The 56,736-nt window shown below is 65.0% G+C and carries 53 protein-coding genes, 1 tRNA gene and 1 riboswitch (2 of these 55 cut by a window edge); of the genes, 26 read left to right on the forward strand and 28 right to left on the reverse strand.

Annotated features, from left to right (window positions below):
• The 4 genes in view from A8950_RS12655 to A8950_RS19965 are tightly spaced (at most 8 nt apart) and all read left to right on the forward strand, a layout consistent with a single transcriptional unit that may run on beyond the window.
• Positions 1-1,728 carry the end of a cadherin domain-containing protein gene (locus tag A8950_RS12655; protein ID WP_133614047.1) on the forward strand. Its footprint begins 3,279 nt before the window's first position, so 1,728 of the gene's 5,007 nt are visible here — the last part of the coding sequence; its start codon lies off the left edge, out of view; the stop codon is at positions 1,726-1,728.
• 8 nt (positions 1,729-1,736) lie between these two features.
• Complete coding sequence (locus tag A8950_RS12660) at positions 1,737-3,440, forward strand: peptidase domain-containing ABC transporter (protein ID WP_133614048.1); 1,704 nt, start codon at positions 1,737-1,739, stop codon at positions 3,438-3,440.
• Entirely contained in the window at positions 3,437-4,729 is a 1,293-nt protein-coding gene (locus tag A8950_RS12665) for an HlyD family type I secretion periplasmic adaptor subunit (RefSeq protein WP_133614049.1), read from the forward strand. The genes A8950_RS12660 and A8950_RS12665 overlap by 4 nt, the downstream gene beginning before the upstream one ends.
• Before the next feature lie 7 nt (positions 4,730-4,736).
• Positions 4,737-7,391 (forward strand): CHASE2 domain-containing protein, encoded by a 2,655-nt coding sequence (locus A8950_RS19965; RefSeq protein ID WP_133614050.1) that lies wholly within the window; start codon positions 4,737-4,739, stop codon positions 7,389-7,391.
• A gap of 53 nt (positions 7,392-7,444) precedes the next feature.
• On the opposite strand, the gene A8950_RS19970 is transcribed toward A8950_RS19965, so the two are convergent.
• Positions 7,445-7,579, reverse strand: coding sequence for a hypothetical protein (locus tag A8950_RS19970; protein WP_279513055.1), 135 nt, complete (start codon positions 7,577-7,579; stop codon positions 7,445-7,447).
• Positions 7,580-7,922: 343 nt separating this feature from the next.
• Here A8950_RS19970 and A8950_RS12675 point away from each other — a divergent pair, with 343 nt between their 5' ends.
• The 3 genes from A8950_RS12675 to A8950_RS12685 all read left to right on the forward strand — a co-directional run bounded on the left by A8950_RS12675 (position 7,923) and on the right by A8950_RS12685 (position 10,609).
• Positions 7,923-8,687, forward strand: coding sequence for a substrate-binding periplasmic protein (locus A8950_RS12675; protein WP_243735626.1), 765 nt, complete (start codon positions 7,923-7,925; stop codon positions 8,685-8,687).
• A gap of 83 nt (positions 8,688-8,770) precedes the next feature.
• Positions 8,771-9,658: a DMT family transporter gene (locus tag A8950_RS12680; protein WP_133614052.1), complete on the forward strand. Its 888-nt coding sequence runs from the start codon at positions 8,771-8,773 to the stop codon at positions 9,656-9,658.
• A 129-nt stretch (positions 9,659-9,787) separates the two neighbouring features.
• Positions 9,788-10,609 (forward strand): class I SAM-dependent methyltransferase, encoded by an 822-nt coding sequence (locus tag A8950_RS12685; protein ID WP_133614053.1) that lies wholly within the window; start codon positions 9,788-9,790, stop codon positions 10,607-10,609.
• A 68-nt stretch (positions 10,610-10,677) separates the two neighbouring features.
• Here the strand turns inward: A8950_RS12685 and A8950_RS12690 are convergent.
• A tRNA-Ser gene (locus tag A8950_RS12690) sits at positions 10,678-10,767 on the reverse strand.
• A gap of 174 nt (positions 10,768-10,941) precedes the next feature.
• On the opposite strand from A8950_RS12690, the gene A8950_RS19975 reads away from it, so the two are divergent.
• From A8950_RS19975 to A8950_RS12725, 7 genes are all read left to right on the forward strand, one after another.
• The gene (locus A8950_RS19975) at positions 10,942-11,892 is read left to right on the forward strand and encodes a septal ring lytic transglycosylase RlpA family protein (protein ID WP_133614054.1); all 951 of its coding nucleotides are present in this window, start codon (positions 10,942-10,944) and stop codon (positions 11,890-11,892) included.
• A 51-nt stretch (positions 11,893-11,943) separates the two neighbouring features.
• Complete coding sequence (locus tag A8950_RS12700; RefSeq protein WP_133614055.1) at positions 11,944-13,110, forward strand: D-alanyl-D-alanine carboxypeptidase family protein; 1,167 nt, start codon at positions 11,944-11,946, stop codon at positions 13,108-13,110.
• A gap of 4 nt (positions 13,111-13,114) precedes the next feature.
• Positions 13,115-13,747, forward strand: coding sequence for a dTMP kinase (gene tmk, locus A8950_RS12705; RefSeq protein WP_133614056.1), 633 nt, complete (start codon positions 13,115-13,117; stop codon positions 13,745-13,747).
• 2 nt (positions 13,748-13,749) lie between these two features.
• The gene (locus tag A8950_RS12710) at positions 13,750-14,898 is read left to right on the forward strand and encodes a DNA polymerase III subunit delta' (protein WP_133614057.1); all 1,149 of its coding nucleotides are present in this window, start codon (positions 13,750-13,752) and stop codon (positions 14,896-14,898) included.
• Between the two features lie 126 nt (positions 14,899-15,024).
• The gene (gene metG / locus A8950_RS12715) at positions 15,025-16,590 is read left to right on the forward strand and encodes a methionine--tRNA ligase (RefSeq protein WP_208109858.1); all 1,566 of its coding nucleotides are present in this window, start codon (positions 15,025-15,027) and stop codon (positions 16,588-16,590) included.
• Complete coding sequence (locus A8950_RS12720) at positions 16,587-17,390, forward strand: TatD family hydrolase (protein WP_133614059.1); 804 nt, start codon at positions 16,587-16,589, stop codon at positions 17,388-17,390. The genes metG and A8950_RS12720 overlap by 4 nt, the downstream gene beginning before the upstream one ends.
• Positions 17,387-18,193, forward strand: a complete 807-nt coding sequence (locus A8950_RS12725; protein WP_133614060.1) for an MBL fold metallo-hydrolase — start codon at positions 17,387-17,389, stop codon at positions 18,191-18,193. The genes A8950_RS12720 and A8950_RS12725 overlap by 4 nt, the downstream gene beginning before the upstream one ends.
• A 17-nt stretch (positions 18,194-18,210) precedes the next feature.
• Here the strand turns inward: A8950_RS12725 and A8950_RS12730 are convergent, their stop codons facing one another.
• Positions 18,211-20,073, reverse strand: coding sequence for a sensor domain-containing diguanylate cyclase (locus A8950_RS12730; RefSeq protein ID WP_133614061.1), 1,863 nt, complete (start codon positions 20,071-20,073; stop codon positions 18,211-18,213).
• Positions 20,074-20,328: 255 nt separating this feature from the next.
• Between A8950_RS12730 and A8950_RS12735 the strand changes: the two genes are divergently transcribed.
• Genes A8950_RS12735 through A8950_RS12745 form a run of 3 tightly spaced genes read left to right on the forward strand, consistent with a single transcriptional unit; the run spans position 20,329 to position 22,339 of the window.
• Positions 20,329-20,895, forward strand: coding sequence for a PAS domain-containing protein (locus A8950_RS12735; RefSeq protein WP_166645151.1), 567 nt, complete (start codon positions 20,329-20,331; stop codon positions 20,893-20,895).
• Between the two features lie 58 nt (positions 20,896-20,953).
• Positions 20,954-21,472, forward strand: coding sequence for a PAS domain-containing protein (locus A8950_RS19485; protein WP_166645152.1), 519 nt, complete (start codon positions 20,954-20,956; stop codon positions 21,470-21,472).
• The gene (locus A8950_RS12745) at positions 21,473-22,339 is read left to right on the forward strand and encodes a hypothetical protein (protein WP_133614064.1); all 867 of its coding nucleotides are present in this window, start codon (positions 21,473-21,475) and stop codon (positions 22,337-22,339) included.
• Between the two features lie 41 nt (positions 22,340-22,380).
• Here the strand turns inward: A8950_RS12745 and A8950_RS12750 are convergent, their stop codons facing one another.
• From A8950_RS12750 to A8950_RS12770, 5 genes are all read right to left on the reverse strand, one after another.
• Positions 22,381-23,268 carry a class I SAM-dependent methyltransferase gene (locus tag A8950_RS12750; RefSeq protein WP_208109850.1) on the reverse strand — a complete coding sequence of 296 codons (888 nt, stop codon included), beginning with the start codon at positions 23,266-23,268 and terminating at the stop codon, positions 22,381-22,383.
• Positions 23,269-23,273: 5 nt separating this feature from the next.
• On the reverse strand, positions 23,274-23,780 hold the full coding sequence (locus tag A8950_RS12755) for a GNAT family N-acetyltransferase (RefSeq protein ID WP_133614065.1): 507 nt from the start codon (positions 23,778-23,780) through the stop codon (positions 23,274-23,276).
• A 67-nt stretch (positions 23,781-23,847) separates the two neighbouring features.
• The gene (locus A8950_RS12760; RefSeq protein ID WP_133614066.1) at positions 23,848-25,038 is read right to left on the reverse strand and encodes a cytochrome-c peroxidase; all 1,191 of its coding nucleotides are present in this window, start codon (positions 25,036-25,038) and stop codon (positions 23,848-23,850) included.
• A gap of 205 nt (positions 25,039-25,243) precedes the next feature.
• Complete coding sequence (locus A8950_RS12765; RefSeq protein WP_133614067.1) at positions 25,244-26,062, reverse strand: endo alpha-1,4 polygalactosaminidase; 819 nt, start codon at positions 26,060-26,062, stop codon at positions 25,244-25,246.
• Entirely contained in the window at positions 26,035-27,057 is a 1,023-nt protein-coding gene (locus A8950_RS12770; RefSeq protein ID WP_133614068.1) for an isopenicillin N synthase family dioxygenase, read from the reverse strand. Before A8950_RS12770 ends, A8950_RS12765 begins: the two co-directional genes overlap by 28 nt.
• Before the next feature lie 112 nt (positions 27,058-27,169).
• Here A8950_RS12770 and mazG point away from each other — a divergent pair, with 112 nt between their 5' ends.
• Positions 27,170-28,006, forward strand: coding sequence for a nucleoside triphosphate pyrophosphohydrolase (gene mazG, locus A8950_RS12775; RefSeq protein ID WP_133614069.1), 837 nt, complete (start codon positions 27,170-27,172; stop codon positions 28,004-28,006).
• Positions 28,007-28,030: 24 nt separating this feature from the next.
• Here the strand turns inward: mazG and A8950_RS12780 are convergent, their stop codons facing one another.
• The 16 genes from A8950_RS12780 to ccsA form a co-directional block, all read right to left on the reverse strand.
• Positions 28,031-28,558: a MarR family winged helix-turn-helix transcriptional regulator gene (locus A8950_RS12780; protein ID WP_133614070.1), complete on the reverse strand. Its 528-nt coding sequence runs from the start codon at positions 28,556-28,558 to the stop codon at positions 28,031-28,033.
• Positions 28,555-29,472 (reverse strand): arginase family protein, encoded by a 918-nt coding sequence (locus tag A8950_RS12785; RefSeq protein ID WP_166645154.1) that lies wholly within the window; start codon positions 29,470-29,472, stop codon positions 28,555-28,557. The genes A8950_RS12780 and A8950_RS12785 overlap by 4 nt, the downstream gene beginning before the upstream one ends.
• A gap of 149 nt (positions 29,473-29,621) precedes the next feature.
• Entirely contained in the window at positions 29,622-30,857 is a 1,236-nt protein-coding gene (gene nhaA / locus A8950_RS12790; RefSeq protein WP_133614072.1) for a Na+/H+ antiporter NhaA, read from the reverse strand.
• 204 nt (positions 30,858-31,061) lie between these two features.
• Positions 31,062-31,928, reverse strand: a complete 867-nt coding sequence (locus tag A8950_RS12795) for an NAD(P)-dependent oxidoreductase (RefSeq protein ID WP_133614073.1) — start codon at positions 31,926-31,928, stop codon at positions 31,062-31,064.
• 43 nt (positions 31,929-31,971) lie between these two features.
• Positions 31,972-32,796, reverse strand: coding sequence for an inositol monophosphatase family protein (locus A8950_RS12800; protein WP_166645155.1), 825 nt, complete (start codon positions 32,794-32,796; stop codon positions 31,972-31,974).
• Positions 32,793-33,050 carry a hypothetical protein gene (locus tag A8950_RS19490; RefSeq protein WP_166645156.1) on the reverse strand — a complete coding sequence of 86 codons (258 nt, stop codon included), beginning with the start codon at positions 33,048-33,050 and terminating at the stop codon, positions 32,793-32,795. The genes A8950_RS12800 and A8950_RS19490 overlap by 4 nt, the downstream gene beginning before the upstream one ends.
• Positions 33,051-33,078: 28 nt before the next feature.
• Positions 33,079-34,353 carry a GTPase HflX gene (gene hflX / locus A8950_RS12805; protein ID WP_407644237.1) on the reverse strand — a complete coding sequence of 425 codons (1,275 nt, stop codon included), beginning with the start codon at positions 34,351-34,353 and terminating at the stop codon, positions 33,079-33,081.
• A gap of 131 nt (positions 34,354-34,484) precedes the next feature.
• A complete protein-coding gene (hfq, locus tag A8950_RS12810) occupies positions 34,485-34,736 on the reverse strand; it encodes an RNA chaperone Hfq (RefSeq protein WP_133614075.1) in 252 nt (83 codons plus the stop codon).
• 212 nt (positions 34,737-34,948) lie between these two features.
• Positions 34,949-35,614: an HAD family hydrolase gene (locus A8950_RS12815; protein ID WP_133614076.1), complete on the reverse strand. Its 666-nt coding sequence runs from the start codon at positions 35,612-35,614 to the stop codon at positions 34,949-34,951.
• A complete protein-coding gene (locus A8950_RS12820; protein ID WP_133614077.1) occupies positions 35,611-36,477 on the reverse strand; it encodes a D-amino-acid transaminase in 867 nt (288 codons plus the stop codon). The genes A8950_RS12815 and A8950_RS12820 overlap by 4 nt, the downstream gene beginning before the upstream one ends.
• A 36-nt stretch (positions 36,478-36,513) precedes the next feature.
• Entirely contained in the window at positions 36,514-37,917 is a 1,404-nt protein-coding gene (gene ntrX, locus A8950_RS12825) for a nitrogen assimilation response regulator NtrX (RefSeq protein WP_133614078.1), read from the reverse strand.
• A gap of 17 nt (positions 37,918-37,934) precedes the next feature.
• Positions 37,935-40,301, reverse strand: coding sequence for a sensor histidine kinase NtrY-like (locus A8950_RS12830; protein WP_133614079.1), 2,367 nt, complete (start codon positions 40,299-40,301; stop codon positions 37,935-37,937).
• A 16-nt stretch (positions 40,302-40,317) separates the two neighbouring features.
• Positions 40,318-41,763: a nitrogen regulation protein NR(I) gene (ntrC, locus tag A8950_RS12835; protein ID WP_133614080.1), complete on the reverse strand. Its 1,446-nt coding sequence runs from the start codon at positions 41,761-41,763 to the stop codon at positions 40,318-40,320.
• 4 nt (positions 41,764-41,767) lie between these two features.
• Positions 41,768-42,856 carry a two-component system sensor histidine kinase NtrB gene (locus A8950_RS12840; RefSeq protein WP_243735627.1) on the reverse strand — a complete coding sequence of 363 codons (1,089 nt, stop codon included), beginning with the start codon at positions 42,854-42,856 and terminating at the stop codon, positions 41,768-41,770.
• 107 nt (positions 42,857-42,963) lie between these two features.
• Positions 42,964-43,950 (reverse strand): tRNA dihydrouridine synthase DusB, encoded by a 987-nt coding sequence (gene dusB, locus A8950_RS12845; protein WP_133614081.1) that lies wholly within the window; start codon positions 43,948-43,950, stop codon positions 42,964-42,966.
• Between the two features lie 120 nt (positions 43,951-44,070).
• A complete protein-coding gene (ccsA, locus tag A8950_RS12850) occupies positions 44,071-44,877 on the reverse strand; it encodes a cytochrome c biogenesis protein CcsA (RefSeq protein WP_133614082.1) in 807 nt (268 codons plus the stop codon).
• 55 nt (positions 44,878-44,932) lie between these two features.
• Between ccsA and A8950_RS12855 the strand changes: the two genes are divergently transcribed.
• Genes A8950_RS12855 through A8950_RS12865 form a run of 3 tightly spaced genes read left to right on the forward strand, consistent with a single transcriptional unit; the run spans position 44,933 to position 47,418 of the window.
• A complete protein-coding gene (locus A8950_RS12855; RefSeq protein WP_133614083.1) occupies positions 44,933-46,120 on the forward strand; it encodes a bifunctional 2-C-methyl-D-erythritol 4-phosphate cytidylyltransferase/2-C-methyl-D-erythritol 2,4-cyclodiphosphate synthase in 1,188 nt (395 codons plus the stop codon).
• 10 nt (positions 46,121-46,130) lie between these two features.
• Positions 46,131-46,598, forward strand: a complete 468-nt coding sequence (locus tag A8950_RS12860; protein ID WP_133614084.1) for a CinA family protein — start codon at positions 46,131-46,133, stop codon at positions 46,596-46,598.
• A 10-nt stretch (positions 46,599-46,608) separates the two neighbouring features.
• On the forward strand, positions 46,609-47,418 hold the full coding sequence (locus A8950_RS12865) for a hypothetical protein (RefSeq protein WP_133614085.1): 810 nt from the start codon (positions 46,609-46,611) through the stop codon (positions 47,416-47,418).
• Positions 47,419-47,428: 10 nt separating this feature from the next.
• Here A8950_RS12865 and A8950_RS12870 read toward each other — a convergent pair whose 3' ends face one another.
• On the reverse strand, positions 47,429-47,746 hold the full coding sequence (locus tag A8950_RS12870) for a hypothetical protein (protein WP_133614086.1): 318 nt from the start codon (positions 47,744-47,746) through the stop codon (positions 47,429-47,431).
• A gap of 21 nt (positions 47,747-47,767) precedes the next feature.
• A riboswitch (cobalamin riboswitch) is annotated at positions 47,768-47,981 on the reverse strand.
• Between the two features lie 169 nt (positions 47,982-48,150).
• Here A8950_RS12870 and A8950_RS12875 point away from each other — a divergent pair.
• The 5 genes from A8950_RS12875 (at position 48,151) to A8950_RS12895 (ending at position 53,653) form a co-directional block, all read left to right on the forward strand.
• The gene (locus A8950_RS12875) at positions 48,151-49,326 is read left to right on the forward strand and encodes a phosphoserine transaminase (protein ID WP_133614087.1); all 1,176 of its coding nucleotides are present in this window, start codon (positions 48,151-48,153) and stop codon (positions 49,324-49,326) included.
• A gap of 3 nt (positions 49,327-49,329) precedes the next feature.
• Positions 49,330-50,910: a phosphoglycerate dehydrogenase gene (gene serA / locus A8950_RS12880; protein WP_133614088.1), complete on the forward strand. Its 1,581-nt coding sequence runs from the start codon at positions 49,330-49,332 to the stop codon at positions 50,908-50,910.
• A 219-nt stretch (positions 50,911-51,129) separates the two neighbouring features.
• Positions 51,130-51,471, forward strand: a complete 342-nt coding sequence (locus A8950_RS12885) for a hypothetical protein (RefSeq protein ID WP_133614089.1) — start codon at positions 51,130-51,132, stop codon at positions 51,469-51,471.
• Positions 51,472-51,674: 203 nt separating this feature from the next.
• The gene (locus A8950_RS12890) at positions 51,675-52,673 is read left to right on the forward strand and encodes an SDR family oxidoreductase (RefSeq protein ID WP_133614090.1); all 999 of its coding nucleotides are present in this window, start codon (positions 51,675-51,677) and stop codon (positions 52,671-52,673) included.
• 53 nt (positions 52,674-52,726) lie between these two features.
• Positions 52,727-53,653, forward strand: coding sequence for an arginase family protein (locus A8950_RS12895; RefSeq protein WP_133614091.1), 927 nt, complete (start codon positions 52,727-52,729; stop codon positions 53,651-53,653).
• A gap of 21 nt (positions 53,654-53,674) precedes the next feature.
• On the opposite strand, the gene A8950_RS12900 is transcribed toward A8950_RS12895, so the two are convergent.
• From A8950_RS12900 to A8950_RS12910, 3 genes are all read right to left on the reverse strand, one after another.
• Positions 53,675-54,376, reverse strand: a complete 702-nt coding sequence (locus tag A8950_RS12900) for a pirin family protein (protein ID WP_133614092.1) — start codon at positions 54,374-54,376, stop codon at positions 53,675-53,677.
• A gap of 169 nt (positions 54,377-54,545) precedes the next feature.
• On the reverse strand, positions 54,546-56,228 hold the full coding sequence (locus A8950_RS12905; RefSeq protein ID WP_133614093.1) for a formate--tetrahydrofolate ligase: 1,683 nt from the start codon (positions 56,226-56,228) through the stop codon (positions 54,546-54,548).
• Positions 56,229-56,426: 198 nt separating this feature from the next.
• Positions 56,427-56,736: the 3' portion of a dimethylarginine dimethylaminohydrolase family protein gene (locus A8950_RS12910; protein ID WP_208109851.1), read on the reverse strand. It continues 566 nt past the right edge of the window; 310 of the gene's 876 nt are visible here — the last part of the coding sequence; its start codon lies beyond the right edge, outside the window; the stop codon is at positions 56,427-56,429.

Below are 56,736 nucleotides of genomic sequence, written 5' to 3' on the forward strand. Positions count from 1 at the left end.
ATCGTGGTCGGCCTCGACGGCAAGGGCGAACTCAATGTAACCGATGGCGGCCTGGTCGGTACGCTGACGCTGGATATCGCCGCGGGCAAGGGTAATGGCCACGTCACCATCAGCGACGAAGGCAGCAACGTCCTCGTATCGTCGCAATTCGGCCGCCGAACGGGCGAGTGGGAACAGGAAACCAGCGGACTGGTGCGCGTCGGCATCGGCAATGGCAGCGTCGGCATGCTCAGCGTGCTGGCCGGCGCCACCTTGCTTGTCACGAATGATGCCGAGGGCGAGACCAGCGCGCCGGGCATGGAAATCGGTGTCGACGAGGGAAGCAAGGGTACGGTCACGATCGAGGGGAGCCAGTCGCAGGTCTCGATTATAGAGATGCCCAATTCAACCGAGTCCTGGGGCGCCTACCTTGCGATCGGCGGTGCAGGTCACGGAAGCATGGTGGTCAAGGATGGCGGCGCCTTCGAGCTCTTCGGAGAGAATGCGCATGTCGTATTTGGCAGCCAGGCCGGTGGCAGCGGCTCGTTGCTGGTCACGGGAGAGTTTTCGACCTTCGACGTAAGCGGCGATGGCGCCATGGTCGAAATCGGCAGGTCCTTTGACGGGCCCAATTCGTCCGGCGCCTTGACTGTTCAGCAGGGGGCGGTCCTGTCGGTCGATTCCGGTAATTCCGAGGCCACCTATAACATCTACGTCAATGACGGGTCGCTGATGCAGATCATCGGCGGCACGGTCAATGGCAACATCCTGGTTTCCGGCGGCACGCTTTCGGCACCGGGCCTTGCCACGATCAATGGCAGCGTCGGCCTTGAAGAGAGCGACATTTTCCAATCGACCCTGTCGGTGGACGTCTGGGGTGAGCAGTCACATGGCAGTTTCGCCATTGGCGGCTCGTTCAACCTCAACCACGGCACCATCGCCTTCAATTTCTATGGCGGCTACAACCCGCAGGGGGAGAGCAGCTTCACCTTCCTGACGGCGGAGACCGTCAATCTGGGCCTTTTCGGCAGCGAGGATATCTCCCTCGCCGCCTATGGCGTCGACCAGTTCTTCTCCTTCGGTATCGGCCAGGAAGGGGGCAACCTCGAATTCATCGCCTACAACAGTTCGCTCGGCGGCAACAGCACCGTCTTCAAGGGTGGCAACCAGGACGACCGCTTCGGCGGCGACGAGAGCAAGGGTTATGCCCATCTCAGCGGCGGCGGCGGCGACGACTGGCTGCTCTCGAATTACGGCGCCCAAGGGGAAGGCCGGCACATTCTCTATGGCGGTGCCGGCAATGACGTCCTGCAGGGCTTCGGCGATGCCGACGAGTTCTACATGGAAGCGACGACGGACAACTTCAGTGTTCTGTCAAATACCAGCGATCGCGATTTCGCGTTCGACCATATTCTGGAGTTCGACACCGCCGCCGACCGGATCGTCTTTGATGAATTTTACGGTGGGGACGGCTGGGGTTTTGAACTGGACGACCCCACGGGCTTCGATCCGAACAGCTTCATCCAGCTTGACCAGGGCGTCACCTATGACGGCGTCCTCGGCTTCGAGCATCAGGCCTATGACGGCAAGAACCCGGTACTGATCCTCGAGAATCTCGGCGACGGCAATTACAACCTGATCTATGACGGCAATGGCGCCGATGAGGGCTATACCATCGTCGCCAATGTGCAGACGACCAGCGGGAGCTTCTCGGTCGAGAATGTCGGCATCAATCCGGCCTCGAATTGATACGCGCCATGTTGGACCGGCGCTACCGGATGCTGATGGACAAACTGGGCCCGGCTTTGCCGGGCCTTCTGGTGATGTCCCTTTTCATCAACCTGCTGGCGCTGGCGACGCCGCTTTTCGTCATGCAGGTCTATGACCGGGTGATTTTCCACGCCGGGCTCACGACCCTGCAGGCCCTGGTTCTCGGCATCTGTGCCGTCATCCTGTTCGATTTCTTCCTGCGCCAGGCGCGCAGCCGGGTGTTGCAGCGCGTGGCCCTGGCGGTCGATGTTGATCTCGGCCGGGCGCTCTTCGCCAAGGTCGCCGGCCTGCCATTGCAGGTGCTGGAGGCAAGGCCGGGCCATACCTGGCAGTTCCTGTTCCGCGATCTCGAGACCGTGCGCAACACGGTGGCCGGGGCGGCGATCGTCGCCATCGTCGATCTGCCTTTCATCGTCTTCTTCCTGGGGCTGGTGATCTGGCTGGCGCCGCCTCTCGCCTGGGTCTTCGCCATCGTCGCCGTCGCCTTTGCCGTACTCGGCCTCTGGAATGGGCTCACGGTCGGCCATGCGACAAGGCTCGAGCGCGAGGCCGGCATGCGCCGGGACCGCATCCTCAACGAGATCGTCCTCGGGCGCGCGGTGATGAAATCCGCCGCCATGGCGCGCCCATTGCAGGATCTGTGGGAAGACGGCCAGGCCGCCAGCATCGCGTCCTCGATCCGCCGCGGCCGCCTGGCCGATTCCTCGATGAATGTCGGCGCCAGCCTCGGGGTCATCGCTACGATCGCGCTCACTTCGGTTGGCGCGGTTGCGATCCTCGACCTCGAGATGACGGTCGGCACGCTGGTTGCCGCCAATCTGCTGGCGGGACGCCTGATCGCGCCGCTCTCGCAGCTCATCTCCTCCTGGCGCGCCCTCGCGCAGATGCGCGATTCGGCCGGGCGGCTGGCGGCGATCCTGGCTGAGCCTGATGACCGCCGCGCGGATGCCATCGACCTGCCGCGCCCCAGCGGCCGCCTGCAGCTCGAGGCCGTGAGCTTCGCCTATGTGCCGGAGGCGCCGCCGGTCCTTGGCAATATCAGCCTGCGCTTCGGACCGGGCGGGCTCCATGCCATCGTCGGTCCCAATGGCAGCGGCAAGACCACGCTGCTCAAAATCGCCCATGGCCTCTATCGCCCGTCGAAGGGGCGCGTGCTGCTGGACGACGGCGACATGAGCCAGTTCAGCCGCGACCAGATCGCGCGCTGGATCGGCTATGTGCCCCAGGACGGCTTCCTCTTCTCCGGCAGCGTGCGCGAGAACATCGCCCGCTTCTCCGGCGAAGTGGCCGATGCCGAGATCCTGGCGGCGGCCCAGCTCGCCGGCGTCCATGCCTTCGTGGCTGATCTGCCGGACGGATACGATACCCAGGTGGGCGAGGGCGGCAGCCGCTTCTCGACCGGCCAGCGCCAGCGGATCGCTATCGCCCGCGCCCTGGTCGGCCGCCCGCCGATCCTGCTGCTGGACGAGCCGACCAGCAATCTCGACCGCGAGGCGGAGGAAGAGTTGCGCCGGCAGCTGGTGGAACTTGGCAAGTCGACCACGGTCATCGTCGTCACCCACAGCCCGGCCTTGCTCCAGTCCAGCGACAGCATTACCGTTCTCATCAAGGGCAATATCGCGCTGGCGGGCCGCAGTGACCAGGTCCTGCCGCGCCTGATGGGCAACAATGTGCGGCAGGTGGGCACATGACGCTGGCTCTCGATTCCCTGCGACGCGATACGCGTTCATCCGGCTGGTCGGTGCTGGCGATGATCAGCATCGGCCTGATCTGTGCGTTTGTCGTCTGGGCGACAGTCGCGGAGTTCGACCAGTTCTCGATCGCCCAGGGCGAGGTGGCGCCGGCCGACAAGGTCAAGGTCATCCAGCATCTCGAGGGTGGCTCGATCGCCGCAATCTTCGTCACCGACGGACAGGTGGTGACAGCCGGCAGCGAATTGGTCGCGGTCGAGCTTGGCCTGGGCGGCGCCAATCGTGAGGAATTGCAGGCCCGCCTCGACAGCCTCGCCTTGCTGCGGGCACGCCTGCTGGCGGAATCGAGCGACCAGCCGCTCACCCTGCCGGCCGATGTCGCGCAGAGGCGGCCGGACCTTGCCGCAGCCGAGCAATCCGCCTATAGCGCCCGCCAGACCGAACTCGCCAACCGCATCGAATCCGCCCAGCAGCGGGTGCGTCAGCAGGAACTCGCGGTCAGCGAGCTGCAGGCCACCTTCAATGCCACTGTCACCGATCTCGACCTCGCCGGGAAGAACCTCGCCATGTCGCAGGACCTGCTGCGCGACGGGCTCACCTCCAAGATGGAACACCTGGCGCGCGAACGCGAGGCGAAGCTGCTGGAGGGGAAGGTCAGCGCGCTGCGCTCCTCGCTTCCGAAGGCGCGCGCGGCGCTCGACGAGGCGCGCGCCAACCTCAACGATGAAAAGCTAAAATTCAACCGCGCCGCCTTCGAGGAACTGGGAAAGGTGGAGCAGGACATCTCCTCGACCAACGAGATGTTTGCCGAGGCCGATACCCAGGCCTCGCGCAAGATCATCCGCGCGCCGGTCGACGGCATCGTCAAGAATTTGCGATTCCATACCATCGGGGGTGTCATCGGACCGGGCGATCCGATCATGGAAATCGTGCCGGTCAACGAGAGCGTCGTGATCGAGGCGCGGCTGCGGCCGGAAGACAGCGGCGTCGTCGAGATGGGCCAGCCGGTCCGCATCAAGATCAGCGCTTATGATTTCACCCGGTTTGGGACGCTCTCCGGTACGCTGACCTATATCAGCGCGGATTCCGTGGCCGACGACGAGGGCAATACCTTCTTCCAGGTCCTGGTGACGCCGGACAAATCCTATCTGGGCGAGACGCCGGGCGAATATCCGATCCGCCCCGGCATGACGGCGACGGTGGATATCAGGACTGGTACGCGCACGGTCATCGAATTCCTGCTGAAACCTGTCATGCGGCTGCGCTACGACAGCCTGCGCGAGGGCTGAGCGCGACGTGCCGGAGGCTGGTTCATCCTGGCGCCGCCGGCTGGCGCGCATCTTCCTGCGCGGGCATTGGCTGGTCGCACTCCTGCTGCTCGCTCTGCTGGCGTTACGCTTCCAGGACCCGGCCGTGGTCCAGAAACTGCGTTTCATTCAATTCGACCTGTTTCAACAGATCGAGCCGCGCCCCGACGCCCGGGCGCCGGTCGTTATTGTCGACATCGACGATGCCAGCCTGGCCGAGATCGGCCAATGGCCCTGGCCGCGTGACGTGCTGGCTAAACTGGTGGACCGGCTGCGCGAGGCCGGCATAGGCGTCATCGGCTTCGACGTGACCTTCCCTGAAGCCGACCGCGCGACGCCCGGATGGGTGTTTGATGCCCTGGGCGAAGGTGCCAACGGCTTTGCCGCCGACATGATGGCTGGCCCCAGCAACGATACCGTCTTTGCCGACGCCATGCGCAAGGCCCGCGTCGTCCTCGGTATGGCCGGTTCGGGTCGCATCACCGCCAAGGGCGACCAGCCGATTCCAACCCCGCTGGGTGAACTGGGCGGCGATCCGCGGCCCTATCTCCCCGCCTTTCCCGGCATCGTCGCCAATCTGGCCGAGCTCGACCAGGCGGCCGCCGGCCGCGGTGCCTTTTCCCTGCGGCCCGAAACCGACACCATCATCCGGCGGGTACCGACCCTGATCCGGGTCGAGCAGCAGATCTATCCCTCACTGGTCGCGGAAATCCTGCGCGTGGCCATGGGTGAGCCCAGCATGACGATCCGCTCCAACCAGCACGGGATCGACAGCCTGATCATCCAGAAGGCGCGAATACCCACGGACCGCCACGGCAATGTCTGGGTGCGCTACCAGCAGCGCGATCCCTCAATTTATATTCCGGCGGCTGATATCCTCGCCGGAAAGGTACTGTCCGAACGGCTGCAGGGGCGGATTGCCCTGGTAGGAACCTCGGCGGCGGGGCTGGAGGACATCGTGGCGACGCCGCTCGGCGTCCAGGTGCCCGGCGTCGAGATCCACTGGCAATTGCTCGGTTCCATCCTCAGCAACCAGTATCTATATCGGTTGGGCTTTGCCGATGCTGCCGAGATGGCTGTGGTGCTGGTTATCGGCCTGCTCATCATCCTTCTCGCCGGCCTTCTGAAGGCGCGCTGGACGGCACTCCTGCTGCTGGCCCTGCTGGCGGCCTCGGCCGGCGGTGCCTGGTATGCCTTCAGTGCCCACGGCCTGCTGTTCGATACGGTCTATCCCGGTATCGCCGCGATCCTGCTCTATACGGCCCAGACCTATATCAGCCATCATGCCTCGGAGCGGCAGCGGCGGCAGGTGAGCGAAGCTTTCGGCCGCTATGTGTCGCCGGTCCTGGTGCAGCGCCTGGCCAAGGACGCGACACGGTTGGAACTGGGTGGCGAGACGCGGGACATGAGCATCCTGTTCTGCGACATCCGCGGCTTCACCCAGATATCCGAGCGCTTCAAGGGCAATCCCCAGGGCCTGACCGCCCTCATCAACCGTTTCCTGACACCGCTCACCGAGGAGGTGATGCAGCATCAGGGCACGATCGACAAGTATATGGGCGATTGCATCATGGCATTCTGGAACGCGCCGCTCGACGATCCCAGGCACGCGCGCAATGCCTGTACAGCGGCACTCGCCATGTTCCGCGCCCTCGACGATCTCAACGCCGAACTGTCGCTCGAGGCGCGCCAGGTCCAGCCGCCGGAGACTCTGCCGCGCGCTTATCGGCGCCTCAAGGAGTTGGGTGACGGCCGCGAGGAAGAACGGCTGCAGATCGCGGCCACCTTGCGCAGCAATGCCAGCGAGGGACATGCCTATGCACAATATACCCTTGGCAAGGCCTATCGCGACGGCCTGATCGGTCGGCGCAGTGCCGACGAGGCGGTACGCTGGTTCGCGGCCGCGGCCGAGCAGGGCTACTCGCCCGCCCAGCGCAATCTGGGCGAACGTCTCGCCCGCGGCGACGGCGTCGCGCGGGACGAAATCCAGGCACTGCACTGGCTGACACTCGCCGCGCGCGACGGCCTCGCCGCGGCAGAAGAGGTCCGCATTGAACTGATGCAGCGCATGAGTGTCGCCGAGATCGCTGCCGCCGAACGGCGCGCCCGCGCTTGGCGGCCGAACAGCCCGCGGGTCGGTATCACGGCAATCAACATGGGTATCGGCATCAACACTGGCGAATGCGTCGTCGGCAATATGGGCTCGCGGCTGCGCTTCGACTATTCGGTCCTGGGCGATGCCGTGAACGTGGCGGCCCGCCTCGAATCACAATCGAGCAATTACGGCGTCGATATCGTCATCAGCGAGTCGACCTATGCCGAGGCCAGCGATTTTGCCGCCATCGAAATCGACCGTATCATCGTCAAGGGCAAGAGCGAGCCGATCCGCATCTATGCCCTGCTGGGTACGCCGGAACTCGCCGCCTCGGACGATTTCCGCGACCTCTCCTGGCGGCACGCGGCGATGCTGCAGGCCTATCGCGAGCGGCAATGGCAGGAATGTCTGCAGCATGTCGAGGCCTGCGCCCATCTCTGGCCACGCCTCGCTCCGCTCTATGATCTCTACCGCGACCGGGTCGAAAACTATCTGGTCGATCCGCCCGGCGCCGATTGGGACGGCGTCTTCGTCGCCCTCAAGAAGTAGGGCTCAGGACGCAGGGCAGGGGCAAGAAATAGGTCCCTGCCACGCTGGCGCCGTCAGGCGAGGTGGAGCGCAGTCGACAGACCGACCAGCAGCAAGGCGAGGACGGCAATCAACCGCCAGGCAGCGGCCGCCGAATGGCGCGCGTGGCCGATTTCTCGCAAAAGGTCGTTATAGTTCTCGTTGATCATGCGCCCCTCCAATGGAAGGATTGTATCTCCTGTCCGCCACGCGGCCGGGGGGTTACCGCCGCCGCGTATCGGCAGGACCTGCCCATGCATCTGGTCGGGCAAAAAAAAGGTTCAAGCCACCCGAACCGGAACGTGCGGAGCATCACAGTGGCTTGGATTGGCGAATTCGGTGAATGGCGCGTTGCAAATCGACATTTTCTGACAGAAACTTGACGATGGCTGGGTCAAATGGGCTGGTTTCCGCGATGGGGCCCGCAATTCCGGGGAGGTCGACGCGATGCCGGTGACGGGCGGTTTTCCGGGGCGACACGAGCGGCTTGCTGCGCTTGCCGGACTTTTCATTATGTCCCTGGTATTGGCACTGGCGGCGCGGCCGGCCGACAGCCACGCTGCGGAATGCACCCGATTGCTGGTTTCCGGCAACCCGGAATATCCGCCCTATCTGTGGCGCGACCCGGCAGCACCCGACCGTCTGATCGGCGCCAATGCCGAACTGATGGCGCTGTTGTCCGAGAAGATCGGCATGCCCGTCGAAGTCCGCTATACCGGCTCTTGGGCCCGGGTACAGGAAGAAATGCGGGCCGGCCGCATCGATCTCATCGCCGGCGCCTTTCTGACCACGCCGCGGCTTGGCTATATGGACTACTTCATCCCCCTCATCGCCCGCACCCGCTCGGTCGTCATCACCCCCGAGGGCAGCGACCTGAACTACCGCCAATGGCCGGATCTGGTGGGGCATGCCGGTGTCACCGTCATCAACAACAGTTTCGGCGAAGCCTTCGACCGCTATGCGAAAGAGAACCTCGACCTTCAGGAGGTCGGCAAGCTGGAGAACGCGCTGCAGATGGTTGCCGGCGGCCGGGCCGAATTCGTCATCTACGAAGACGCGCCGGCGCGGGCCTTTGCGGCCCGGGCCGGGATTACGGGCCTTGTCGAGGCCCCGGATGCGATCAGCAACGAGAATCTCTATCTCACATTCTCGCACCGCTCGCCCTGCAACACGGGCGAGATGCGAGGCCGCATCGCGCAGGCAATGCAGGAACTCACCGGTTCCGAGGTGATGGGAAAATTGATAGAACAGGCGATCGAAAGCTGGCGCAGCCAATAACCGCCGGTTTTCCGGGCCACGCAATTCGCCTACGACATTCCCCATTTCACAAACCGCATTGACCGGCCAAGAGGCGAGCCCCCATGACCCGCAATCAAGGAACTGCCTTCGGCCTCGGCGCGCTGGCCGCGTGGTCCTGCTATGGCGTGCTGCTGGCCGCCAACAGCGCAACACCGCCCTTCCGTTCCATGGCGATCGTCTTCACCTGCGCCACCCTTATCCTGTTGGCACGGCGCCTGCTGCTGGGGCGGGGGATCGGCGACCTCCTGCGCATCCCGCTGCCGACCCTGGCGCTCGGCGTTCTCGGCCTCTTCGGCAGCAACTGCCTCTATGTGCTGGCGCTGTCCCTCGGCGGCGCGCCGGTCGCGGTCAATATCGCGGCACTCGCCTGGCCGGTCTTCCTGCTCATCATCGTCAGCCTCGCCGGCATCGCCAGGGCCACCTGGCTCGACGGCGCGGCGATGGCGATCGGCTTTTCCGGCGTCATCCTGCTGTCGCTCGATCGCGGCGATTTCTCGCTCGACTGGCCGGTCCTGGTGGCGCTGGCCGGGGCGCTCTGCTGGGCGCTTTATTCCGGCCTGCGGACGCGCGTCCCGGCGGGCCCGCATGATGCCATGATCTGCTTCGTGGGCGTCAGCGCCGTGCTCTGCTGGATCATCACCCTGTCGGTCGAAGAGGGCAGTGTGCCGATGTCCGAATTCCTGCGCCTCGTCGCCGTCGGCATCATCCCCGTGGGTCTTGCCAATCTCGCCTGGGATCTCGGCGCCCGCTATGGCGACCCGGTCCTGCTGGCCGGGTTCAGCTTCCTCGAGCCCATCGCCTCCACCGCGCTCATCGCCTTGGTGCTGGCCTTGCCGATCGGGGTGAACGAGGCCGGGGCACTCACCCTCGTCCTCGGCGCCGTCAGCTTCAGCCTGCTGAGCGAACGCCACCGCCGGCGCGACCGGCGCCGGGCAGAGCAGGGCATGTAGCGCGGTTTTGCGGTAGAGGAAGATACTGGCCTTGCCGCTTTTCGGCACCGGCCGAATAAGGCTAATCTACCGTGAATTGAGGGATGACTGGCTCCTCAAACGGACAACATTGAGCAAAGTGGGAAGGCAATGGAACTCGGCGAAATCAAGGCGCACTGGCAGAACTGGGCAAAGGCGGGAACCGGTATCGCGGCAACCACGAAGACCCCGACCGTGAAGGCGCTCGAGATCGATGCGCTGAGCCGTGCCGTGTCGCGTTTCGGCTTGCCGCCGGCATCGGATCTCCGCGGCCTCGAGGTCGCTTGCGGGAATGGCATCAATTCCGTGAGCCTGCTGAAACGACACCCGAACCTTTCCATCGACGGCTTCGACTATGTCGAAGACATGGTTGCAAGTGCGCGAGCGGTAGCAGAGGAAGCCGGCGTCGGCGGCCGCAGCCGGTTTTTTGTCGGCGATATGCGCCAGATCGGGGAGATGCCGGAACTTGATGGCGGCTATCATCTCATCTTCACGGACCGGGCGATCATCAACCTCAATGAATGGCCGTTGCAGCGCGACGCATTGACCGGCATCGCGCAGCGGCTTCTGCCCGGCGGCCTGCTGCTGGTCATCGAGAACTTCAACGCCGTTTATGACCAGCAGAACGAGGCTCGCAACTGGCTCGGCATGCCGCGACGGACCGTCGCCGAGTTCAATCTGTTCCTGGACGACGATATCTTCATGAGCCACATGCGCTCACTCGGGCTGGCGCTGCTCGGCGTGGAGGATTTCGGCAGCCTGCACGACATCGTGCTCTACCTGCTGGTTCCGGCGATCAATGGCGGCGTGGTCGATTACGCCCACCCCTTGGTCGAGAAGGCCACCGAACTCAGTCTGGCCGCCTATGCGCATGGCCATGGCGGGTTCGGCCAGCTTGGCCAGAACCGGCTCTACGCTTTCCGGAAGCCATGATCGCCGGTCCATCCGGCCCGGACGGGCCGGATGGACCAGCCGTTGGATGCCACATGAAACCTGTCGCCTGGCGGAAGGGGTGGGATTCGAACCCACGGTGAGCTTGCACCCACGGCGGTTTTCAAGACCGCTGCCTTAAACCACTCGGCCACCCTTCCCGAAGGCGAGGATGCTGCTTAACGGGCCCGGGGGCGCTTTTCAAGTGCGGCCTTGGCACCGATTTGATCGCCCAGAATCACTTTCCGTTCTTGCGAAAATCACGCTGGAACGATAGGTTGGGGCCTGATTCAAACCTACAATATCTAGCTGATTCAACGGGTCGGACGGTCCACATGCAGCGGTTTCGTCGGTTTTTCAGGTTGCCTGCGGCGTTGGCACTGGCGCTGCTGGCGGCTGCCTGCGCCGAGACCAATCTGGCGGTCGAAACCACCAAGGTCGTAACCCGCAAGGAGCCCCAGGTCACCGGGCCCTACAAGATCGGCAAGCCCTACCAGGTTGACGGGGTCTGGTACTATCCCCGGGCCGACTACGACTATGACGAGACCGGGATCGCTTCCTGGTACGGGCCGGGCTTCCACGGCAATCAGACGGCCAATGGCGAGATATATGACGAGAACGACCTGACCGCCGCCCACAAGACGCTGCCAATGCCCTCGTTGGTCCGGGTGACCAATCTGGAGAATGGGCGGTCGCTCGTGGTGCGCCTCAACGACCGCGGTCCCTTCGCCAACAACCGGATCATCGACCTCTCGCGCCGTTCGGCGCAGTTGCTGGGTTTCGAGCAGCAGGGTACCGCCAAGGTGCGCGTCCAGGTGCTGAAGGACGAAAGCATGATGCTGGCGGCCCAGGCCTCGGCCAAGGGTGGCGACACGATCGGCCCGGCGCCCAGTGCTGCGCCGGCCGGCGAGGTGGTGGCCGAGGCCCTGCCGGGCTCGACCGGCCAGCAGCCGCAGCCCAGTGCCCAGGCTGCACAGGCAGCCCCCCAGCCGACCACCATCGGCAGTCTGCCGGTGCCGCAGCCGACCGGCCAGGTCGCCGTCGTGCCGGTCAAGCCCTCCAACATCTACATCCAGGCCGGTGCCTTCCTGCGCCAGAACAATGCGCGCCAGTTGCAGCAGCAGCTCTCGTCGATCGGCCAGACGCGCATCACCGAGTTCGTGCTCAACCAGCAGCGCTTCTATCGCGTGCAGCTGGGGCCGATCGCCTCTGTCGAGGAAGCGGATCGCCTGCTGCAGCAGCTGATCGACAATGGCCATCCGGACGCCAAGATTGCGGTAAACTGATTCTGTGACGTTTTCGCGCGCATGCTTTTGCGCCAGGAGTTGAGGTTCCCCATGCATCGTCTTCTTGCCCGATCCGTTCGCTTCCTGCGGCACATCCCGATCGCCCTGTCGCTGTTGGCCGGCTTCACGGCGATGCCGGCCCTTGCGGTCCCGGTCGAGACCACGGCGCCCTTTGCCTATGTGGTTGAGTTCGATACCGGCGCCGTGCTCTACGACAAGCGCGGCACCGAACAGTTCGGCCCGGCCTCGATGAGCAAGCTGATGACGGCCTATATGCTGTTCGATGCGCTGAAGCGCGGCGACCTCAAGATGAGCGACACCTTCCACGTCAGCGAGAAGGCCTGGTCGACGCAGGGCTCGAAGATGTTCGTCGACATCAACACCGCCGTTGCCATCGAGGACCTGATTCGCGGCATCGTCATCCAGTCCGGCAATGACGCCTGCATCGTCGTCGCCGAGGGCATGGCGGGGAGCGAGGAGGCCTTCGCCGAGCGCATGAACAAGAAGGCCCAGGAAATCGGCTTGACCGACAGCAATTTTGTCAACGCCTCCGGCTGGCCCGATCCCAACCACCGTATGACCGCCAAGGACCTGGCGACGCTGGCGCGGCGCCTGATCTCCGACTTTCCCGAGTACTACCACTTCTATTCCGAACGCGAGTTCACCTATCACGGCATCAAGCAGGGCAACCGCAACCCGCTGCTCTACCGCACCGGCTCGGGCGTCGATGGCCTCAAGACCGGCCACACCGAAGAGGCCGGGTATGGCCTGACGGCTTCCGCCATACGTGACGGCCGCCGCGTCATCATGGTGCTGCACGGGATGACCGGCATGCAGGAGCGCGCCGACCAGACCGGCATCGTGCTCGACTGGGCGTTCCGGGAGTTCGGCAACTACACCATCGCCGCGCCCGGGACGGTGCTGGGCGAGGCGCCGGTCTGGATGGGTGCCGAAAAGACGGTACCGCTCACGGTCGAATCCGGTTTCCTCGTCACCCTGCCGCGCGCCGAGCGCCAGAACATCGTCGCCAGGGCGGTGTTCAACGGCCCGATCGCGGCACCCATCGCCGCCGGCCAGCAGATCGGCGAACTGGTCGTCGACATTCCCGGCATGCCGCAGGCACGGGCGCCGCTGGTGGCGGGGAAGGCGGTGGGCGAACTCGGCTTCGGCGGCCGCATCGCCGCAGCGCTTTCGCATTTCATCTTCGGCTCGAGCTGACGCCGTGACGGCAGCAGCGCCGCTGCGCTTCATCACCTTCGAAGGCGGGGAGGGGGCTGGCAAATCGACCCAGATCCGCCACCTTGCCAATTCCCTGCGGGCGATTGGCGCCGAGGTGGTGACCACCCGCGAGCCGGGCGGCACACCCGGGGCCGAGCAGATCAGGGCCCTGCTGGTCGAGGGCGGTGCTGGTCGCTGGCAGGCCGAGACCGAAGGCTTGCTGCATTTCGCAGCCCGCGCCGAGCATCTCGCCGCCATCATCCGGCCGGCCCTCGCCGCCGGCAAATGGGTGCTCTGCGACCGCTTTGCCGACAGTACCATCGCCTATCAGGGCTATGGCCAAGGCGTGGCGCTGGACTGGCTCTGGACCCTGCGCCGGCATGTGGTCGGCGATACCGAACCCGGCCTCACCCTGATGCTCGACTTGCCGGTCGAGGCCGGTCTCGCCCGCGCCGAGACGGAACAGCGCTACGAGCGCATGGGTCTCGCGTTCCATCGCCGGCTCGCCGACGGCTTCCGCGAGATTGCCGCGGCGGCGCCGGAGCGCTGCTGGCTGATCGATGCCGCGCGCGATATCACCGCCATCGCCACCGATATCCGCGCCGCCGTCACCGCGCGCTACGGAATAGCACTCTGACCATGGCCAAGGCGCCGCCACCGCCGGAGAATCTGGTGCCGCCACCGGAAGCCACGACCCGGCTAGTCGGTCATGCCGCGGCGGAGGCCACCTTCCTGAAGGCGTTCGAAAGCGGTCGCATGCCCCATGCCTGGCTGCTCAGCGGTCCACGCGGCATCGGCAAGGCGACGCTCGCCTTCCGCATGGCGCGCTTCCTGCTGGCGCACGGCATGGCCGCACCAGCCGCAGAACCCGCCGGCATGGGCCTGTTTGGCGATGCGCCCGCATCCCCGCCCGACCTCACCCCGCGCGATCTCGACATCGACCCCGGCCATCCCATCTTCAACCGTGTGCGGGAATTGTCGCACAGTGACCTGCGCGTGCTGCGCCGCACGGTCAATGACAAGACCGGCAAGCTGCGCAGCGAGATCATCGTCGACGACGTCCGCAGCGCGATCGACTTCCTGCATCTGATGCCGGCGGAATCGGCCTGGCGCGTCCTCATCGTCGATGCCGCGGACGACCTCAACCGCAATGCCGCAAACGCGCTTCTGAAGATCCTCGAGGAGCCGCGGCCGCGCTCGGTCCTCATCCTGGTCAGCCACGCGCCGGGGCGGCTGCTGCCGACCATCCGCTCGCGCTGCCGCCGGCTGTTGCTGGAACCCCTGCCGCCGGCCCTGCTGGAGGCCGAGTTGCGGCAGCATTGCCCCAACCTCGCCGGGGCGGAACGCGATCTGGCGCTGGCCCTGGCGGAGGGCTCGCTCGGCCGCGCCATCACCTTGGGTCGCGACCAGGCGGCCAGGGACCTGTTCCAGTCCATGGCCCAGCTTCTCGGCACCTTTCCGGATTTCGATCCTGCCGCCCTGCATCGCCTGGGCGACCGGCTGGCGGGCAAGGCGGGCGAGGAGAACTTTGCCACCGCCGTCACCCTGCTGGATTGGTGGCTGGCGCGGTTCGTGCGACGGGCGGCCGCGCGGGATCGGCCCTTTTCGGAGCTTTTTCCGGGGGAAAGCAGTCTCATCGACCGCCTCGCCGGGTCTGCCAGCCTTGATCGCTGGCTGCAATCATGGGAAAAGATCGGCCGCCTGTTCGCCCGGGTCGCCAGCGCCAATCTGGATCGCAAGCAGGCCTGGGTAACCGCCTGGCTGGTCCTGGCAAGCACGCGGGACTGACGCCGCCGGCGGCTTGGTCACGGCCGAGGCGGAGCCCGGGCTGGTTCTGGCCATCCTTGCGTCTGCCAGCAATAGAGTGAACCCGGAAATCCGCCGGCCGAGCCAGCGGATGACGGGAAAACAGAGATCGAAAACAACATGCCGCAAGAGCGCTTCTACATCACTACCGCCATCGCCTATCCCAATGGCGCGCCGCATATCGGCCATGGCTACGAGCTGATCGCGACCGACGCGATCGCCCGGTTCATGCGCCTCGACGGGCGCGACGTCTTTTTCCTGACCGGTTCGGACGAACATGGGCAGAAGATGCAGCAGACCGCCGAGCGCGAGGGCATCAGTGCGCGTGAACTGGCCGACCGCAACACGGCGCGTTTCCGCGAGATGGGCCCGGCGTTGAATTCCTCGAACGACGACTATATCCGTACCTCCGAGGCGCGCCATTACCAAACCGTCTCGGCGCTGTGGCAGCGGATGGAGGCTGCCGGGGACATCTATCTCGACAAATACGCCGGCTGGTATTCGGTGCGCGACGAGGCCTATTACGACGAAAGCGAATTGACGCTGCAGCCCGATGGCAAGCGCCTGGCCCCCACCGGCACGCCGGTCGACTGGGTCGAGGAGGAGAGCTATTTCTTCCGACTGTCGAAATACCAGGACAAGCTGCTGGAACTCTATGATCGGCAGCCCGATTTCGTCGGGCCGGATGCGCGCCGCAACGAGATCATCAGCTTCGTCAAGGGCGGGCTCAAGGATCTTTCGATCAGTCGCACTACCTTCGATTGGGGCATCCCGGTGCCGGGCAACCCGAAGCACATCATGTATGTCTGGGTGGATGCGCTGACCAACTACGTCACCGCGACCGGCTGGCCCGACGCCAATCACCCGCGCGCGGCGTTCTGGCCGGCGGATGCGCATATCATCGGCAAGGATATCGTCCGCTTCCACGCGGTCTACTGGCCGTCCTTCCTGATGTCGGCTGGCCTGCCGCTGCCGAAACGCGTCTTCTGCCACGGCTTCCTGTTCAACAAGGGCGAGAAGATGTCGAAATCGGTCGGCAACGTGATCGACCCCTTCGCCCTTGCCAAGGCTTATGGCATCGACGCCATGCGCTATTTCTTCCTGCGCGAGGTGCCGTTCGGCCAGGACGGTTCCTATTCCCCCGAAGCCATCGTGCAGCGCATGAATGCCGACCTCGCCAATGATCTCGGCAATCTGGCCCAGCGTTCGCTTTCAATGGTTGCGAAGAACCTGGACGGCCGCCTGCCCGAACCGGGCCCGCTCACGGAAGAAGATGCGGCGATGCTGGAACTGGCCGACGCCCTTCTCGACAAGGCGCGGACGGCGATGGCCGATTTTGCGCTGCATCAGATCCTGGCGCAGACCTGGGCCGTGATTGCCGAGGCCAACCGCTATTTTGCCGGCAACGAACCCTGGGCGCTACGCAAGACAAGTCCTGAGCGCTTCGGGACGGTGCTCTGGGTGACGGCCGAGGTATTGCGTCAGGTGGCGATTATCACCCAGCCGGTTATGCCGGATTCCTGCGCCAGGCTGCTCGATCTCCTGGGCGTTCCGGCGGATGCGCGCAGCTTTGCCGCGATCGGCGGCAAGGCCCGCATCAAGGGCGGGGCCATACTGCCGGCACCGAGTGGCATATTCCCGCGCTATGTCGAGCCCGAGGCATCTGCGGAATGAGTGCCAGCGGAACGCGTGCCGGCGGTCTCGTCGATTCCCATTGCCATCTCGATTTCGACGATTTCGGCAATGACTTCCAGGCCGTGCTCGAGCGCGCGCAGGTGAATGGCGTCACGCGCATGCTGACCATCTGCACGCGCGTCACCAAGTTCGACCAGGTGCTGAAGATCGCGCTTTCGGCAGACAACATCCTCTGCTCGGTCGGCATCCACCCACATGAGGCGGCGAACGAGCCCGATGTGGATGTAGCAAGACTGGCCGAACTGGCCCGGCATCCCAAGGTGGTCGGCATCGGCGAGGCCGGGCTGGATTATTTCTACGACAAGAGCCCGCGCGACCGGCAGCAGGCGGTCTTTGCGACCCATATCGAGGCGTCGCGCGTGACCGGCCTGCCGCTCATCGTGCACAGCCGCGACGCTGACGCCGATACCGTGCGGCTGCTGGAAGAGGGGGCGAAGAAGGGCGGACTCACCGGCGTCATCCACTGCTTCACCTCGACGCAATACCTAGCCGATGCGGCGCTCGAGATGGGCTTCTACATCTCGCTCTCCGGCATCGTCACCTTCAAGAATGCCGAGGCCCTGCGCCAGGTGGCGAAAACCGTGCCGCTCGACCGGCTGCTGGTCGAGACGGATTCACCCTATCTGGCGCCGGTACCGATGCGCGGCAAGCGCAACGAACCCGCCTTCGTGCGCCACACCGCGCAATACGTCGCCGATTTCCTCGGCCTTTCCTTCGACGATCTGGCGCGGCGCACGAGCGAGAATTTCGACCGCCTGTTCCAGAAGGCCGCCGCATGAAGGTAACGATCCTGGGGTGCGGCGGCTCGGGCGGCGTGCCGCTGATCGGGCCGGGCTGGGGCGCCTGCAATCCCGACAACCCGAAGAACCGGCGCAGCCGCGTCTCCATCCTGGTGCAGCAGGGCGAGACCAATATCCTCTGCGACACCAGCCCCGACTTCCGCGCCCAGGCTCTCTCGGCCGGCATCAATCACCTCGATGCCGTGCTCTACACCCACGACCATGCCGACCATACCCAGGGCATCGACGATCTGCGCTTCGTCAAGAGTCGCGACAAGGCGCGGCACCACCGCATCCCGGTCTATGGATCGAAGGAAACCCTCGGCACCATCACGGGCCGGTTCGCCTATGCCTTTACCCAGAACACGCAGGGCTCCGGCCACCTCTACAAGCCGTTCCTCGATGTCGTCGAAATCGACAACAATACGCTGCATCACGTCGCTGGCCTGCCGGTGACGCCCTATCTGCAGGATCACGGTTTCGGCACGGTATCGACGGGCTACCGCATCGGCAATGTCGCCTATTCGACCGATTGCGTGGCGCTGCCGGGCGAGAGCCTCGCCCATCTCCACGGCCTTGAGCTATTCGTGGTCGACTGCCTGCGCTTCGAGCCGCACAATACCCATGCCCATTTCGACCAGGCCCTGGCCTGGGTCGAGATGCTGCGGCCGAAGCACACGATCCTCACCCACATGAACCATCTGGTCGATTACGACGTCATCAAGGCGCGTTGCCCGGCCGGCGTGGAGCCCGCCTATGACGGTCTTGTCGTCGAGGTGGCGGACGTCTCGGCCGCGACCTGAATGACCCAAGTCGGGCCTCAGGCAAAGTCCTCCGGGCCAGCCATGACGACGCGGTTGCGGCCTTCGCCCTTGGCGCGATAGAGCGCGCGGTCCGCCGCCGCCATTAGCCGCTCCAGCGACGTTTCCGTCAGTTCGGCGCCGGTTGCAACCGCCACGCCGAAACTTGCCGTCACACGCAGCGACGAGCCATCCGGCAGGTGCATGTCATGCGTCGCAATGACGTGGCGGAGGCGTTCCGCCAGGTCCGGGACCTGCGCCGGGTCGCCATCCGCCAGCAGGACGCCGAACTCCTCGCCGCCCAGACGGGCCGAAATATCCACATCGCGCAGGCTGCCGCGCACCAGCCCGGCCACCTCGCGCAGCACCGCGTCGCCGGCCGGATGCCCATGGGTGTCGTTAACCCGCTTGAAATAGTCTATGTCGATCATCAGCAGGGTCATTGCGCCACCGCGCCGCTGCATGCGGCGCAACTCGCGCTGGGCCAGTTCCACGAAGGCGCGCCGATTGCTCAGCCCGGTAAGGGAATCCGTCTCCGCCAGCGAACGCAGCTCGGCGATCAGGCGCTCGCGCTCGCGTTCGAGATCGGCACGCAGGGCGATCTCGCGCTGCAATTCGCCATTGGCAGTGGTGAGGCTTTCGGTGCGCTCGGCGACCCGCATCTCCAGCGACCGGTTGAGGGTGACCAGCGCGCGCTCGCGTTGCCGCAGCTGGTCGAGCAGGTGGTGCAGGGAATGCTGCAGGACGATGACCTCCCGGCTTCCCTTCACGTCGGGAAGTGATTCAATCAACTCCTTGGCGGGACGGGCGGCATCGGCGCCACCGGCAAGTCGGTCGGCTGCGCCGGCGATGGCAAGGATGGGGCGGGTAACGTGGCGCGCCAGGAGCCAGCCGCCGAGGGCCAGCAACAGCGTCACGAAGATGCCCCCGACAATCAGGTTCCGCTCGACCTCGTTTGCCGATGCAAACGCGATCTTGACGGGCTGCCGCACCAGGACGATCCAGCCGAGGCCTGGATAAAGGCGATAGCCCGTACTGGCGGTATAGCCGACAAGGTATTGGGCACCATCCGGCCATCTCTCCACATCGTGGCCGGTAGCGCCGTCGCGGGCGGCGGCGATGCTGGCAAGGTCCGGTTTGTTGCCCAGTTCCGCCTCGGGCCCCAGCAGCACCGTGCCGTCCTTCGCCAGGACCAGGATCTCGATCGCGTCATCGGCCGACATGGTCTGCAGCAGGGAATCCCTGAGCTCGGTCGCCCAGTGCCAGCTGAGATGGGCACCGAGCACGCCCACCCGTCCGGCGGCATTGTGCAGCGGGGTGGCCACGTCGACAAAGCGCAGCGGCTGTCCGTCCGGCGCCGCCGGCAGCAGTTTCGCCAGCAGGACGGCGTCATGCACATCCTTCACCGTCGGGCCCCAGCGGCCGTCGATGAACCAGGGGCGCTGGCTGACATCGGCCCCTTCCAGGATGCCGCCCGTGCTCACCGTCACCTTGCCGCCATCATCTGCGATGCCGATCCAGGCGAAATCCGGAAAGGTTTCCTGCAACTGGTCGAGCAGGCGCCGTTTCTCGGCCGACGGCGTCGCCGGGTCGCTCATCAGCGAGAGGCTGCCGAGAACCTGGATGTCGCCGAACCGCTCGGCCATGTCCCGGCTCAGCAGGGCCGCCATCTTCTGGGCGAGCGCCCGCGCCGCATTGCCGGCATCGCCCCGCATGCGATCCAGGGTGACGGCACCGATCACCAGGGACAGGGTGAGGGTGGCCAGCACTGAGAGGATCGCCGCGCCGACGGCTAGTTGCGTCCGCAGGCTCCAGTGGCCGCGCTGTGACCTCGGCTTGGGGCGGCTTCTGCTTCCGTCGGCGTCGGTGTTGGCAATATCCATTCCTGCCACCTTGCCCAGCAAGTCAGATCGGCAAATTGTCGTTCACGAATGAACGCATGTCGACAATATCACACCGAGAACTGCTCTATTGTGGGAAATCGACTTCCGGTCGGCGCCTGGATCATGGTGTGCGCTACAATCATGGATTGATATTCGCGGGCGAAGTGAGCTTTTTCGCGGGCGGACCGCATGTTACCGTCGCGGCATCCTTGGGATGCAGCCCGGCCGACTGGGGCCGGGTATCGAGGTGGACGGATGGCACTCCTGGCGATAGGCGAATTGGATTCGCCGAAGGTGCACGACCTCAATCGTTGGTGGCACGGCCAACGTCGCGCTGGCGACCTGCCGGATCGGGACGATTTCGATCCAGCCCAGTGGAAGGCGTATCTGCCTTTCCTGCTGATCTCGGATTGCAGCCGCGATCCTTTCCGGATTCGCTATCGCCTCGTCGGCACGGCGGTGGTCTATGTGGTGGGGTTCGATTTCACCTGGCGCCACCTCGATGCGATGCTGGGCGGGATCCCGGGCGAGGATTGGATGGCGAATTACCGCCGCGCCTTCGACCACCGGCAACCTGTATACGGCACCGCCATGGTCAGCACGCTGGGCGGTGATCCGTTCCGGTACGATTTTGGGATCTTCCCGCTCAGCCATTTCGCCGCCGGCAAGGACGGCAGCGGCCAGGTTCCTGAAGTGCGGCAGTTCCTCGCCATCGAGGATTACGGCGCCTTCCAGCCGCGCGTGCAGTCAACCCTGCTGGATCTCACCATTCGATCGCATCGCCGCGCTGCGCCGGCACCGGCCAGAGAATCCGCTTGCTGACAGGCGCATTCCACTGCACCCTGAATTTCCTCCCAAGTGCGTCCTCAGGCTGTTCCAGGTGACAAGCGAAACGCCCGATCTTCCCGAAACCCCGCCCTCACTCATCGAGCAATTGCACGCGTATTGGCTCGGCCTCGCAGGCGGTGCCACGCCGGAACGCGCGCAATTCGATCCCGGCGCGGTCAAGCCGCTCTTGCCATATATTTGTATCGTTGATTTCGAGGACCAGCCTTTCCGCGTGCGCTACCGGCTGTCGGGCTCCAAGGTCGACGAGATGAACGGCTTCAACCTGACCGGACGCTATCTCGACGACATCGTCCGGGCTGATCCCACCGGCGGCGGGCAGCATATCCTCGACCACTATCGAAAGTGCTGGGAGACCGGCCAGCCCAGTTTCAGCTCCTATCTTTGGCCGACCAAGGCGGGCGACCAGCTCGGTGTCCGTTTCGCCATGTTCCCGCTCAAGCTCAATGGCCGCGTGCGCCAGTGCATCGGCATCGAGGATTGGGAGGAAACCTTCGATCCCATCGTCGAGACCATCGTGCCGTTCTCTGAAAAGGGCGGGGAAGGGCAATAAATGGCGCTTTGCCACTGGTCCCTTCTTTTCGGTCTGCTATCGATCGGTCAATTGACTGCCATAGCTGCCCCAGCGCAAGCGGAAGAGAATGCGTTGGCGGATGCGCTGCTACGGCACTTTTCCGATGTGGTCGTAACCCTGCCGTCACCGGAAAACGACGCGGTAGGGGCGCCCAGTTACTACTTGCGTTGGAGCAAGACCAATCTGCAGGCGGTTTACCTCAGTCCAACTGACGATCCAGACATTCTCATGGCGGAGTCAGCCGGCGGCCTGCTGCGCGGTGCGATCGAGGACACCATTGAGATCAAAACGATCCAGATCAAGTCGCACCAGATCGCCGAGGGGAACCATGTTGACGACGCAGATATTGTTTTCCTCTTGAGCGCGAACACTGCTGCTCACGCACACGCACTATCTTCGCAGGTCGCAAAGCTCAGGACGGCAGATCTGACCTGGATTGAAGGCGCTGATGCGTTTGGGCCGGGTTGCGGTGCCACAGTTGGCTACGATCCGACGATCGGCAGAATTGTCAAGGCCGTTCTGACGATAGACAAGGAGCAGGTGTTTGCGCCTTTCGGAACGAGCGGTAACAGGCTCAACCATCACGGCCTCATGTTCCGCTGCGTCAATCGTCAATTGATGGCGGCCCTCGGCTTGATGAAGGATTGGGGCAAGTCACGATCTGCTGATAAAGATAGCGTTTTCGGTCCCCGCACCGACAGGCCGCCTTTCAACGACATGCATGCGCTGGCGCTGCTCTACCTTCCTTCCTTTGCCTCGCCTCAGCCAACTGAAACAGCCGAGGAAATCATAAGCGCCAATGCCTTATGCCTGATCGAGAACGGTCGCGTCTGCAGCGTTGATTGAATTGCCCGGGAAGGGTTGAGGTTGAGGCTGCGACTTGCGCCTCAGTCCAGCCTTGCGCGCAGCGAGAAGCTCAGCGGCAAAGACGGCGCCCCCGCGGGCAGACGGAACATGCGGTCCTCGCCTTCAACCAGCAGCGGCCACATAGCCCAGGCGCAGGCATCGTGTTCGCGGAACATGGTGAGGGTGAGGCCGGCCTCGAGAAGCGCGCCCAGGATATCGCCGATGCCGTGGACGAATTCATGGGTGCGGGTATGGACCAGCTTCGGCCCGTCGCCGGTATAGGTTTGCTCCATCTCGAAGACGAGTGGGCGGCCGGTTTCGCGGAAATAGGGGAAGGCCGGGCGCAGGGCAGCCGCCGGATCCGACTGGCCGATGGCGCCGTCGGCCGCGATCGTCTCGCTGCCCAACTGGTCGAGGGTGAGGGCGAAGGGATGCCCCTCCAGCAGGTAAAGCTCGCCACCCGGTTTCAGCATGGCCGCCACCACGCGCGCCCATCCCCTGATGTCCGGCAGCCAGTTGATGGCACCCCAGCTGACATAGGCGACGTCAAAGCGCTCGGTGACGAGGGCAGGGGCGTCATAGACATTGCCTTCGACAAAACGGGCGTCGATCCCGGCCTCGCGCGCGAGGTCGCGCGCGGCGGCGATGGCCTTCGTCGAGAAGTCGAGACCGGTTACATTTGCGCCGCGCCGCGCCAGCGCCAGGGTATCGAGGCCGAAATGGCATTGCAGGTGGATGAGTGACTTGCCGCCGAGATCGCCGATCTCGCGCCTTTCAATCGGCAGCAGGATGTCCGCGCCGGCCAGGAATTCCTTCACGCGATAGAAGGGCGAGGCGACATGGATCGCCACCACCTCGTCCCAGCGGGCACGGTTGAGGGCAAAACTCTCGCCATGGATCTGTTTCGGCTCGGTATTCGCTTCGGTCACGACACTCATCCCAGCTTGCGCTCGTACATGATCTCATAGGGCACGAAGCCCGCTTTTTCATAGGCGGCGCGGGCGATCGCGTTCGCCGCCAGAACATTGATCCGGAGGCGCGTCAGGGTCGGGTCAGCGGCATGGAGATGTGCTGCGATCGCATCGAGGAGTTGGCCGGCGAGGCCGCTGCCGCGTGCTTCCGGCATGATGTAGATGTCGCTGACATAGCCATAGCGGGTGCAGTCCGGCGTCTCGGTGGGGAAGGGCTCGTCGACCACATGGCCCGCCACGAGGCCGAGGCGGCGGCCGCCTTCGTCGCAGCCGATCAGCATCGCCCCGTGGTTTTCGGCCAGCATCGGCCACAACATGTCCAGATAGGCGGCGGTGGAGGATTCGGGCGGCAGTAGGGTCAGCGCGAGGCGCTTGTCGAAGATCGCGATCTCATGCGCCTGCAAGGCGGCCTCGGCGGCCAGCACCCAGTCCGCATCCCCCGGCTCGAATGGTCGGATATAAAACCGCATTTGTCGCCCCAACTCCCCCGTTTGCGCGGCGGATCATCGCCGCCGGCCGGGCATAAGTCAAAAGGCGCTATTCGGCCAGAAGGTGTTCATAGCGGCGATCGGTCAGCGTGCGCAGGAAGGCAACCAGGGCATTGATGCGCTGGTCGTCGAGGGCGGGGCCGGTCTCGAGTTCCTTCAGCGACAAATTCTCCGGCACTTCCGGCGCGTCCCAGGGCCGGCCGGTCTCCGGGTTCACCTGACGGCGCGGCGCCGAATTGTTGTACTTGTCATAGAACAGGATCACCGTGCGCAAATCCTTGAAGACGCCGTTATGCATGTAGGGGCCGGTCACGGCGACATTGCGCAGGCTCGGCACCTTGAACTGGCCGGCAACCTTGTCCCGGTCCGCCGGATCGACCATGGGGTTCTCGGCGAGGCCGCGATCGACCGTCACCTTGCGGCCGGATCCCGCGAAAGCGGGATTGGCCGGAACGCCAATATTGTGGAACTCGAAATTCGAAAACGGCTCAAGTTCGGCACCACCCAGCATGCGCAACTGGTGGCAGAGATGGCAGTTGGTGAACTGGTTGGAGAAGAAGAGGAGGCGGCCCAGTTCCTCCTCGTCGGTCAACTGGACCTCGCCGCGCAGGAAGCGGTCATATCTGGAATCGAATGGCCGGAAATCCTCGGTCCGTTCGAAGGCGGCGATGCTTTCGGTCATGGCGCGGAAGGCGTCCCGGTCGCTGTCCAGCACTTCGGGGCCGAACAGGCGGGTGAAGGCTTGCACATAGGCCGGGTTCTCCCTCAGCCGCGTTGTCACTTCGGCTTCGCTGGCCATGCCCATCTCGAGCGGGTTCAAGGGCGGCCCGGCCGCCTGGGCGGCGAGATCGGCGGCCCGGCCGTCGAGGAACAATCCGCCGTGATAGCGACCCTTGGCATTGCGGCCGAAGGCGGGCGCCATGGCGGCATAGGCGGCCGAGGGGCCATTCCGGGTCCCCAGCGACATGCCGTCATCGCCCAGCGAAACATCGCGGCCCAGTTCCGTTTCGCGCGGGTCGGTGAAGGCAAATTCGGGGCTGTGGCAGGTGGCGCAGGCCTGGGTCCGGTTGCGCGACAGGTTGACGTCGGCGAACAGGGCGGCACCCAGTTCCTCGCGGCTCTGATAGACCGGCAAATCCTCGGCCAAGGTGGCGCGCATCGTCGCCAGGCCCAGGAGCATGACCGGGCCAATGGCCAGAGCGAGGATCAGGGAAATGATTGGATGGCGGCGCGCGGTCATGCGAATGCGGATCATTGCTTGGGCGCAATACTGCTATCATTTCCGGACGAATGCCACTGCGGCACAATCGCCCGGCTACCGCTGATAGTATATTTTCCATAATATATATTATGCGACTTACTTATATGGGAATGTGCCCATGTGTTGGGTTTTTCCCGCCTATCCGCGGTTCAGCGCGGCGCCAGAAAGCCGGCCGGCTCTGCTTTCATTCGCGACAGCCGACCCGGTAAGAATCCAGCTTCCGGTTCTTGAGGATCGCGCTGAAACCCATTTCGGCGGCTTTCCGACACACGTCCTGCCAGTCCAGCCCGGCATCGGTGTACTCGACCTGGAAAACCGCGAGACCAGCCGCCCGCGCCTGTTTCATCACGCCGCACCAGCCCTGCGCGGCGCAATCCTCGATCAGCACCCAGTCCACCGCATCGGCCAGATCCGGCCACAGATCGGCGCCGTTCTTCAGGCCGATGCCGAGCCCCCGCCCCCGTGCTGCGCCGGAAAGCCAGCGCATGAAGGCAACCGTGTCGGCGCTGCTGAGTGGAAAGCCGGTCGCCGTCTCGTAGCCGTCGAGATTGTCGGGATCGATCCCGTCGCAGCGCTTGGCCTTGGCAAGGTCAAGTCGCCCAGTCATGGCTGGCACCAGCCGGTCGATGGCGCGTAGGTCCAGCCAGCGTTCCCCCGGCCAGCCGGGATAGGCGTCACCCACCACGTCTGGCAGGAATGCCGCCACGTCCGGGCGCCAGTCCTCCAGGGTGCCGACGCTCAGATAGCAGATCACCCGGCGTCCCTGTGCGTGGAGAGCCGCGATGAGTTCCGGAGGTGTCTCGAAGAGATCGAGATTGTAAATGTCGGCGACCACCCCGGTTTCGATCGTGGCGCCGGTATATTGAATCTGGATTGTGGCCCCAGGCGGGGGCCGCCAGTTGTCAGCCGAGGCGGATTCGACACCGACCAGCGCAAGCCACGCAGAAAACCGCAGAATTCTGTTAGCCAATCGATTCATTCTGGCCAGCCTGCCGCTTTCCATCGGGGTTGCCGCAGATGATCGAGACCTTGGAATTCGACGAATTTGCACATCGCCGCCCAGAGATGGTCACCATAACGGAACGGTGCAAATGCCTCCCCCATCCCGGGAACTGGCGTGATCTCGGCATCCACCCGGGGCTCATAGAAGTACGGGATCGAATGGCGGCTGCGCCCTCTATGGGCAATCACCCGGTGCCGCGTGGCCCGGATGCGGCCGCCGGTCCAGCGCTCCAGCAGCTTGCCGAAATTGACCGCCAGGGTGCCGCCGACCGGCGGCACGTCGATCCATGAGCCGTCGCGTGCCTGCGCCTGCAATCCCGGCACGCCATCCTGGGCCAGCAGGGTCACGAAGCCGGAATCGACATGGGCGGCACCGGCCAGGTCAACCAGTCGCCCCAGATGTTCGACCCTGATATCGCCGGCTTTCGCACCATCAAAGCTTTCAGGCGGCCTGACGGGATAATGCAGCAGCCGGAGGGTCGAGATGCCGCCGGCAAAGGCTTCGGCAAAGACGGCTTCCGGCAGGCCGAGGCTACGCGCCAGCGACCGCAGCAGAGCCTCGCCGACCTGCTCCATGGCCAGATAATAGCGGGCCATATCGGCGCGCCAGCCGGGCAGGAGTTCCTCCGGCGGCAGCGGCGTGGCTTCGCAAAGTGGGTCGCCGGGATCAATCCGCGACGGTCCGTGCGCGATATCCGGCCCCAGATCCATGCCCTCCTTGTAGGTTGGCAGGCCGTTCTGCAGCGGAAACCAGCCCCGATACTGGTTGGGCTGGCCCGGCCGGAACTTGGCGCGCCACAGCTTGGCGCGTTCGGTCGGAGCCAACTCGAACAGCCGCAGCAGGGCCACATTGGCCGGGACCGGCGGAAATCCCCGGATCAGCATGAACCCGATATCCCTGGCGGCGGCGCAGATGGCGGAATCCACCTGGTCGCGCCCGGCCCCACCGGCCCCGAACAGGGGCGCGATGTCGATTTCGGGAACCTGCCTGTCCATGGGCGTCATGGCTTGAGGCTAAGCCACGGGGCCGCCGCCACAAATGCCATTTGTCGATAGGTCGATCCGTTTTGGCTATAGTGCCCCGCCTTGCCCCGAAGAGAACCCGACCATGCCAGAGACGACCCCCGCCATTTCCGACTCCGCCCGCGAACTCGACCGCCTGTTGGCGATCATGGCACGGCTGCGCGATCCGAAATCCGGCTGTCCCTGGGATCTCGAGCAGGATTTCCGTTCCATCGTCCAGCACACGATCGAGGAAGCCTATGAGGTCGCCGATGCCATCGAAAAGGATGACATGGCAGCGCTGGTCGGCGAGCTGGGGGATTTCATGTTCCAGGTCGTATTCTATGCCCAGATGGCGCGCGAGGCCGGTCATTTTTCGATGGTGGATGTTCTTAAATCCATCAATATCAAGATGATAGAGCGGCATCCTCATGTGTTTTCCAGCGTCGAGATCAATACTGCTTCGGCCCAGACCCTGGCCTGGGAAAACCACAAGGCGGCCGAACGGGCGAAACAGGCCGCAGCCGAGGGTCGCCCGCCCTCGGCCCTTGACGGCGTGATCGGCGGCCTGCCCGCCCTGACCCGCGCCGACAAACTTCAGAAACGCGCCGCCCGTATCGGCTTCGACTGGCGCCATGCCGGTGAAGTGGTCGCCAAGATCGAGGAGGAATTGGCGGAAGTCCGTGCCGAACTCGGCAGCGGCGACCGGGGCAAGCTGGATGAGGAATTGGGCGATCTGCTCTTCGCCGTCACCAATCTGGCGCGCCATCTGGAGATCGATGCGGAGGGCGCCCTGCGCCGCGCCAATGCCAAATTCGAGCGCCGTTTTCGCCAAGTCGAAGAGCGCCTGCGCGCCGAAAACCTGGACCCGGCAAACGCCGGCCTCGACCGCATGGAAGAAGCCTGGAATGCCGTCAAACGCGCCGAAGCAAGGGAGAGCTGAACCCGGTTTCATGCAAACCGGCTCTCATGCAACCACACCGCAACCCGGCGTCAGCGGGCAACGATCCTGCGGGCAGGCCCGCTCGTCGCACAGGCGGCAGGCGCTGTCGGTGGAGACTTCGTCCCTTTCCCGCGCCGCTGCGCGCAGCATCTTATCGAGAAGCTCCGACAGGGTCGCTCGTTCTTCGGCGTCGAGGGCGCTTAGAGCCCCTGCCAGGACCCGCTCGCGGCCCAGCAACATGGCGCGCACCATGCGTTCGCCGGCGGCGGTCAATTGCAGGGGGCGGGCGCGCCGGTCATTACCCAGCTTGCGCTCGACCCAGCCTTCCTCAGCCAGGCGATCCACCAAGCGCACGGCGCCGGGCTGGGACAAATGGACGATGCGGGCCAGGCGATCCACCGTGATGCCCGGTGATTGGCCGAGCACGATAAGGGCCGCCCAGTCGCTTTCCCCGATCGCGGTCAGATCGCCGAGCTCCGAGCGGATGCCGTCCATGGTGACGAGGGCGAATGCACCCAGAAGATTGGCGGTGCGGTTATCCGCCCTGGTCATGTGGCAGCTCCTTGCAGGGCATCCACCAGCAGGGTAGCCAGGCGCCGCCCCGCCGCGTGGTCGTGGTCCTTTTCCGGATTGTAGCAGGCGACCGACAGGCCGATCAGGCCGGGAGAAGCGGCAAGTCCCTTCACCAGCATCGTGAAATCGGCCCAGGACAAGCCGCCCTGCTGCAGGTAGTCGGTTGCAGAAAATGTTGCAGGGTCAAGTACATCGACATCGATCGCGAGCCAAAACGGGATCCCCTGCCCGGCGAATTTGCTGCAGGCTTGCTGCGCAACATGAGCGGCGCCCTGACGGACCACGTCATCCACCTGCCAGAAGGCCAGCGCCGGCGAAAAATCCCTCGGGAGCAGCGAGCCGATGCCGGCGGCATCCTCAAGGTCCCGCGGCCCGATCAGGGCGACATCCGCCGGCTGCACACTGGCACCGCCGGCAGCCGCCATCCAGACCTCCGGACCCCTGCCCAACAGGGTGGCAAGCGGCATGTCCGCGGCTTCACCTTTGGGCGAGGTCACGCCGTCATATAGGTCGAGATGCCCGTCGAGATAGGCAATGCCTGCTTGGCCGAAGGCATCGCGCACCCCGGCCATGGCACCCACCACCTGGGTGCAGCAGCCGCCGAGCAGGATCGGTCGCCGGCCGTCATGCAGGATGGCGGCAACGGACCGGCGCAGTTCGATGGTCACTTCGGCGACGTCGCGGCTGCCGATAAGGCCGCTGGCCTGGTCACGCTCCCGATTGCGGATCTGCTGCCCGATATCGCCGCGATCGGTTTCGGCCACATGGCCCCAGTCAGCCGCCATCCGCAGCACGCCGGGGCTGAATTCCGTCCCGCCAGCCCCGCCCACGGAATCGATGGGTGCGCCGAGCAGGTTGAATGGCAAATGCTGCAGGAACAGGTCCGAAGTCATGGGAGTCCAATCGAAATGAGGCCGAGTGGCAAATATATGCATAACGCATGCATATGTCAATTTTTGCGATATTTAGTTATATCAATTATTTATATTCAGATGATTACGTCGATTTCTTAAAGTAAACTCCAAGAAAGCGAATACCGCGCTTACTTGAATTTCGGCGCCTTGGCCTTTTCATATTCCGGCTCAGGGCCTATGAAAGGGTGGGTTTCATCGCGTCCCTTCCCTGCCCGGCCGGGGCGCTTCAACGACATGGAGAGGATGATCAGGCCGAGTACCGCGGCCGCAATCGAGCCGCCATAGACCCCGACCCGCACCGGGGCCGCCAGCGCCGGGTCGCTGAAGGCCAGCGCGCCGATGAACAGGCTCATGGTAAAGCCGATACCGGCGATGAGGCCGAGGCCCACCAGTTGCATGACATTGCCCGGCGGCCGGGTCCGCAGCAGCATCGCCGCAAGCATGGTGGCCAGCGTGATGCCGACCGGCTTGCCGAGGGCAAGGCCGAGGCCGGCGCCAAGAGCAACCGGATGAACCAGGACGTCGACGATTCCGGCAGCAAAAGAAACCCCCGCTGCCGAGACCGCGAAAACCGGCATCACGCCATAGAGCACCCAGGGGCGCAGCAAGTGCTCGGCATCATGCAGGGGCGACCCGCCCTCCTTGTCACGCAGGGGAATGACCGCGGCCGCGAGAACACCGGCGATGGTCGGGTTTACACCCGAATTCTGCATCGAGACCCAGAGCGGAACCGCCAGCAGCGCATAGGCGCCGAGGCTCCGCACCTTGAATCGGTTGAGCACCACCAGCAGGGCCAGCCAGCCTGCCGCCCAGCCGAGCCATTCGACCTGGAGGCCGCTGGTGTAGACAAAGGCAACGATCAGGATGGCGCCGAGGTCATCGACCACGGCCACGGCCAGCAGGAAGGCCTTGAGCGGCGCCGGCACCCGGCTGCCCAGCAGCGACAGGACGCCGAGGGCAAAGGCGATGTCGGTAGCCGAGGGAATGGCCCAGCCGGCGACGAATTCGCCGGTGCCGGCGATGCCAAGATAGATGGCGGCGGGAACCGCCATGCCGCCGAGCGCTCCGGCGATGGGCAATGCCGCCGCACGCAAATCGGCCAGTTGGCCTTCGAGCAGTTCGCGCTTCAATTCCATGCCGGCAAAGAAGAAGAAGATCGCCATCAGCGCGTTCTTGATCCAATAGGCCAACGGCATCTCGATGCTGCCGGCACCGAATGCGACGACGCCCTTGGTCTTCAGCAGATATTCATAGCTTGGCCCCAGCGGCGAATTGGCGATGACCAGCGCAACGATGGCGCAACCGACCAGGACCACGCCCGGAATGGCGTCCTTGGGCAGGGATTTCAGCAGAGACAAAGTCATCGTCGGCGTATTCCTCGGATCGGATCGTTCACAAAATAGCGCATCCAGCGGATTCCGCCCCGAGGCGCCCGCCACATACGGCACTTTGGGAGATTTCCCCTATAGCCAGCACCCGCCGCAGCGGGACCTACAGCATATAGGGGGCACTTTGCCGGGGTTCAAACAAAACCGGCGGCAGGCGGGAAAAAACGCAATCGAAGCCGCTCAGGGTTCGGATAGCGGCTGCATGAGCGAGGACGTGTCCCAGCGCCCTCCGCCACGCCTCTGGATGCGGGCATAGAATTGGTCGACCAGGGCCGTCACCGGCAATTGCGCGCCGTTGCGCTTGGCTTCCGCGAGGCAGATGCCAAGATCCTTGCGCATCCAGTCGACGGCAAAGCCGAAATCGAACTTGCCCTCGAGCATGGTGAGACCGCGATTCTCCATCTGCCAGGACTGCGCCGCCCCCTTGGAGATGACCTCGAGGAGCCGGGCACCGTCGAGCCCGGCTTTCTGGGCGAAATGCATGCCCTCGGCCAGCGCCTGCACCAGCCCGGCGATGCAGATCTGGTTGACCATCTTGGCCAGCTGCCCGGATCCGGCTGGCCCCATAAGAACGCAAGCCCGGGCATAACAATCGATCACCGGCTTGGCGCGTTCGAATACCGCCGGTTCGCCGCCCACCATCACTGTCAGCTTGCCGTTCTCGGCCCCTGCCTGGCCGCCGGACACCGGCGCATCGAGAAAGCCCACCCCAGCCTGTCGCGCGCCAGCCTCGATTTCCCGCGCCACCTCGGCCGAGGCGGTGGTGTGGTCGACCAGGATCGCCCCGCCGGACATGCCGGCCAAGGCACCCGCATCGCCATAGACGACCGAACGCAGGTCATCGTCATTGCCGACGCAGGCAAAGACGATCTCGGCCCCTGCCGCCGCCGCCCTCGGCGTCGGGGCTGCGGCACCGCCATGGGTCGCCACCCATTTTTCCGCCTTTGCTGCCGACCGGTTGAACACCGTGACGTCATGCCCGGCGCGCTTGAGGTGCCCGGCCATGGGATATCCCATCACGCCCAGGCCCAGGAATGCGACCTTCATCCGTCAGTCTCCTCTATTGCCCTTCTCTGACCTCGCCGACCACTCATTCGTCACGAAACAGGCGCCGGTGAATATCGCGCCAGGTGTCGTGGCTGGCGGCAGACAGGATGCCAGCCGCCTGCAGTGCCTCGCTAGGACGGTAGCTCTCGTCATGGCGGATATAGCCGATATGACCGCCCAGTTCGCGCACGATTAGGGCACCCGGCGCATGGTCCCATGGCATGATGCCGCTGAAAAAGGTGAAGTCGATTTCGCCCTTGGCCATGCGCACATAGTCGATCCCGGCAGCCCGGCTGCTCTTCACCTGGTTTACCTGGTCGCGGCGGCGATCGACCATCTGCGCGATGCCCGGTGCGCCGCGCTGGCCATAGGCCAGGATGCCTTTGGGTTCTGCCGGCTGCCGAAAGCGCACCGCCGCGCGGCCGTCAATGGCGACACCCTGCCCCTTCAATGCGATCGCCATCTCGCCGCTAACTGGATGGTGGATCCAACTGGCCAGAATGTCGTCGGCCAGGATCAGGGCCAGCATGGAAACGAAACCTTCGCGTCCGGCGGCGAAATTGCCGGTCCCGTCGATCGGATCGACCACCCAGACCGGCGCCGTGCCTGCCAGCGCCTTGATGATCTCGGGATTCTTGGCAGTTGCCTCTTCGCCCACCACGACCGAGCCCGGCAGCATCGCCTCCAGGCGCGGCGTCAGGGCAAGTTCGGCCGATTCATCGGCGATGGTCACGAAATCGCCCGGCGATTTCTGCCGCGTTTCGCCCTCCTTGAGGTTGCGGAAACGCGGCAGGATCTCGCTCGTCGCCACTTCCCGCAGCAACAGGGCGACGCTCTCGGGGTCAATGCCGAGCAATCCGTTGCTCACTTGCGGCCTTCGATCCAGTCGCGGATATCGTTGTCGCTGTGCAGATAGGCCTCGCCGGATTTCACATCCAGCGATGCCGCGAGGCGCAGCAGGTGCCACATCTCCGGATCGACCGCCTCCGGGTCCTCGCTCTCGATGTTTTCCTGCACTTCGGCCGCCCACTCCGCCGCGGCCAGCCGGCTGCTGTTTCCCTCCAGCACTGCCTGGAGCAGATCGACTATCTCCTGGCGCGTCGGCACCGGCACGTCACTCATGATCCGTCCCTCTTCCTGAATCCCCGGCTCACGTATCCCTGGCCGCCCGTTGCCGCGCAAAACGCTGCACGTCCTCCGGCGAGAGCCGGACGGTCAGTTCGGCAAAGTCGTCGGTGTCGCGTCGCTCCAGCACCTCGCCATGGGCATGCAGCCAGGCCATCGCCGCGCCATCGGCGTGATCCAGGCGATAGGTTTCGACGACGCGCTGCGCCGAGAGGCGCCGGTCGATCGCCGCCAGCAGGTCGTCCAACCCCTCGCCGGTCACGGCGGAGATCGGCTTCTGGCGCGGGTCGCGGGCCGCCTGCGCCAGCAGCGCCGCGCGCATCTCCGGGGCCAGGAGGTCGACCTTGTTCAGCACTTCAAACATGTTGTCGGTGACTTCGTGGCCGAGGCCCAGGCCCTGAAGGACGCCTTCGACATCCGCCTTCTGCCCATCCGTCTCGGGGTGGGAAACGTCGCGCACATGCAACAGGACGTCCGCCTCCAGCACCTCCTCCAGCGTGGCGCGGAACGCCGCAACCAATTCCGTCGGCAGGTCGGAGATGAAGCCGACCGTATCCGACAGGATCACCTCGCGCCCCGAGGGCAGCTTCACCCGCCGCATGGTCGGATCGAGGGTCGCGAACAGCAGGTCGGCCGCCATCACCGTGGCGCGGGTCAGGCGATTGAAGAGGGTCGACTTGCCGGCATTGGTATAACCGACCAGCGCCACCACCGGATAAGGCACGCGCCGGCGGGCCTGCCGGTGCAGCGCGCGGGTGCGCTTTACGTCCTCGAGGTCCTTCTTGATGCGCACGATGCGCTCGTCGATCAGGCGGCGGTCCATTTCGATCTGGCTTTCGCCCGGACCGCCGATGAAGCCGAAGCCGCCACGCTGACGCTCGAGATGGGTCCAGGAGCGGACCAGTCGGCTGCGCTGGTAGGAGAGTGCCGCTAGTTCGACCTGCATCTGGCCTTCCCGGGTGCGGGCGCGCTCGCCGAAGATCTCGAGGATCAGGCCGGTCCGGTCGATGACCTTGACCTTCCACTCCTTCTCCAGGTTGCGCTGCTGAACCGGCGTCAGTGCCGCGTCGAACACGACCAGGCCGACCTGCTTCTCGGCGATCATCTGGGTCAGCCGCTCGACATTGCCCATGCCGATGAGCGTCGAGGGGCGCGGCTCGCCCACGCGCACGATCTCGCCGGCGACGACGTTAAGGTCGATCGCCCGGGCCAGCCCGCAGGCCTCCTCGAGGCGCGTCTCCGGCGTACGCCCGCCGCCATACTGCGCGCGCGGCCCGCTCTTGAAGGCGGGATGCAGCACCAGGGCGCGGTCGCCATGACGGATGCCGTCGATGTCGAGATGGGCGCCATCGGCGGATGCGCCGGAAACCTGATTGATGTCGGCCTGATCGATCGTCGTCAAAATGTGACCTTCAGGGCAGGTAGGGCAGTTCAGCCCTCTTCGCCCTCTTTCTGTGGCTCGAACAACTGGATGGGCGTTCCCGGCATGATGGTCGAGATGGCGTGCTTATAAACCAGCTGGACGTGGGAATCGCGGCGCAGCAGCACCGAGAAGTTGTCGAACCAAGTCACGATCCCCTGCAGTTTCACACCGTTGACCAGGAAGATGGTGACCGGAATCTTGTTCTTGCGGATGTTGTTGAGGAAGACGTCCTGGACGCTTTGTGATTTTTCGTTCGCCATCGTCCGATCCTTTTCTCGTTGGGCCCATGCCTTTGGGGCCGATTTTTTGTTGTCGGGCGGTGCCGCCCAAGCAGGCAAGCATGCGCCCGCCCGCGGCGCCGCGCAACTCTCCTGCCCGCCTTTCGTTAACACAGATCGCGACGGAAGGAAATCGCCCCGCCGGCCGGCCCGGAAGGGCCATCTTCAAAGGCCCGGGTGGCCTTCTTCCCGCTTCAGAGCCGCGCCGCCAGCGCCGCGCGCAGGTCTTCGAGATTGGGAAAATAATGGTCCGGCGCAGCCTCCGGGAACTCTCCCACCGCCGGCGCCTCGCCCCGCACCAGTACGCCGACGCAGCCCGCATTGCGGGCACAGACCAGGTCGATGTCGGTATCGCCGACGAACCAGACATGGCGCCCGAGGGTGACGGTGCCGGGAACCAGGGCCGCCTCGACATGCTCGATCGCCGGCTTGTCTCGCGCCGCATCGCCTGCCCCCGCCAGCCGGCCGAAATAGCGCTCCCAGCCGAGGGCCTTGGCCTCGGCCCGCAGATAGGCGCCACGCTTGTTGCTGACAACCCCCAGATAAAGGCCGTTGCCGGCTGCCCAGGCGAGCAGGTCCTCGGCCCCGGCGCAGGCCCGCAATGCCTTGATGTGCTGGCTTTCATAGGTGTCGTAGAACACCTTCTCGGCTTCCGGCCAGCGTGGGCCGAATAGCCGGGGAAAGCTGTCACGCATCGAGGCCCGGATGCGCTGCTCGGCTTCTTCCCGCGACCATTCCGCGTGGCCCATGGCGCGGAGCGTCACGTTCATGGTGGCGTGCAAGACGCCCCATGAATCCACCAGGGTATTGTCCCAGTCGAACAGCAGCGCCGTCGGTTGCTCGCTTGTACCGGGCTTCACGGCGCCGCCCCGATCTGTGCCGCGACATTGGCCAGATAGATCTCGCGCAGGCGCCGCGTCACCGGACCCGGACGGCCGTCTCCGACCGGCTGGCCGTCGATCCGCGTCACCGGCAGGACGAAGGCCGAGGACGAGGTCAGGAAGGCCTCCGCCGCCGCCTGCGCCTCGACCAGCGTGAAGCCGCGTTCGACCAGCGCGAGGCCGCTGGCCTCGGCCAGCTGGACCAGGGAACGGCGCGTGACACCGCCCAGGATTCCGCGGCCCGTCGGGTGGGTAACGATTTCCCCAGAGCGCGTGACGATCCAGGCATTGGTCGAAGAGCCCTCGGTCACGACGCCATTGGCATCGACCAGCCAGGCTTCGAAGGCACCGGATTCATGCGCTGCCTGCTTGGCAAGAATGTTGGGCAGCAAGGACAGCGACTTGATATCGCAGCGCTGCCAGCGGATATCGGGTTGCGAGGCGACGGCGACACCGTTCTCCAGCAATGCCGGCGCCGGCGGGGCAAGGCGCTTCGTGGTGACGACCAAGCTGCTCTTGGTCCGGGCGGGAAATTTGTGGTCGCGCGGCGCCACCCCCCTGGTCACCTGGAAGTAGATGATGCCGCGCCCGAGGTGGTTGCGCGCCAGCATCTCGCGCAGGATCAGGCGGAGGACCGGTCGCGCCACGGGCCAGGCGATCCGCAACTCGCCCAGCGAATAGCCGAGGCGGTCGAGATGCAACTCCTCGTCGATCAGTACGCCGTCGATGACCGGCACCACTTCATAGACGCCGTCGGCGAACTGGTAGCCGCGATCCTCGATGTGGACATTGGCCTGGCCGTGCGGCACATACCGGCCGTTGACATAGGCGACGCGGCCCATGGGGGTGTCTTCCTTCTGAAGGTGGTTGTCGCTGGTTCAGGTGCCGTCCGGCTTGCCGTTTTCCTGGCGCTCGTTGGTATTGATCCCGAGCGAACGCAGCTTCCGGTGCAGCGCCGATCGCTCCATGCCGATGAAGCTGGCGGTGCGCGAGATGTTGCCGCCGAAGCGCGATACCTGGCTCTCGAGATAGCGGCGTTCGAAGATTTCCCGCGCCTCGCGCAGCGGCAGCGACATGACCTCGGTCCCATCGGCCAGCGCCGACGGGGTGATCGAGACGGCGCCGATATCGGGCGGCAGCATGTCGGCGCGGATCACCTCGTCGACGCCACCCGGCGTCATGATCAGCAGCCAGTCGATGACGTTGCGCAGCTGGCGCACATTGCCGGGCCAGTCATAGGCCTGCAGCACGGCCAGGGCGTCGTCGGCCAGGCGCCGCGCCGGCAGGCCGGTCTGCTCCGACGCCCGTGCCATGAAGAAATCCAGCAGGGCCAGGATATCGTCGCGACGCTCCTTGAGGGGCGGCAGACGCATCGGCACCACATTCAGGCGGTAGAACAGGTCCTGGCGGAAGCGACCCGCATTCATCTCGGCCTGCAGGTCGCGGGCCGTGGCCGCGATCACCCGCACATCGACTTCGACCCGGGTCTTGCCGCCGACCCGCTCGAAGGTCTGCTCCTGCAGCACCCGCAGGATCTTGCCCTGGGTCTCGAGCGGCATGTCGGCCACTTCATCAAGCAGCAGGGTGCCGCCATGGGCCTGTTCCAGGAACCCGGTCTTGACGCCCTCGCCGTCCCGCTCCTGGCCGAACAGTTCCGGCTCCAGCCGGTCCGGATGCATGGTCGCACAGTTGAGCACGATGAAGGGCCCGCCGGCACGCTTCGAGCGCCGGTGCAGAAGCCGTGCCGCAACTTCCTTGCCGCTGCCGGGCGGCCCGGAAAACAGCACCCGGCTGCCGGTCGGCGCCACACGCTCGATGGCGAGGCGCAGCTGGGTGATTGCCTGCGACATGCCGATCAATTCGCCCTCGGCGCCGGCGCGCAGCTTGAGGTCCTCGACCTCGCGCCGCAGGCGCGCGGCCTCGAGCGCACGCTCGATAGTCAGCAGCAGCCGGTCGGCCTTGAACGGCTTCTCAATGAAATCATAGGCCCCGTTCTTGATCGCCGTGACGGCGGTCTCGATATTGCCGTGGCCGCTGATCATGATGACGGGCACATCCGGAAATTCGACCTTGAGGACCTCCAGCAATCCCATCCCGTCGAGGGTCGAATTGTTCAGCCAGATGTCGAGGATGATGAGGTTGGCGCGGCGCTGGCGCAATTGCGCCAGCGCGGAATCGCTGTCGCCGGCTTCGCGCGTCTGAAAACCCTCGTCGCCGAGAATTCCGGCGATCAGCAGGCGGATATCCGCTTCGTCGTCGACGATCAGGATGTCGCGGGCCATTCTGGTCAGGACCCCATCTACCGACTGGCAATCTGCAGGCCGGGCGCCGGTGCGTCCTTTACCCCGGCGACGGGGTTGCCACCTGTCGCCCTGTCGAGCGGAAAGGCCAGCGTGATCACGGCGCCGCCACCGGGTCGATCCGTCAGCGAAAGGGTGCCGCCGTGATCCTCCATGATCTTCTTGACGATGGCGAGGCCGAGGCCGGTGCCCTTGGCTCGGGTTGTCACATATGGTTCTGTCAAGCGCTCGCGCCCTTCTTTCGGCAGGCCCTTGCCGTTATCCGCGACGCTCAGCATCAGGGCGTCGCCTTCTTGCCTAATCCATAATTGGATATGTCCCGGCGTCAAGGGGGCTTGCGGATCGCGCACCCTTTCCTCCTCCATCCGCCCCTCGATCGCGTCTGCGGCATTCTGCAGCAGGTTGGTGACGGCGCGATTGAACTGGCTGGAATCGCATAGCAGCGTCATGCCCGTCTCGGGCATCTGGACTTCATAGTTTATCGCCGGATGCGCGCTCTGCTGCAGGAACAGCGATTCGCGCGCGAGGCGGGCCGGATCCTCCGGCTTCAGTACCGGGGCCGGCATGCGGGCAAAGGCGGAAAACTCGTCGACCATGCGGCCGATGTCGCCGACATGACGAATGATCGTGTCGGTGCAGACGGTGAAGGTTTCCGGGTCGTCGCCGATCTGTTTCAGGTATTTGCGCTTCAGCCTTTCGGCCGAAAGCTGGATCGGCGTCAACGGGTTTTTGATTTCATGGGCAATGCGGCGCGCGATATCGGACCACGCTGCCTTGCGCTGCGCGGAGAGCAACTCGGTCACGTCGTCGAAGGTGACCACCAGGCGCATATGTCCATCCGCATCCGCCTCGGAGACCACGCGCAGGTGGAAAGTGCGCGTGGAGCCCTGGCGATTGAGGCTGATCTGCCCGTCGGCCGAGCCTGATTTCCGCTGTTGCGCCAGGGCGACGATCTCGACCATTTCCGGTGCAAACTCGGCCAGCGGCCGGCCGATCCAGCCATCCACCTCGCCGCCCAGCAGTTCCGCCGCCGACCGGTTGGCGAAATCAACCACCCCATGTTCGGTAAGGCCGATGACGCCGGCCGACACGCCCGAGAGGATGAGCCCGGTCAGGCGGCTGCGGTCGTTGAGGTCGCGATTGGCGGTCAGGAGTGCGGCCTGCTGGCTTTGCAGCTGCGAGACCATGACGTTGAAGGTGCGGCCGAGCGCCGACAGCTCGTCCTCGCGCGCGCCGATCTTGACCCGCGCCGTCAGGTCGCCGCCGCCCACTCGCTGCGCCGCACCGGCGAGCCGGGACAGCGGCTTCACCAGCTGCGTGGCTGAATGGATCGCATACCAGATGGCGCCGAGCAGCAGCAGCAAAGCGAGGCCGGCGAACACCACGGCAAAGGTCAGTTGCAGCGACGAGCGGTCGCGCTCGAGATGCTGGTAGAGCCGGACCGCATCCTGTGTCCCGCGCACCGAAGCCAGGACCCGGTCATCTATCAGTCGACCGGCATAGAGGTACAGCCCGCCCAGGGGGTCGAGCAGCAGGAAGGCGCGAACGCGATCGCCGGTCACGGATGGCAGAACGACCACTTCGCCGCGATCGGCATCGGTGAACGCGTCCTCCGGAATATCCAGGCTGAACTCCATCAGCAGGCTGAACCCGCCCCGCGCCACAATGCGGCGCTGCTGGTCGACAATGACCGCTTCCGACAGGCCCTGGCGGACGAGTTCCTGGTCGAAGCTGTTCTGGAACCGCTCCGAATTGCCGATGTTGATCAGGCCATCCAGCCGCAGTTCGTTGGCCAGGGCGACGGTATCCTCGCGGATGCGCTCCTGCGACTCGTTGAGATAGGACTGGGCCACATTGAGCGAACTCTCGACCGCATTCTTGATGCGTTCCGAAAACCACGCGTCGAGACCATAATTGAGAAAGGCGACCGAAAAGACCGAAACCACGATGGTCGGCACCACGGCGATCATCCCGAACATCAGCACCATGCGCGCATGCAACCGCGCCCCGGCCAGCCCCTTGCGCCGCCCGATCCACAACAGCACCACACGCCGAGCAATGATCATCGCCAGGAGCAGCGAGACGACGAGATCGCCGGTCAGCAGCCAGGTCACGGTCCGGACCTGCTCCTCCGGGTTCCAGATGTCGCTCACCGCCAGATAGGTGAGCAGGCCCAGGATCGATCCGAGCACCAGCAGCGAAATCGCGAATTTGCGCTCGAATCCGACCGTCCGGCCCCACGCGATCACCGACTTGATCAGCGACTTCTGTCTGGGCCGATCGCCTGATTGCGGTTCCCCCGCACCCCGCGGCGCTTCGCTCGCGCGCACTTCGGAATTCCGGCTGCCGGCGCCTTCCACACTCACGACTTGCCCACTCCCTTCAGCGCGCACCGCGGGTCGGCTGCAGTTCCAGCTCCCTCAGCTTCTTGCGCAGGGTATTGCGGTTGAGGCCGAGCAGGTCCGCCGCCCTGATCTGGTTGCCGCGGGTCGCTTCCATCGAAATGGCCAGCAGCGGTCGTTCGATCTCGTGCAGGATCCGATCATAAAGCCCGCGCGCGGGCAAGGCGCCTTCATGTGCCTCGAAATAGGCCCTGAGATGCCGTTCGACCGACTGGCCGAGTGTCTCGTCAGTGGCGCGCGCGCCGGCACTGGTCGCCTGTTCCTGGGCCCGCAACTGCTCGCCGACAATGCGGGCATCGATATTGGGCTCGCTGTAGAGTACCGAGATCCGGCGCATCAGGTTCTCGAGCTCGCGCACATTTCCCGGCCAGCGATGCTTCTTCAGCAGTGCCTGCGCCTCCGGGTCGAGGGTCTTCGCCGGCAATCCCTCGGTTGCGATCTGCTCGAGGAAATGTCGGGCAAGGTCGGGAATGTCCTCCGCCCGGTCGCGCAGCGGCGGCAGGGTGATCGGCACGACATTGAGCCGGTAATAAAGGTCCTCGCGGAAGCGGCCCTGCTGGATCAGCTGCCGCAGGTCGCGATGCGTCGCGGCGACGATGCGGACGTCGGCGCGGATCGGCGTGCGGCCGCCCACCGGGGTGAACTCGCCGGATTGCAGCACCCGCAACAGGCGCGTCTGCGCTTCCAGCGGCATGTCGCCGATCTCGTCCAGAAACAGGGTGCCGCCGGCTGCCGCCTCGAACTTGCCGATGCCGCGCTGCACGGCGCCGGTGAAGGCCCCCTTCTCATGGCCGAACAGCTCGCTTTCGATCAACTCGCGCGGGATCGCCGCCATGTTGACGGCGACAAAGGGCCGCTCGCGCCGGCGCCCGAAATCGTGCAGCGCGCGCGCCACCAGTTCCTTGCCGGTACCGGATTCGCCGTGGATCAGCGCGGTCATGTCGGTGCCGACCAATCTGGCCACGACACGGTAGATTTCCTGCATCGCCGCCGAGCGGCCGATGATCGGCAGCTTGTCCTGCGCCGTCGCCTCGCCCGGCGGCGGCGCGGTGACGCTGTCGCGCGGCCGGGTCAGCGCCCGCTCGACCGCCGCCGTCAGGGCACCGAGGTCGAAGGGTTTCGGCAGATATTCGAAGGCGCCCCGTTCGGTGGCCTTGATCGCGGTCAGGATCGTGTTCTGCGCGCTCATGACGATGATCGGAATGTCCGGCCGTTCGGCCTTGATGCGCGGCACCAGATCCAGCCCGTCGCCATCCGGCATCATCACGTCGGTGACAATGACGTCACCCTCGCCGTTCTTGACCCATTGCCACAGCGTGGCCGCATTGGCGGCCGCCTTCACCTGGTGCCCGCGTTCGGCCAGGGCCTGGCTCAGCACCATGCGGATGGCGCGGTCGTCATCGGCGACGAGGACTGTCTTGTTCATCTGGTCATGATCCTTCGCTGCGCGGATCGGCGATCGGCAGGATTACCGAGAAGACGGTGCGGCCGGGCTGGCTGTCGCATTCAATGAGCCCGCCGTGATCGTTCACCACCTTCGCAACCAGGGCGAGACCCAGCCCCTTGCCGCCCGCCTTGCCGCTGACGAACGGCTCGAACAGCTGTGCCTTGAGGGCATCCGGCACGCCGGCGCCGTTGTCCTGGATGGTGACGACGAGACCGAGGCGCCGCCTGGCGCCGGCACCGGGTTCGCTCACCTTGAGGCCGGGCCGGTAGCGCGTGCCGATCTGGATGATGCCGCCATGCAGCGGCAAGGCCTCGACCGCGTTCTTGACGAGGTTGAGAAACACCTGGATGAGCTGGTCGCGATTGCCATGGACCGGCGGCAGCGAGGGGTCGTATTCCTCGCGGAACTGGGCGTCGCGGCCGATGCCGGCCTCGGTCAGGCGCCGCACATGGCCCAGCACCTCGTGGATGTTGACGGCAGCCATCGGCGTCGGCCGCGAATCCGTGAAGACCTCCAGCCCATTGACCAGACCGACAATGCGGTCTGTTTCCTCGCAGATCAGCTGTGTCAGCTGGCGATCGCTGGGCGACACCTTCGATTCCAGCAACTGGGCGGCGCCGCGGATGCCGGAGAGCGGGTTCTTCACCTCATGAGCCAGCATTGCGGCAATCGCCTTGGCCGAGCGCACGGCGTCGCGGCTAACCGCCTGCTGCGCCAGCCGCCATTCCAGGTCGCGATCCTGCAACATCACGGCAACCTGCCCGGTTTGCGCATTCACCATGGCGACGTCGATGGCCGCATGCTCGATGGAGAGGCGCGGCCCCGACAGGGCCATGTCCGATTCGCCAACCGCGATCGACCCGGCACGCGTCGCCTCGACCAGCTGAAAGAGAGGCGAATCCGCGGCGATGTGATCCGAAAGGGGCTTGCCGACAAGCTGGGCCCGGCTGATGCCGAGAAGGGCCTCGGCGGCGCCATTGAGGCTGACCACGTTGTTGTTCGCGTCGAGCGAGAAAATGGCGATCGGCAGCGCCTCGAGCAGGGCCAGGCTGTCCGGCAGCTGGCCCGGCAACAGCTTCGGCCTCCCCAAATCAGAGCTACCCGTAACTTGGCCGCCCGTTTCCTGGCCGCCCGGCTCGCGTGCCAGCGTGGGTAGGGCTTCCGCTGGCATCCGGCTCGTCATGCCGCCTGCCGCTCCAATTGCGGTTCATAGAAGGCACGAATGGCGGCCTTGGCACCTTCGGGCGTGTCCTCGCCATTGATCCGCACGCGGAATTCCGCCGAGCCCGGCAGGCCCTTCGAATACCAGGCGACATGCTTGCGCGCGATCTTCAGCCCGGTACCGACGCCGTAATGCGCCAGCATTGCCTCGTAATGCGCCATCAGGATCTGGTATTGCCGCCAGAGCGGCGGATCAGGCAACCGCTCGCCATCCCTGAGGAAGCGGATCACCTGGTTCGGGAACCAGGGCCTGCCATAGGCGCCGCGGCCGATCATGACGCCATCGGCGCCGGAGAGATCGAGCGCTTCCCTCGCCTTTTCCACCGTGGTGATGTCGCCATTGACGATGACCGGCACCGAGACCGCTTCCTTGACCCGGCGCACAAAGCCCCAATCGGCCTCGCCGGTGTACAGCTGGGCGCGCGTGCGGCCGTGGATCGTGATCATCTGGATGCCGGCATTCTCGGCGATCTTTGCCAGGCTCGGCGCATTAAGATTGGTGGAATCCCAGCCCATGCGCATCTTGAGCGTGACCGGCAGTCGCACCGCCTGCACCGTCGCTTCCAGGATCCTTCCGGCATGAACTTCGTCGCGCATCAGCGCCGACCCGGCATGCCCGTTGACGACTTTCTTCACCGGGCAGCCGAAATTGATGTCGATGATGGCGGCACCACGGTCCTCGTTGAGCTTCGCCGCCTCGGCCATGACATGCGGTTCGCAGCCGGCCAGCTGCACCGACATCGGCGCTTCCTCGGCGCAATTGGTGATCATCTTAATGGTCTGGCGCGTCTGCCGGATCATGGCTTCCGAGGCGATCATTTCAGACACGACGAGCCCGGCACCTTCCTGTTTCACCAGGCGGCGGAACGGCATGTCGGTGACGCCCGACATGGGCGCCAGGATCACCGGATCCTCAATCTTGATAGGGCCGATCTGAAGGCTCATGAAGTATATCTGCTCATTTTTAAGGCAAGGGAATATAATGCCTAAATTCTGGGCGATTTCTATCGCGATCTGTCGGAAATGCAACAAAAATCCGGCGTCGGCGCCGGCAAAGGGCAAAATTCACCCGATCAGCACATCCTTGACGAACTTCACGCCCGGATAGCCCAGGGTCAATAGCAGATAGCCGGCAAGGACCCAGCGCGCGGCCCGCCGTCCACGCAGGCCGGTGACGCGGTGCACAATCAGAAGGGCCAGCAGGACGGCGAAAGCCAGGACCGACAGCAGAACCTTGTGGCTGAGCTGCAGCCAAGTACCGTTGCCCATCAATGAGTTGGCAAATCCGCTGGCAAGCGCCGCCGCCATGAAGGCTGCCGCCCAGGTAAGCAGGCGGATCTGCAGGTTCTCCGCTACCAGCAGGGGCGGCAGGGCGCGTTCGGACCAGCCACTTTGACGCTGCTTGAGAGCCCTCTCCTGCAGCAGCACGGCAAGGCCGGCAATCGCACCCACGGTCAGGATGCCATAGCTCGCCAGCGCCAGCAGTACATGGGCCTGGAACCAGGCGGCGGAGCCGATCTCGGGCGCCGCCTCGGCATAGGCGCTGAACAGCAGCGCCAGCAGCGCCAGGGCGGCGAGATAGGGCAAAAGAAGCGCACTCAGACGGTAGGCCTCGCGGTTCGCCAGCGACACGCCGATGAAGACCACCAGCGAGACGGCCATGCTGGCCCAGAGCGCGGCGCTGAACCCCGCTTGCCAGCCATCCGATATGCTGCGGCCGAATACACTGAGGCAGACCAGCGCGCAGCCGAGCAGCAGCGCCCAGAAAAAGATGTCCCGCCGCAGCCGCGCGGTGAGCGCCAGGACACAGAGCGGCAGGAGCGAGACAAGACCGACGATTTGCAGGGAAATATGGCTTGGCATGGCGCGCATTATGGTGAGGCGCCGCCCCCTTGGCAAACCACATCGGATGGCCTAGAGAGCGGTCATGTCTTCACCCCCCACTCCCCGCACCATCGCCCTGGTCGTTGCCGCCGGTAGCGGCAGCCGCATGGGCCAGGACCTGCCGAAACAGTACCTGACCCTGGGTGGCAAGGCGGTCTTGCGGCACTGCCTGGACACGTTCCACCGGCATCCCCGCATCGCCGGGGTGCGCGTCGTCATCAACCCCGCCTGCCGTGATCTTTATGACGCGGCCGCGGCCGGGCTGGACATCATGACGCCGGTGGCCGGCGGCCGATCGCGGCAGGAATCGGTCCGCCTCGGCCTCGGGAGCCTCGTCGAGGCAGCGCCGGACTACGTCCTGATCCACGACGCGGCCCGGCCGTTCATTGATGCCGATACCATCGACCGCACCATCGACACGCTTTCGCACCATGCCGGTGCGCTGGTCGTGGTACCGGTGGTGGACACACTGAAACGAGGAACCGAGAGACAGGGTGCACTCTTCAGCGGCGCCACCATCGACCGAGCCGGTCTGTTTCGCGCCCAGACACCGCAGGGCTTCCGTTTCGGCGCCATACTGGCGGCACACAAGGCCGCGTCGACGGGCCTCGAAATGACCGATGATGCGGCGGTGGCGGAAGCGGCCGGCCTCGACGTGGCGCTGGTCACCGGCCATGAAGACAATTTCAAGATCACCAATCCCGCCGATCTCGCGCGGGCGGAGCGACTGATGAGCGAACAAATGGAATTCCGCACCGGGAACGGCTTCGATGTGCATCGCCTCATTCCCGGCGATGGCGTCATCATGTGCGGGGTCACCATTCCCTGGCATCAGAAACTCGAGGGTCATTCCGACGCCGATGTCGGCATGCATGCGCTGACCGATGCCATTCTGGGGGCCATCGGCGCGGGCGATATCGGCCAGCATTTCCCGCCATCCGACCCGCAATGGCGCGGCGCGCCGTCGTGGAAATTCCTCGCCCATGCGCAGAAGCTGGTCGGCGACAAGGGCGGCCGCATCGTCCACTGCGACATCACCATAATCTGCGAGAAGCCCAAGGTCGGGCCGCACCGTGCCGCCATGGCGGCGAAGCTGGCCGAGATTCTCGGCCTCGCCGTCGATCGCATCAGTGTCAAGGCGACGACCACGGAACAGCTGGGTTTCACTGGACGCGGCGAAGGCATCGCCGCCCAGGCGACTGCGACCGTGGCCCTGCCGGCGACGAACTGACGAGGACGCGATGGACCTTGCCGGATTGCTGGAACTCTATCGGCAACGCGGCCTCAGGATCGCGACGGCGGAAAGCTGCACCGGCGGCCTGGTTGCCGCCACCCTCACAGCCATCGCCGGCTCGTCGGATGTGTTCGAACGCGGCTGGGTGACCTATTCCAACCAGGCCAAATCGGAAAGCCTCGGAGTGCCGTCCGATCTCATTGCCGCAAAGGGTGCCGTCAGCACGGAGGTGGCGGAGGCCATGGCAAAGGGCGCGCTACGCCGGGCGCAGGCCGATGTTGCGGTCTCGGTCACCGGCATTGCCGGCCCAGGTGGCGGCTCGGCGGAAAAGCCCGTCGGCCTGGTCTTCATCGGCCTCGCCCGCAAAGACGGCTGGTCCCAGGTCGAGCGCTGCCAGTTCGACGGCGACCGCGATGCCGTGCGGCGCCAGACGGTCGCCCGCGCCCTCGCACATCTCGCCACCGCGCTAGACTGACGCGCATGCAATGACTCGCATTCTGGGCATCGATTTCAGCGGTGCCAGCGACGCGGGCGCCAGGATCTGGATCGCCGCCGGTCGGCGCGAGGATGGCCCGCTGTCAGTCACGGATTGCCGGCCGGCCATGCAGCTGCCCGGTGGCGCCAGGGCACCCGGCATCGCCCTTTCCGCCCTCCGCACCCATGTGCTGACCGATGCCGACACGATCGCCGGCTGCGACTTCCCTTTCAGCCTGCCGGCCGATCTGGTGGCGGCAAAAGATTGGCGCCGCTTCGCCCTGGATTTTATCAATCGCTACCCCACGCCGCGGGACTTTCATGATCTCTGCCATGTGGCGACCGGCGGGGTCGAAACCAAGCGGCGCACTGATCGCGAGGACAGGACTCCTTTCAATTCCTTCAACCTGCGCCTTTATCGCCAGACCTGGTGGGGTATCGGCCATCTGCTGGCGCCATTGGTCGCGGCGGGACAGGCGGCCGTCTGGCCGCAGATGCCGAAACGCGCCGGGCGGCCGCTGCTGATCGAGGTCTGCGCCGCCTGCTCGCTGATCCGCCTTGACCACTATCCCAGCTATAAGGGGACGACACCTGCGCACCGCAAGGCACGGGCCGGCATCCTCGATCTCCTGGTGGCATCACATTGGCTGGCAGGGCCGAAACGATCGCTGCGGGCGAGCCTGCTCGACAATACCGGCGGCGATGCGCTCGACGCGGTGATCGGTGCCGTTGCCGTCAACCGCGCCCTAGCGCTCGGCCATCTCGATCGCAAGCCGGACAAGATCGACCGCATCGAGGGGCGCGTCTTCTACACGTTGTGACATGCAGCCTTCAATTCAATGCGGCGCGCCGCCGGCCGGTCACCATCTGTGCCAGACGCGCGCGCGGATATGCAGCCACGGTCTCGACCAGTTTCATGAGCGGAGCCGAGATGCCGGCCTGCTGCTGGCCAAGCACCAGGCGGGCAGCGTCGGCGGGGTCGATGCCGGCGGGCAAGCCCATCACCCAGGCCAGCAGTTTCATTTGCACGGGTTCATGGGCAACGGCATCAAGTTGCCGCAGCGCGTCGCAATACTGCTCGGCCCGCAGCGCGGCGAAATCAGTGGTCGTGGAATCAGTCCGGGAAGCAATCATCGTCGCAACCTCCACCAGGCCCACCGCCCGGTCGTTTGGGTTCATCGGATGATGGCAGGTCTCCTGGCTCGCGGGTCAAAGCGCTCCATCGGCCTTCCCGGGGCTGGTTTGCTCCAGTGGCTCGAATGATGGCGCGCTCACCGCTTACAGTTGCGGGGGCAGCCGCGGTTTCGCACCGCGTTCCCTATTAATCCCGGTCGGCAACGGCCACGCCGCCCCGAATCCGAGAACCATCGTTTCGGAAACTACGCCGCCACGCAGCGAAAGGCAAAGCGCGAAGGATCGCGTGCCGATTGCCCCCGAAATCCTTCTCAAAGCGACCATTTCTGTTCCCTGCTTGACATTCCGCCTTCCCTTGCGGCATACGGATCGCGGGCCACGCTCCCCCAACGGAGCGCTTCGATCTGGAAGGATCGCACATGTTGAAACCGCTGCAGCGGCCGTCGCGGCCGCTTTTCTCGTCGGGTCCCTGCGCCAAGCGCCCCGGCTGGACCCCGCAAAATCTAGATATCTCGGTTCTCGGTCGCTCGCACCGCTCGAAGCCCGGCAAGGACAAGCTGGCCGAGGTGATCGAACGCTCGAAGCGCCTGCTTGGCATCCCGGCTGCCTATCGACTTGGCATCGTGCCCGCCTCGGACACCGGTGCCGTCGAAATGGCCCTCTGGTCCCTGCTTGGACCCAATCCCATCACGGTCCTCGCCTTCGAAAGCTTCAGCGACGGCTGGGCCAGCGACATCGTCAACGAACTGCATTTGCCGACCAAGATCCGCCGCGCCGGCTACGGCGGCCTGCCCGATCTCGGCGGGATCGACAAGGCGGATGACATCGTGTTCGCCTGGAACGGAACCACTTCGGGCGTGCGGGTGCCCCATGGCGACTGGATCGCCGACGACCGCACCGGCCTCACCATCTGCGATGCCACCTCGGCCGTCTTTGCGACGGACCTGCCCTGGCACAAGCTCGATGTCGTCACCTGGTCCTGGCAGAAGGTGCTGGGCGGCGAAGGCGGCCATGGCATGATTGCCCTCTCGCCCCGCGCCGTGGACAGGCTGACCACTTACCAGCCGGCCTGGCCGCTGCCGAAAATCTTCCGCCTCGCCAAGGGCGGCAAGCTGATCGAAGGTATCTTCAAGGGCGAGACCATCAACACGCCCTCGATGCTCTGCGTCGAAGACCAGATCGATGCCCTGTGCTGGGCGGAATCCGTGGGTGGACTGGGCGGTCTCATTGCCCGCTCCGAGGCCAATCTCCGCCTCGTCGCTGATTGGGTGGCGGCCTCCGACTGGGCGGATTTCCTGGCCGAAGATCCAACCACGCGCTCCAACACTTCGGTTTGCCTCAAGATCACCGATTCCTGGTTCCTGGCACAGGACCAGGAAGGGCAGGAACGGGTCGCGAAGGAGATCACCGTTCTGCTCGACAAGGAAGCCGCCGGGCTGGATGTCGGCGCCTATCGCGATGCGCCGCCGGGCCTGCGCATCTGGTGCGGCGCCACGGTCGAACATGGCGATATCGAAACCCTGCTGCCCTGGCTCGACTGGGCTTATGCCACCGTCAAGCACGCGCATGCGACACCGGTCCTGAGCGGGAACTGAATCATGGTAAAAGTCCTCATCTCCGACGAACTCTCACCCGCCGCCGTGAAAATCTTCCAGGAGCGCGGCATCGACGTCACCGAAAAGATCGGCCTGAAGCCGAAGGAACTGGCCGCCATCATCGGTGATTTCGACGGCCTCGCCGTGCGTTCCGCCAGCAAGGTGACGGCCGATGTGCTGGCCGCCGCTGCGAAGCTGAAGGTGGTGGGTCGCGCCGGCATCGGCGTCGACAATATCGACGTGAAGGCCGCGACCGCGCGCGGCATCTGCGTCATGAACACGCCCTTCGGCAACAACATCACCACGGCCGAGCACTCCGTCGCGATGATGATGGCGCTGGCGCGCCACATCCCCGAGGCGAACAGCTCGACCCATCAGGGCAAATGGGAAAAATCCCGTTTTGTCGGCGTCGAGCTTTACGCCAAGACCCTGGGGCTGGTCGGCTGCGGCAATATCGGCTCGATCGTCGCCGACCGCGCACAGGGCCTCAAGATGAAGGTGATCGCCTATGACCCCTTCCTCTCGCCCGAGCGCGCGCTCGACCTCGGCGTCGAGAAGGTCGACCTGGACGCGCTGCTGGCGCGGGCCGATTTCATCTCGCTGCACACGCCATTGACCGACCAGACGCGCAACCTGATCGACGCAGCGGCGCTCGCCAAATGCAGGGACGGCGTGCGCATCATCAATTGCGCCCGCGGCGGCCTCGTCGTCGAGGCCGATCTGAAGGCGGCCCTCGACAGCGGCAAGGTGGCCGGTGCCGCCCTCGACGTCTTTCCGGTGGAACCGGCGACCGAAAACATCCTGTTCGGCCACCCGAACGTCGTCTGCACCCCGCATCTCGGTGCCTCCTCGACCGAGGCGCAGCTCAACGTCGCCATCCAGGTGGCCGAGCAGATGTCGGACTTCCTGCTGCACGGCGCCGTCACCAACGCCCTCAACATGGCCTCTGTCACGGTCGAGGAGGCGCCGAAACTGCGCCCCTATATGCGGCTCGCCGACCAGCTGGGCGCCTTTGCCGGCCAGGCCACCGAGACGGGCATCCGCAAGGTGACGGTCGAATACGAAGGTCATGTGGCATCGCTCAACACGCGGCCGCTGACCGCCCTCATCCTGCAGGGGCTGCTGAAGCCTCTGCTGGCCGACAGCGTCAACATGGTCAATGCACCGCTCGTCGCCAAGGAGCGCAACATCGACCTGACCGAGGCGAAGCACGAGCGCGAGGGCGACTATCATACCCTCATCCGCCTCACCGTCGAGACCGAACGCTGGTCGCGCTCGATCGCCGGCACCCTCTTCGCCGACCAGCGCCCCCGTGTGGTCGACATCAAGGGTATCAAGATCGACGCCGAACTGGGCCCGCACATGCTCTATGTGACCAACGACGACAAGCCGGGTTTCATCGGCCGGCTGGGCACGCTGCTGGGTGACAATGGGATCAACATCGCCACTTTTGCGCTAGGCCGCGCCGCCCAGGGTGGCGACGCCATCGCCCTGGTCGAGATCGATGGCCCGCTGCCGCCGGAAATTCTGCGGGCAGTCCAGGCCCTGCCCCAGGTGCAGCAGGCCAAGGCGCTGGTTTTCTGAGGAAATACCGAATCAGTCTGGATCGGCGGCGGATTGTCGCCGATCTTTCATACTGCGCCAGCTATCTTGCGGTTAACCTATTATTATGATTTGATCCTTGCCGACGCTTCCGGCCGGAATCGGGGGCCGATGTCGCGCAGGTCATGGCCGGCGATAGCGGTTGGGATCCGGTGTCCAGCGACACCCATTAGGGGCATCACTCAAAAGGGGTAGACTCATATGAAAACGTTTCTGTTGCCCGTCCTCGGCGCCTTGGCTCTTGCTGCCTGTGCCGTGCAGCCGCAATACGACCTTGACCGCCAGGTTTCCGGCGAATGCGCCTCGGGCGACGCCAATATCGCCCTGCTGCAGGGCGAAGAGGCCACTGTGGCCCAGGAAATCTACAAGAACGCGCCCGCCATCGCCGTGAATGGCGACGTGGCCAACCTGCTCGGCGGCGACTATGTCGATATCGCCGAGGCCGGTGGTTCGGCGCCCTCCTTCGACTATCACCGCCATATCGAGCTGCGCACGGCCGATTACCAGGCAGCCTGCATCGGCGCCCGGCATCCGAATCCCTGATTTCGGCGACATTGCCGTATCAAAAGCACCGCCGCCGGCCCTGCCGGCGGCGGTTTTCTTTGCCCCGGCATTTGTCTCGCATTTTATGATTATCGTATTGATTTACCTGTAATATTTCTGTGCGTGGCTGGATCGGGCTGCGACCGAGTGGTATAGTTGCGCATGTTTTCGTGTGAGGACTCGTGCCCTCGGGAGTGTGACCCATGCGCCGCGCCAAGCAGATATTGATCATCGGTCGCAACCCGGCTCTCGGTGCCGATTTGACGGCATTGCGCTGGCCGGCCGGTACCGAGATCCACAGTTTCGACGGTCCGGATGTCGGCCTGCTCGACATCGAGCGCCTACGCCGCAATGTCGAGGCGCTGGCGCCCGACCTCATCGTCAGCATCGTCGGCTCCGCCGCCAATGAGCGTGCCGAACGCGACCGGACGCTCACCCAGGCGCGCAGTCATTGGGCGGTCGGCGACCTCGCGGAAGTGGCCGGCGCGCGCAACATCCCCCTGCTCCACCTGTCGTCGGACCAGGTCTTCAGCGGCGACCGGACCACCCCCTATCTCGAATCAGATGCGCCGGACGCAATCAGCGTGTTCGGCCAGGCCCAGGCAGCGGCCGAGGCCGAGATACGCGCCCATTGCCGGCACCACGTCATCCTCAGGAGCGGCTGGCTGTTCGGCATCCATGGCCACAACATGCTGCGCACCATGCTGTCGCTGGGCAAGCGGGGCGGCCGGGTCCACATTCCCCATGACCATGTCAGCGGCCCGACCCCGGCCCGCGAACTCTGCTCGGCATTGCGCCAGGTAGCGACGGTCGTGCTGGATACCGCGGCGTCCGACGGTGCGGGCCATACCGTCCATTTCAGCGCCACGCCACCGGCCACCCTTTTTGAATTCGGCCGCGTCGCCCTCGGCCACGCCGCCGCCTACCGCGTCGCCGCGGAACTGGTGCCGATCTCGCCCAGCCGGTTCGGCGCCATCGGCGCCCCGGCGCGCCGGACCGAGCTTGATTGTGCGATCGCCCGCGAACGCTTTGGCCTGGTACAACCCGATTGGCACGAGGCGCTTGCCGCCTGTGTCGACGAAATCTGCCGCACGGATACGATCGTCTCGGAACAGGATCTGTCGGCGGCACTGGTTCCCATGATGCCGAGGCGCGGTGCGCTGCCGGCCCTTCTCCAGCGCGACCGCCGCCGCGCCGTCTGATTCCGCCATCGTCGCCGATTGACGATGGGTGCGGACGCATCGTAGCGTCCGCCATGCTGTCCCGACCAAATCGCGGATTCCTTGACTGGCCGATCGTCACCGACCCCGGCGCCAGGCGGGCTGATGTCGCGATCGTCGGCATTCCCTTGAGCGAACCCTATCCGCGCGATCCCTGGCCGAACGACCAGGCGAATGCCCCGCAATGGGTGCGGCGCCAGTCGATCCAGTTCTGCGATGGGCGCGACCACTGGGATTTTGACAATGGCGCGCCGCTGGCCGAGTTCCTGCCGCCGCACTGCCACGATCTCGGCGATCTGGTCTGGGACGGCGGGGATTACGGCTCCTTCCTGGCCAGGGCGGGCGAACTGTTCGCCGGCCTGTGGCGCACGAGCACGCAGGTCTTCGGCATCGGCGGCGATCATGGCGCCACCATCCCGCTGCTGCACGGCCTTGCCGGCCTGGGCGAGAAAATCCATATCGTCCACATTGACGCGCATCTCGACTGGCGCGACGAGGTGCAGGGAATCCGCAACGGCTATAGCAGCCCGCTGCGGCGGGCGAGCGAACTGCCCTGGATCGGCGGCATGACCCAGATCGGCCTGCGCGGCACCGGCAGCGCGCGCCGCCCGGAGGTGGAAGCGGCGCTGGCTTGGGGATCGCGGCTCATCCCGGCCCATGAAGTGCACGCGCATGGCATCGACTGGGTGATCGACCAGATTCCCGGCGATCAACCGGTCTTTATTACCATCGATGCCGACGGCGTCGATCCCAGCATCATGCCGGCGGTGCTGGCCCCCTCGCCCGGCGGTCTCACCGCGCCGCAAATGTTCCGGCTGATCCGCGCCATTGCCTCGCGCCAGCGCCTGGTCGGCATGGATGTGGTGGAAATCGCCCCGGCCTGGGAACCGGCCAACGGGCTCACCGCCATCATGGCGGGCCGCATGTTCCTCCAGGCGCTGGGGGCAAGCTGGAAGCGCTGAGCGCCTCCAGCCGCAGGTTCATCAGGCGAGATCGAACAGCAGGAACTCGGCATCGGCCACGGCCTCGATGGTGACCTCTGCAGCGTTGTCGATGGCCGCGCCGTCGCCTTGGCGCAGGACTTCGCCATTCACCGCGACCTCGCCCGCCACCACCTGCACCCAGGTGCCACGTCCCGGCGCCGGCTTGTGAACGACATTGGCACCGGCTTCCAGCAGGCTGGCATAAAGCCTCGCATCCTGGTTGATGCGCAGCGTGCCCGCGGCACCATCGCCCGAAACCAGCAGCTTCAACCGGTTGCGCTTTTCTTCATCCGGCACATGGGCCTGCGCATAGGCGGTCGGCAGACCGGCCGCCTGCGGCAGGATCCAGATCTGCAGGAAATGCACCTCCTCGGCATCCGAGCCGTTGAACTCGCTGTGCTCGATGCCAGTACCGGCCGACATCGCCTGCACGTCACCGCGCTTGAGTTCGCCCCGGCTGCCCAGCGTATCGGCATGGGCGAGCGTACCGCTCACCACATAGGAGATGATCTCCATGTCGCGATGGCCATGCCGGCCGAAGCCCTCATTGGGCCGCACGCGGTCCTCGTTGATGACGCGCAGGCTGCGATAGCCCATCTGCTTGGGGTCGTAGTAATGGCCGAACGAGAAACTGTGCTTACTGTTCAGCCAGCCGATGTTGACATGCCCGCGATCGGCCGCGGGACGGCGGATGACGCTCATGGCCTCACTCCTGATTCTTGATGGACGTGTTGGAAAGAAGATGATGTTGCGGCTGCGGCGAAACAATGATCCCGTCCTGCACAATACCGTCCACGGATCGGCAACAATCGGACAACAAAAAAAGCCGGCCAGATGGCCGGCTTTTTCTTTTACGTGGAAAGGGTTGGCCCTAGAACAAGCCTTCCACTTCCAGCTTGTCGTTGAGGCGGATGTGGTTGGCCGAGGGCACGCGCGGGAGGCCCGGCATGGTCATGATCTCGCCGCAGACCACCACGATGAACTCGGCACCGGCCGAAAGGCGGATCTCGCGGATCGGCACGACGTGGTTCGAGGGTGCGCCTTTGAGGTTGGGGTCGGTCGAGAAGCTGTACTGGGTCTTCGCCATGCAGACCGGGTAATGGCCGAAGCCCATCTTTTCGAACTCGGCGAAGCGGTCGCGCACCGCCTTGTCGGCGATGATGCCCTGGGCGCCATAGAGGTTCTGGGCGATGGTGCGGACCTTGTCCCAGAGTGGCATCTCGTCCGGATAGAGCGGCTTGAAATTGCTGCTGCCGCCATCGGCGAGCTTCACCACGGCATGGGCCAGCTTCTCGGTGCCTTCGGAGCCGAGAGCCCAGTGGTTGCACTCGATCGCCTCGGAACCCAGTTCGGCGCAAAGCTGGCGCACGGCGTCGAGCTCGGCATCGGTGTCGGCCGAGAAGCGGTTGATCGCCACCACGGCCGGCACGCCGAACTTCTTCACGTTCTCGATATGGCGGGCGAGGTTCTCGCCGCCTTTCTTCACCGCGGCCACGTTCTCCTTGCCGAGGTCTTCCTTGGCGACGCCGCCATGCATCTTGAGCGCCCGGATGGTGGCGACGATGACCGCCGCCGCCGGCTTCAGGCCCGCCTTGCGGCACTTGATGTCGAAGAACTTCTCGGCGCCCAGGTCGGCGCCGAAGCCGGCTTCGGTCACCACGTAATCGGCGAGTTTCAGCGCGGTCGTGGTGGCGATCACCGAGTTGCAGCCATGGGCGATATTGGCGAACGGACCGCCATGGATGAAGGCCGGGTTGTTTTCCAGCGTCTGCACCAGGTTGGGCGCGATCGCGTCCTTCAGCAGCACGGTCATGGCGCCGTCGGCCTTCAGGTCGCGGGCATAGATCGGCTTCTTGTCGCGGGTATAGCCGACGATGATGTTGCCGAGGCGCTTGGTCAGATCGGCAAGGTCGGTCGACAGGCAGAAGATCGCCATCACTTCGGAGGCGACGGTGATGTCGAAGCCGTCCTCGCGCGGGAAGCCGTTGGAGACGCCGCCCAGCGAATTGGTGATCTGCCTGAGCGCGCGGTCATTCATGTCGATGACGCGGCGCCAGGAGACGCGGCGGGTGTCGAAGCCAAGCTCGTTGCCCCAGTAAATGTGGTTGTCGATCAGGGCCGAGAGCAGGTTGTGCGCGGCACCGATGGCGTGGAAGTCGCCGGTGAAATGCAGGTTGATGTCTTCCATCGGCACGACCTGGGCATAGCCGCCGCCGGCCGCACCACCCTTTACGCCGAAGCAGGGGCCGAGGCTGGGCTCGCGCAGGCAGATGATCGCCTTTTTGCCGATGCGGTTGAGGCCGTCGCCGAGGCCGACCGTGGTCGTGGTCTTGCCCTCACCCGCCGGGGTCGGGTTGATCGCCGTCACCAGGATCAGCTTGCCGTCCTTCTGGTTCTTCAGCGACTTCACATAATCCATCGAGATCTTGGCCTTGGTATGGCCGAAGGGCAGCAGATGCTCTTCCTTGATGCCAAGCTTGGCCGCGACCTCGCGGATCGGCTTCATTTTGGCTTCGCGCGCGATCTCGATATCGCTGCCGACCTTCTTCGACATGGAACTTCCCCTATGGATCAAGAACTTTGCCGCGGGCCCGGAGGACCCGGCTGGTTGCAGAGACTAGGTCCGAATCCGCCCGGCCATCTGCCTGCCGGCGACCGGTTTTTGTCGATTTTGCGCCGTCGCAGATGTCGCAATGACGTCATTTTCTCATCTATCCGGCCGGAATTCTCATGAATCCCGGCCCCTTGCCTATCAGACGCGCTCCAGCGGCCGGGTCAGGCAGGTGGGTCCCCCCTCGCCCGGCACCGAGATGGCGTCGGCCTCGATCACATGGACCTTGCAGCCGGCCTCCTCCATCCGCGCTTTCGTCACCGGATTACCCTTCACCATCACCACTTCTCGAGGCGCGATGGCCAGCACGTTGCAGCCCATGGTCGGGAATTCGGCGTCCGGCACCTCGACCAGCTTCTGCCCGCGCTTGAGCAGCCATTCCCGGAAAGGGATCGGCATCAACGGCGAATAGACTAGCTGCAGGTCATGGTCCAGGGGCGAGATCACCGAC

It is taken from the genome of Dongia mobilis, assembly GCF_004363235.1.
GTDB lineage: Bacteria > Pseudomonadota > Alphaproteobacteria > Dongiales > Dongiaceae > Dongia > Dongia mobilis.

Excerpts from the sequence above, each read along its gene's own strand:
- A8950_RS12660 (WP_133614048.1), top strand. The coding sequence starts at position 1,737 with ATGTTGGACCGGCGCTACCGGATGCTGATGGACAAACTGGGCCCGGCT.
- A8950_RS12665 (WP_133614049.1), top strand. The coding sequence starts at position 3,437 with ATGACGCTGGCTCTCGATTCCCTGCGACGCGATACGCGTTCATCCGGC.
- A8950_RS19970 (WP_279513055.1), bottom strand. The coding sequence starts at position 7,579 with ATGATCAACGAGAACTATAACGACCTTTTGCGAGAAATCGGCCACGCG.
- A8950_RS12675 (WP_243735626.1), top strand. The coding sequence starts at position 7,923 with ATGTCCCTGGTATTGGCACTGGCGGCGCGGCCGGCCGACAGCCACGCT.
- A8950_RS12680 (WP_133614052.1), top strand. The coding sequence starts at position 8,771 with ATGACCCGCAATCAAGGAACTGCCTTCGGCCTCGGCGCGCTGGCCGCG.
- A8950_RS12685 (WP_133614053.1), top strand. The coding sequence starts at position 9,788 with ATGGAACTCGGCGAAATCAAGGCGCACTGGCAGAACTGGGCAAAGGCG.
- A8950_RS19975 (WP_133614054.1), top strand. The coding sequence starts at position 10,942 with ATGCAGCGGTTTCGTCGGTTTTTCAGGTTGCCTGCGGCGTTGGCACTG.
- A8950_RS12700 (WP_133614055.1), top strand. The coding sequence starts at position 11,944 with ATGCATCGTCTTCTTGCCCGATCCGTTCGCTTCCTGCGGCACATCCCG.
- A8950_RS12710 (WP_133614057.1), top strand. The coding sequence starts at position 13,750 with ATGGCCAAGGCGCCGCCACCGCCGGAGAATCTGGTGCCGCCACCGGAA.
- A8950_RS12720 (WP_133614059.1), top strand. The coding sequence starts at position 16,587 with ATGAGTGCCAGCGGAACGCGTGCCGGCGGTCTCGTCGATTCCCATTGC.
- A8950_RS12725 (WP_133614060.1), top strand. The coding sequence starts at position 17,387 with ATGAAGGTAACGATCCTGGGGTGCGGCGGCTCGGGCGGCGTGCCGCTG.
- A8950_RS12730 (WP_133614061.1), bottom strand. The coding sequence starts at position 20,073 with ATGGATATTGCCAACACCGACGCCGACGGAAGCAGAAGCCGCCCCAAG.
- A8950_RS12735 (WP_166645151.1), top strand. The coding sequence starts at position 20,329 with ATGGCACTCCTGGCGATAGGCGAATTGGATTCGCCGAAGGTGCACGAC.
- A8950_RS12745 (WP_133614064.1), top strand. The coding sequence starts at position 21,473 with ATGGCGCTTTGCCACTGGTCCCTTCTTTTCGGTCTGCTATCGATCGGT.
- A8950_RS12755 (WP_133614065.1), bottom strand. The coding sequence starts at position 23,780 with ATGCGGTTTTATATCCGACCATTCGAGCCGGGGGATGCGGACTGGGTG.
- A8950_RS12760 (WP_133614066.1), bottom strand. The coding sequence starts at position 25,038 with ATGACCGCGCGCCGCCATCCAATCATTTCCCTGATCCTCGCTCTGGCC.
- A8950_RS12765 (WP_133614067.1), bottom strand. The coding sequence starts at position 26,062 with ATGGAAAGCGGCAGGCTGGCCAGAATGAATCGATTGGCTAACAGAATT.
- A8950_RS12770 (WP_133614068.1), bottom strand. The coding sequence starts at position 27,057 with ATGGACAGGCAGGTTCCCGAAATCGACATCGCGCCCCTGTTCGGGGCC.
- mazG (WP_133614069.1), top strand. The coding sequence starts at position 27,170 with ATGCCAGAGACGACCCCCGCCATTTCCGACTCCGCCCGCGAACTCGAC.
- A8950_RS12780 (WP_133614070.1), bottom strand. The coding sequence starts at position 28,558 with ATGACCAGGGCGGATAACCGCACCGCCAATCTTCTGGGTGCATTCGCC.
- A8950_RS12785 (WP_166645154.1), bottom strand. The coding sequence starts at position 29,472 with ATGACTTCGGACCTGTTCCTGCAGCATTTGCCATTCAACCTGCTCGGC.
- nhaA (WP_133614072.1), bottom strand. The coding sequence starts at position 30,857 with ATGACTTTGTCTCTGCTGAAATCCCTGCCCAAGGACGCCATTCCGGGC.
- A8950_RS12795 (WP_133614073.1), bottom strand. The coding sequence starts at position 31,928 with ATGAAGGTCGCATTCCTGGGCCTGGGCGTGATGGGATATCCCATGGCC.
- A8950_RS19490 (WP_166645156.1), bottom strand. The coding sequence starts at position 33,050 with ATGAGTGACGTGCCGGTGCCGACGCGCCAGGAGATAGTCGATCTGCTC.
- hfq (WP_133614075.1), bottom strand. The coding sequence starts at position 34,736 with ATGGCGAACGAAAAATCACAAAGCGTCCAGGACGTCTTCCTCAACAAC.
- A8950_RS12820 (WP_133614077.1), bottom strand. The coding sequence starts at position 36,477 with ATGGGCCGCGTCGCCTATGTCAACGGCCGGTATGTGCCGCACGGCCAG.
- ntrX (WP_133614078.1), bottom strand. The coding sequence starts at position 37,917 with ATGGCCCGCGACATCCTGATCGTCGACGACGAAGCGGATATCCGCCTG.
- ntrC (WP_133614080.1), bottom strand. The coding sequence starts at position 41,763 with ATGAACAAGACAGTCCTCGTCGCCGATGACGACCGCGCCATCCGCATG.
- dusB (WP_133614081.1), bottom strand. The coding sequence starts at position 43,950 with ATGAGCCTTCAGATCGGCCCTATCAAGATTGAGGATCCGGTGATCCTG.
- ccsA (WP_133614082.1), bottom strand. The coding sequence starts at position 44,877 with ATGCGCGCCATGCCAAGCCATATTTCCCTGCAAATCGTCGGTCTTGTC.
- A8950_RS12855 (WP_133614083.1), top strand. The coding sequence starts at position 44,933 with ATGTCTTCACCCCCCACTCCCCGCACCATCGCCCTGGTCGTTGCCGCC.
- A8950_RS12860 (WP_133614084.1), top strand. The coding sequence starts at position 46,131 with ATGGACCTTGCCGGATTGCTGGAACTCTATCGGCAACGCGGCCTCAGG.
- A8950_RS12865 (WP_133614085.1), top strand. The coding sequence starts at position 46,609 with ATGACTCGCATTCTGGGCATCGATTTCAGCGGTGCCAGCGACGCGGGC.
- A8950_RS12875 (WP_133614087.1), top strand. The coding sequence starts at position 48,151 with ATGTTGAAACCGCTGCAGCGGCCGTCGCGGCCGCTTTTCTCGTCGGGT.
- serA (WP_133614088.1), top strand. The coding sequence starts at position 49,330 with ATGGTAAAAGTCCTCATCTCCGACGAACTCTCACCCGCCGCCGTGAAA.
- A8950_RS12885 (WP_133614089.1), top strand. The coding sequence starts at position 51,130 with ATGAAAACGTTTCTGTTGCCCGTCCTCGGCGCCTTGGCTCTTGCTGCC.
- A8950_RS12890 (WP_133614090.1), top strand. The coding sequence starts at position 51,675 with ATGCGCCGCGCCAAGCAGATATTGATCATCGGTCGCAACCCGGCTCTC.
- A8950_RS12895 (WP_133614091.1), top strand. The coding sequence starts at position 52,727 with ATGCTGTCCCGACCAAATCGCGGATTCCTTGACTGGCCGATCGTCACC.
- A8950_RS12900 (WP_133614092.1), bottom strand. The coding sequence starts at position 54,376 with ATGAGCGTCATCCGCCGTCCCGCGGCCGATCGCGGGCATGTCAACATC.
- A8950_RS12905 (WP_133614093.1), bottom strand. The coding sequence starts at position 56,228 with ATGTCGAAGAAGGTCGGCAGCGATATCGAGATCGCGCGCGAAGCCAAA.